General features: G+C 68.8%; 57 protein-coding genes (1 of these 57 running past the window's edge). 43 read left to right on the forward strand and 14 right to left on the reverse strand.

Annotated features, from left to right (window positions below; all coding sequences use genetic code 11):
* From ACFRAQ_RS19620 to ACFRAQ_RS19640, 5 genes are all read left to right on the forward strand, one after another.
* A protein-coding gene (locus ACFRAQ_RS19620; RefSeq protein WP_379101474.1) for a G1 family glutamic endopeptidase crosses the window boundary here: on the forward strand, positions 1-350 show its 3' portion. The gene continues 571 nt to the left of window position 1, outside the view; 350 of the gene's 921 nt are visible here — the last part of the coding sequence; its start codon lies beyond the left edge, outside the window; its stop codon occupies positions 348-350.
* Positions 351-799: 449 nt separating this feature from the next.
* A complete protein-coding gene (locus ACFRAQ_RS19625; protein WP_357096330.1) occupies positions 800-1,039 on the forward strand; it encodes a redoxin NrdH in 240 nt (79 codons plus the stop codon).
* Positions 1,040-1,061: 22 nt separating this feature from the next.
* Positions 1,062-1,532: a class Ib ribonucleoside-diphosphate reductase assembly flavoprotein NrdI gene (gene nrdI, locus ACFRAQ_RS19630; RefSeq protein WP_379101477.1), complete on the forward strand. Its 471-nt coding sequence runs from the start codon at positions 1,062-1,064 to the stop codon at positions 1,530-1,532.
* A 59-nt stretch (positions 1,533-1,591) separates the two neighbouring features.
* On the forward strand, positions 1,592-3,673 hold the full coding sequence (nrdE, locus tag ACFRAQ_RS19635; RefSeq protein WP_379102173.1) for a class 1b ribonucleoside-diphosphate reductase subunit alpha: 2,082 nt from the start codon (positions 1,592-1,594) through the stop codon (positions 3,671-3,673).
* Between the two features lie 379 nt (positions 3,674-4,052).
* A complete protein-coding gene (locus ACFRAQ_RS19640) occupies positions 4,053-5,063 on the forward strand; it encodes an alpha/beta hydrolase (protein ID WP_379101479.1) in 1,011 nt (336 codons plus the stop codon).
* Between the two features lie 35 nt (positions 5,064-5,098).
* Here the strand turns inward: ACFRAQ_RS19640 and ACFRAQ_RS19645 are convergent, their stop codons facing one another.
* A complete protein-coding gene (locus tag ACFRAQ_RS19645) occupies positions 5,099-5,299 on the reverse strand; it encodes a hypothetical protein (protein WP_357096321.1) in 201 nt (66 codons plus the stop codon).
* Between the two features lie 293 nt (positions 5,300-5,592).
* Here ACFRAQ_RS19645 and ACFRAQ_RS19650 point away from each other — a divergent pair, with 293 nt between their 5' ends.
* Entirely contained in the window at positions 5,593-6,789 is a 1,197-nt protein-coding gene (locus ACFRAQ_RS19650; protein ID WP_379101482.1) for a lipase family protein, read from the forward strand.
* 23 nt (positions 6,790-6,812) lie between these two features.
* On the opposite strand, the gene ACFRAQ_RS19655 is transcribed toward ACFRAQ_RS19650, so the two are convergent.
* From ACFRAQ_RS19655 to ACFRAQ_RS19665, 3 genes are all read right to left on the reverse strand, one after another.
* Positions 6,813-8,087: a PucR family transcriptional regulator gene (locus ACFRAQ_RS19655; protein ID WP_379101484.1), complete on the reverse strand. Its 1,275-nt coding sequence runs from the start codon at positions 8,085-8,087 to the stop codon at positions 6,813-6,815.
* A 331-nt stretch (positions 8,088-8,418) separates the two neighbouring features.
* A complete protein-coding gene (locus ACFRAQ_RS19660; RefSeq protein ID WP_379101486.1) occupies positions 8,419-9,723 on the reverse strand; it encodes a sensor histidine kinase in 1,305 nt (434 codons plus the stop codon).
* Positions 9,720-10,388, reverse strand: coding sequence for a response regulator transcription factor (locus tag ACFRAQ_RS19665; RefSeq protein ID WP_379101488.1), 669 nt, complete (start codon positions 10,386-10,388; stop codon positions 9,720-9,722). The genes ACFRAQ_RS19660 and ACFRAQ_RS19665 overlap by 4 nt, the downstream gene beginning before the upstream one ends.
* A 350-nt stretch (positions 10,389-10,738) precedes the next feature.
* Between ACFRAQ_RS19665 and mgtE the strand changes: the two genes are divergently transcribed.
* Both mgtE and nrdF read left to right on the forward strand, forming a co-directional pair.
* Positions 10,739-12,127: a magnesium transporter gene (gene mgtE / locus ACFRAQ_RS19670; protein WP_379101490.1), complete on the forward strand. Its 1,389-nt coding sequence runs from the start codon at positions 10,739-10,741 to the stop codon at positions 12,125-12,127.
* Between the two features lie 244 nt (positions 12,128-12,371).
* Entirely contained in the window at positions 12,372-13,334 is a 963-nt protein-coding gene (nrdF, locus tag ACFRAQ_RS19675) for a class 1b ribonucleoside-diphosphate reductase subunit beta (RefSeq protein ID WP_379101492.1), read from the forward strand.
* Between the two features lie 256 nt (positions 13,335-13,590).
* Here the strand turns inward: nrdF and ACFRAQ_RS19680 are convergent, their stop codons facing one another.
* Positions 13,591-14,634: an ABC transporter substrate-binding protein gene (locus ACFRAQ_RS19680; RefSeq protein ID WP_379102175.1), complete on the reverse strand. Its 1,044-nt coding sequence runs from the start codon at positions 14,632-14,634 to the stop codon at positions 13,591-13,593.
* Positions 14,635-14,915: 281 nt separating this feature from the next.
* Between ACFRAQ_RS19680 and ctaD the strand changes: the two genes are divergently transcribed.
* From ctaD to ACFRAQ_RS19725, 9 genes are all read left to right on the forward strand, one after another.
* Positions 14,916-16,652: a cytochrome c oxidase subunit I gene (ctaD, locus tag ACFRAQ_RS19685; RefSeq protein ID WP_357096299.1), complete on the forward strand. Its 1,737-nt coding sequence runs from the start codon at positions 14,916-14,918 to the stop codon at positions 16,650-16,652.
* A gap of 134 nt (positions 16,653-16,786) precedes the next feature.
* Positions 16,787-17,842, forward strand: a complete 1,056-nt coding sequence (locus ACFRAQ_RS19690) for an NAD(P)H-dependent flavin oxidoreductase (protein ID WP_379101494.1) — start codon at positions 16,787-16,789, stop codon at positions 17,840-17,842.
* 113 nt (positions 17,843-17,955) lie between these two features.
* Positions 17,956-19,203, forward strand: a complete 1,248-nt coding sequence (gene serB, locus ACFRAQ_RS19695; protein ID WP_379101497.1) for a phosphoserine phosphatase SerB — start codon at positions 17,956-17,958, stop codon at positions 19,201-19,203.
* A 99-nt stretch (positions 19,204-19,302) separates the two neighbouring features.
* Entirely contained in the window at positions 19,303-19,776 is a 474-nt protein-coding gene (locus tag ACFRAQ_RS19700; RefSeq protein ID WP_379101499.1) for a protease inhibitor I42 family protein, read from the forward strand.
* Between the two features lie 21 nt (positions 19,777-19,797).
* A complete protein-coding gene (locus ACFRAQ_RS19705) occupies positions 19,798-20,541 on the forward strand; it encodes a peptidyl-tRNA hydrolase (RefSeq protein WP_379101501.1) in 744 nt (247 codons plus the stop codon).
* A gap of 147 nt (positions 20,542-20,688) precedes the next feature.
* Positions 20,689-20,910 (forward strand): hypothetical protein, encoded by a 222-nt coding sequence (locus ACFRAQ_RS19710; protein ID WP_379101503.1) that lies wholly within the window; start codon positions 20,689-20,691, stop codon positions 20,908-20,910.
* A gap of 25 nt (positions 20,911-20,935) precedes the next feature.
* Positions 20,936-21,766 carry an ABC transporter ATP-binding protein gene (locus ACFRAQ_RS19715; RefSeq protein WP_379101505.1) on the forward strand — a complete coding sequence of 277 codons (831 nt, stop codon included), beginning with the start codon at positions 20,936-20,938 and terminating at the stop codon, positions 21,764-21,766.
* Between the two features lie 135 nt (positions 21,767-21,901).
* A complete protein-coding gene (locus ACFRAQ_RS19720; protein WP_379101507.1) occupies positions 21,902-22,399 on the forward strand; it encodes a hypothetical protein in 498 nt (165 codons plus the stop codon).
* 116 nt (positions 22,400-22,515) lie between these two features.
* Positions 22,516-23,289: an NUDIX hydrolase gene (locus ACFRAQ_RS19725; protein ID WP_379102177.1), complete on the forward strand. Its 774-nt coding sequence runs from the start codon at positions 22,516-22,518 to the stop codon at positions 23,287-23,289.
* A gap of 9 nt (positions 23,290-23,298) precedes the next feature.
* Here ACFRAQ_RS19725 and ACFRAQ_RS19730 read toward each other — a convergent pair whose 3' ends face one another.
* On the reverse strand, positions 23,299-23,577 hold the full coding sequence (locus tag ACFRAQ_RS19730) for a hypothetical protein (RefSeq protein WP_379101509.1): 279 nt from the start codon (positions 23,575-23,577) through the stop codon (positions 23,299-23,301).
* A 75-nt stretch (positions 23,578-23,652) separates the two neighbouring features.
* Between ACFRAQ_RS19730 and ACFRAQ_RS19735 the strand changes: the two genes are divergently transcribed.
* Genes ACFRAQ_RS19735 through ACFRAQ_RS19745 form a run of 3 tightly spaced genes read left to right on the forward strand, consistent with a single transcriptional unit; the run spans position 23,653 to position 26,625 of the window.
* Positions 23,653-24,432, forward strand: a complete 780-nt coding sequence (locus tag ACFRAQ_RS19735) for an enoyl-CoA hydratase-related protein (protein WP_379101511.1) — start codon at positions 23,653-23,655, stop codon at positions 24,430-24,432.
* Positions 24,433-24,467: 35 nt separating this feature from the next.
* A complete protein-coding gene (locus ACFRAQ_RS19740) occupies positions 24,468-25,445 on the forward strand; it encodes a class I SAM-dependent methyltransferase (protein WP_379101513.1) in 978 nt (325 codons plus the stop codon).
* Positions 25,446-25,464: 19 nt separating this feature from the next.
* The gene (locus tag ACFRAQ_RS19745) at positions 25,465-26,625 is read left to right on the forward strand and encodes a class I SAM-dependent methyltransferase (RefSeq protein ID WP_379101515.1); all 1,161 of its coding nucleotides are present in this window, start codon (positions 25,465-25,467) and stop codon (positions 26,623-26,625) included.
* Between the two features lie 4 nt (positions 26,626-26,629).
* Here the strand turns inward: ACFRAQ_RS19745 and ACFRAQ_RS19750 are convergent, their stop codons facing one another.
* A complete protein-coding gene (locus ACFRAQ_RS19750; protein ID WP_379101517.1) occupies positions 26,630-27,028 on the reverse strand; it encodes a PPOX class F420-dependent oxidoreductase in 399 nt (132 codons plus the stop codon).
* A gap of 119 nt (positions 27,029-27,147) precedes the next feature.
* On the opposite strand from ACFRAQ_RS19750, the gene ACFRAQ_RS19755 reads away from it, so the two are divergent.
* Entirely contained in the window at positions 27,148-27,582 is a 435-nt protein-coding gene (locus tag ACFRAQ_RS19755) for a MarR family transcriptional regulator (protein ID WP_357279973.1), read from the forward strand.
* 3 nt (positions 27,583-27,585) lie between these two features.
* On the opposite strand, the gene ACFRAQ_RS19760 is transcribed toward ACFRAQ_RS19755, so the two are convergent.
* The gene (locus tag ACFRAQ_RS19760; RefSeq protein ID WP_379101519.1) at positions 27,586-28,065 is read right to left on the reverse strand and encodes a MarR family winged helix-turn-helix transcriptional regulator; all 480 of its coding nucleotides are present in this window, start codon (positions 28,063-28,065) and stop codon (positions 27,586-27,588) included.
* A gap of 68 nt (positions 28,066-28,133) precedes the next feature.
* Here ACFRAQ_RS19760 and ACFRAQ_RS19765 point away from each other — a divergent pair, with 68 nt between their 5' ends.
* Positions 28,134-28,592, forward strand: a complete 459-nt coding sequence (locus tag ACFRAQ_RS19765; RefSeq protein ID WP_379101521.1) for a MarR family winged helix-turn-helix transcriptional regulator — start codon at positions 28,134-28,136, stop codon at positions 28,590-28,592.
* On the opposite strand, the gene ACFRAQ_RS19770 is transcribed toward ACFRAQ_RS19765, so the two are convergent.
* On the reverse strand, positions 28,576-29,913 hold the full coding sequence (locus ACFRAQ_RS19770; protein WP_379101523.1) for a PQQ-binding-like beta-propeller repeat protein: 1,338 nt from the start codon (positions 29,911-29,913) through the stop codon (positions 28,576-28,578). The genes ACFRAQ_RS19765 and ACFRAQ_RS19770 overlap by 17 nt on opposite strands.
* Before the next feature lie 162 nt (positions 29,914-30,075).
* Here ACFRAQ_RS19770 and ACFRAQ_RS19775 point away from each other — a divergent pair, with 162 nt between their 5' ends.
* From ACFRAQ_RS19775 to ACFRAQ_RS19785, 3 genes are read left to right on the forward strand one after another with little or no spacing between them, the layout of a single operon-like run.
* Positions 30,076-30,825, forward strand: coding sequence for an acyltransferase (locus tag ACFRAQ_RS19775; RefSeq protein WP_379101525.1), 750 nt, complete (start codon positions 30,076-30,078; stop codon positions 30,823-30,825).
* Positions 30,826-30,855: 30 nt separating this feature from the next.
* Positions 30,856-31,389 (forward strand): DUF1697 domain-containing protein, encoded by a 534-nt coding sequence (locus ACFRAQ_RS19780; protein ID WP_379101527.1) that lies wholly within the window; start codon positions 30,856-30,858, stop codon positions 31,387-31,389.
* A gap of 38 nt (positions 31,390-31,427) precedes the next feature.
* Positions 31,428-31,862, forward strand: coding sequence for a cupin (locus tag ACFRAQ_RS19785; protein WP_379101529.1), 435 nt, complete (start codon positions 31,428-31,430; stop codon positions 31,860-31,862).
* Between the two features lie 72 nt (positions 31,863-31,934).
* On the opposite strand, the gene ACFRAQ_RS19790 is transcribed toward ACFRAQ_RS19785, so the two are convergent.
* Genes ACFRAQ_RS19790 through ACFRAQ_RS19800 form a run of 3 tightly spaced genes read right to left on the reverse strand, consistent with a single transcriptional unit; the run spans position 31,935 to position 35,526 of the window.
* Entirely contained in the window at positions 31,935-33,197 is a 1,263-nt protein-coding gene (locus ACFRAQ_RS19790) for a glycosyltransferase family 4 protein (RefSeq protein WP_357096249.1), read from the reverse strand.
* Positions 33,194-34,747 carry a 1,4-alpha-glucan branching protein domain-containing protein gene (locus ACFRAQ_RS19795; protein ID WP_379101532.1) on the reverse strand — a complete coding sequence of 518 codons (1,554 nt, stop codon included), beginning with the start codon at positions 34,745-34,747 and terminating at the stop codon, positions 33,194-33,196. The genes ACFRAQ_RS19790 and ACFRAQ_RS19795 overlap by 4 nt, the downstream gene beginning before the upstream one ends.
* Positions 34,744-35,526 carry a class I SAM-dependent methyltransferase gene (locus ACFRAQ_RS19800; RefSeq protein ID WP_379101534.1) on the reverse strand — a complete coding sequence of 261 codons (783 nt, stop codon included), beginning with the start codon at positions 35,524-35,526 and terminating at the stop codon, positions 34,744-34,746. Before ACFRAQ_RS19800 ends, ACFRAQ_RS19795 begins: the two co-directional genes overlap by 4 nt.
* Positions 35,527-35,716: 190 nt before the next feature.
* On the opposite strand from ACFRAQ_RS19800, the gene ACFRAQ_RS19805 reads away from it, so the two are divergent.
* The 5 genes from ACFRAQ_RS19805 (at position 35,717) to ACFRAQ_RS19825 (ending at position 39,587) form a co-directional block, all read left to right on the forward strand.
* Positions 35,717-36,502 carry an electron transfer flavoprotein subunit beta/FixA family protein gene (locus tag ACFRAQ_RS19805; protein ID WP_357096241.1) on the forward strand — a complete coding sequence of 262 codons (786 nt, stop codon included), beginning with the start codon at positions 35,717-35,719 and terminating at the stop codon, positions 36,500-36,502.
* 72 nt (positions 36,503-36,574) lie between these two features.
* On the forward strand, positions 36,575-37,534 hold the full coding sequence (locus tag ACFRAQ_RS19810) for an electron transfer flavoprotein subunit alpha/FixB family protein (RefSeq protein WP_379101537.1): 960 nt from the start codon (positions 36,575-36,577) through the stop codon (positions 37,532-37,534).
* 217 nt (positions 37,535-37,751) lie between these two features.
* Entirely contained in the window at positions 37,752-37,988 is a 237-nt protein-coding gene (locus tag ACFRAQ_RS19815; RefSeq protein ID WP_379101539.1) for a hypothetical protein, read from the forward strand.
* A gap of 9 nt (positions 37,989-37,997) precedes the next feature.
* Complete coding sequence (locus ACFRAQ_RS19820) at positions 37,998-38,456, forward strand: hypothetical protein (RefSeq protein ID WP_379101541.1); 459 nt, start codon at positions 37,998-38,000, stop codon at positions 38,454-38,456.
* 189 nt (positions 38,457-38,645) lie between these two features.
* Positions 38,646-39,587: an aminoglycoside phosphotransferase family protein gene (locus ACFRAQ_RS19825; RefSeq protein ID WP_379101543.1), complete on the forward strand. Its 942-nt coding sequence runs from the start codon at positions 38,646-38,648 to the stop codon at positions 39,585-39,587.
* Positions 39,588-39,602: 15 nt separating this feature from the next.
* Here the strand turns inward: ACFRAQ_RS19825 and ACFRAQ_RS19830 are convergent, their stop codons facing one another.
* Complete coding sequence (locus tag ACFRAQ_RS19830) at positions 39,603-40,463, reverse strand: LysR family transcriptional regulator (RefSeq protein WP_357096221.1); 861 nt, start codon at positions 40,461-40,463, stop codon at positions 39,603-39,605.
* Between the two features lie 112 nt (positions 40,464-40,575).
* On the opposite strand from ACFRAQ_RS19830, the gene ACFRAQ_RS19835 reads away from it, so the two are divergent.
* The 11 genes from ACFRAQ_RS19835 (at position 40,576) to ACFRAQ_RS19885 (ending at position 51,058) form a co-directional block, all read left to right on the forward strand.
* Complete coding sequence (locus ACFRAQ_RS19835) at positions 40,576-41,871, forward strand: NAD(P)/FAD-dependent oxidoreductase (RefSeq protein ID WP_379101545.1); 1,296 nt, start codon at positions 40,576-40,578, stop codon at positions 41,869-41,871.
* A gap of 78 nt (positions 41,872-41,949) precedes the next feature.
* Positions 41,950-42,567, forward strand: a complete 618-nt coding sequence (locus ACFRAQ_RS19840) for a PadR family transcriptional regulator (RefSeq protein WP_379101547.1) — start codon at positions 41,950-41,952, stop codon at positions 42,565-42,567.
* A gap of 72 nt (positions 42,568-42,639) precedes the next feature.
* Positions 42,640-43,662: an ATP-binding cassette domain-containing protein gene (locus ACFRAQ_RS19845; RefSeq protein WP_379101549.1), complete on the forward strand. Its 1,023-nt coding sequence runs from the start codon at positions 42,640-42,642 to the stop codon at positions 43,660-43,662.
* The gene (locus ACFRAQ_RS19850) at positions 43,659-44,420 is read left to right on the forward strand and encodes an ABC transporter permease (protein WP_379101552.1); all 762 of its coding nucleotides are present in this window, start codon (positions 43,659-43,661) and stop codon (positions 44,418-44,420) included. The genes ACFRAQ_RS19845 and ACFRAQ_RS19850 overlap by 4 nt, the downstream gene beginning before the upstream one ends.
* 129 nt (positions 44,421-44,549) lie before the next feature.
* Positions 44,550-45,239 carry an SDR family NAD(P)-dependent oxidoreductase gene (locus ACFRAQ_RS19855; protein ID WP_379101554.1) on the forward strand — a complete coding sequence of 230 codons (690 nt, stop codon included), beginning with the start codon at positions 44,550-44,552 and terminating at the stop codon, positions 45,237-45,239.
* On the forward strand, positions 45,236-46,432 hold the full coding sequence (locus ACFRAQ_RS19860) for an S-adenosylmethionine:tRNA ribosyltransferase-isomerase (protein ID WP_379101556.1): 1,197 nt from the start codon (positions 45,236-45,238) through the stop codon (positions 46,430-46,432). Before ACFRAQ_RS19855 ends, ACFRAQ_RS19860 begins: the two co-directional genes overlap by 4 nt.
* A gap of 287 nt (positions 46,433-46,719) precedes the next feature.
* Positions 46,720-47,568, forward strand: a complete 849-nt coding sequence (locus tag ACFRAQ_RS19865; RefSeq protein ID WP_357096203.1) for a GNAT family N-acyltransferase — start codon at positions 46,720-46,722, stop codon at positions 47,566-47,568.
* Positions 47,569-47,574: 6 nt separating this feature from the next.
* On the forward strand, positions 47,575-48,516 hold the full coding sequence (locus ACFRAQ_RS19870; protein WP_379101557.1) for a lysophospholipid acyltransferase family protein: 942 nt from the start codon (positions 47,575-47,577) through the stop codon (positions 48,514-48,516).
* 200 nt (positions 48,517-48,716) lie between these two features.
* Positions 48,717-49,691: a hypothetical protein gene (locus tag ACFRAQ_RS19875; RefSeq protein ID WP_379101558.1), complete on the forward strand. Its 975-nt coding sequence runs from the start codon at positions 48,717-48,719 to the stop codon at positions 49,689-49,691.
* Entirely contained in the window at positions 49,691-50,326 is a 636-nt protein-coding gene (locus ACFRAQ_RS19880) for a class F sortase (RefSeq protein ID WP_379101560.1), read from the forward strand. The genes ACFRAQ_RS19875 and ACFRAQ_RS19880 overlap by 1 nt, the downstream gene beginning before the upstream one ends.
* A 108-nt stretch (positions 50,327-50,434) precedes the next feature.
* Positions 50,435-51,058, forward strand: a complete 624-nt coding sequence (locus ACFRAQ_RS19885) for a VOC family protein (RefSeq protein WP_379101562.1) — start codon at positions 50,435-50,437, stop codon at positions 51,056-51,058.
* Between the two features lie 55 nt (positions 51,059-51,113).
* Here the strand turns inward: ACFRAQ_RS19885 and ACFRAQ_RS19890 are convergent, their stop codons facing one another.
* On the reverse strand, positions 51,114-52,241 hold the full coding sequence (locus tag ACFRAQ_RS19890) for a phosphotransferase family protein (RefSeq protein ID WP_379101564.1): 1,128 nt from the start codon (positions 52,239-52,241) through the stop codon (positions 51,114-51,116).
* Between the two features lie 360 nt (positions 52,242-52,601).
* On the opposite strand from ACFRAQ_RS19890, the gene ACFRAQ_RS19895 reads away from it, so the two are divergent.
* Both ACFRAQ_RS19895 and ACFRAQ_RS19900 read left to right on the forward strand, forming a co-directional pair.
* Entirely contained in the window at positions 52,602-53,117 is a 516-nt protein-coding gene (locus tag ACFRAQ_RS19895; RefSeq protein WP_379101566.1) for a DUF6907 domain-containing protein, read from the forward strand.
* A 122-nt stretch (positions 53,118-53,239) separates the two neighbouring features.
* Positions 53,240-55,210 carry a DUF5615 family PIN-like protein gene (locus ACFRAQ_RS19900; RefSeq protein WP_379101568.1) on the forward strand — a complete coding sequence of 657 codons (1,971 nt, stop codon included), beginning with the start codon at positions 53,240-53,242 and terminating at the stop codon, positions 55,208-55,210.
* The last annotated feature ends 479 nt before the right edge of the window (positions 55,211-55,689 follow it).

The raw sequence follows: 55,689 nt of genomic DNA on the forward strand, positions 1-55,689 counted from the left end.
ATCCCGCCGCACCGGTGGCCTACGGCGACGTGACGATCAACCCCGGCGACACCATGCGTTCCACGGTCAGCTGGGACGGCGGTCGCTATGTGATGACGCTGGAGAACCGCACCGCGGGCTGGGCCCGCACCACCGTGGCGCCCTCGGCCGTGCCGGCCCGCACGGCCGAGATCGTGGTGGAGGGTCACCTCGACGCCGCGCTGCCCGGGTTCGCGCCGATCACCTTCACCGAGGTCGCCATCGACGGTCGGCCGTTGTCCGATTACGACGCGCAGACCTACGGCATCCCGGCCACCAATCGGTTGCTGGCGCCCGGTCCGATCGAGGGCGGGTCGTTCACCATCCGCTAGACCGGGGGCGATGCCGCGACACGCCGGGGCGAGCGGGCGATCGGGAATCGGTCGCTCGACCCGGAAGGATCGCGAACCGGGTGGTCGCTCGAGTCTCCTGTGACTCGTGAGATGGGTGTTGATCAGCGGTGATGGTGTGTTTGCTGGAAATGAACTGAATGCCGAAATTGTGATGTGTGACTCAGTCGTGTCGAGTTGCGAATCGACTGTCCAGGTACTTACCCGCCCGGAATTTCACCTTTGTGAGTCGCAACATGTCGTGTTGTATGAGTTTGTCGGCCACTAGGTGTAGTGTCTTGGGAGCTGGAAGGCCACAAGGACGAGACCTCGATCACGAGCCGGTGACCAGGAGCTTCGGCTCCGCTTCCAGGGGTTTGCGCAATTACTACGTGGATCTTGTTTCAGGTGTGCACTGCAGACAGATCAAGGCTGAGGAGAAGGGGATACCAATGACCATCACCGTTTACACCAAGCCCGCTTGTGTCCAGTGCAACGCGACCTATCGCGCCCTCGACAAGGCTGGTGTCGACTACAGCGTCGTCGATATCTCCGAGAGCCCGGAGGCGCGCGACTACGTGATGGCCCTGGGTTACCTGCAGGCCCCCGTCGTGGTCGCCGGGGATGACCACTGGTCCGGCTTCCGCCCGGACCGCATCAAGGCGCTGGCCGACGTCGTCGCCGTCGCCTGACGCTTCCGTCAACGGTCAGGAGATGACCGATATGTCGAGTGAGACACCGAATCTCGTCTACTTCTCGAGCGCTTCGGAGAACACTCACCGCTTCGTCGAACGGCTGGGCCTGCCCGCCGTCCGCATTCCGCTTCACACCGCCGACTCGCTTCGCGTCGACCAACCTTTCGTGCTGATCGTCCCCACCTACGGGGGAGGTCGGCACGTTTTGGGTGGGCAGCGATCCGATAAGGAATTCGTGCCCCGCCAGGTGGCCAAGTTCCTCAACGATCCGCACAATCGCGCCCTGCTGCGCGGCGTGATCGCGAGCGGCAACACCAACTTCGGCGATACGTACTGCTATGCGGGAGAAGTGATCTCACGTAAGGCAGGGGTTCCGTACCTGTATCGCTTCGAACTCATGGGAACTGCTGAGGACGTCGAGCGCGTCCGCGAGGGATTGGGAATCTTTTGGCAACGACAACCGCACCGGTCGGAAAGACTGCCCGCGTAGAGCGCCCCGTCAGCGGCGACTCCGCGACCGAGGGACTGGACTACCACGCCCTCAACGCCATGCTCAACCTGTACGGACCCAACGGCGAGATCCAGTTCGACAAGGACCGGGAAGCCGCGCACCAGTACTTCCTCCAGCACGTCAACCAGAACACGGTGTTCTTCCACAACCTCGACGAGAAGCTCGACTACCTCGTCAAGGAGAACTACTACGAGACCGAGGTGCTCGACCAGTACTCGCGCGCCTTCATCAAGAGCCTGTTCCAGCAGGCGTACGCCAAGAAGTTCCGGTTCCCGACCTTCCTGGGCGCGTTCAAGTACTACACCTCGTACACGCTGAAGACCTTCGACGGCAAGCGCTACCTGGAGCGCTTCGAGGACCGCGTGTGCATGGTCGCCCTGACCCTGGCCGCCGGTGACGAGACCCTGGCGGGCGAGCTGGTCGAGGAGATCATGGACGGCCGCTTCCAGCCGGCCACCCCGACCTTCCTCAACTCGGGCAAGAAGCAGCGCGGCGAGCCGGTGTCCTGCTTCCTGCTGCGCATCGAGGACAACATGGAGTCCATCGGGCGCTCCATCAACTCCGCCCTGCAGCTGTCCAAGCGCGGCGGCGGTGTCGCCCTGCTGCTCAGCAACATTCGTGAGACCGGCGCGCCGATCAAGAAGATCGAGAACCAGTCCTCGGGCGTCATCCCGATCATGAAGCTGCTGGAGGACTCCTTCTCCTACGCCAACCAGCTGGGCGCGCGGCAGGGCGCGGGCGCGGTCTACCTGCAGGCCCACCACCCCGACATCTACCGCTTCCTCGACACCAAGCGTGAGAACGCGGACGAGAAGATCCGCATCAAGACGCTCTCGCTGGGTGTGGTGATCCCGGACATCACCTTCGAGCTGGCGAAGAAGAACGAGGACATGTACCTGTTCTCGCCGTACGACGTCGAGCGCATCTACGGCGTGCCGTTCGCCGACATCAATGTCACCGAGAAGTACTACGAGATGGTCGACGACAAGCGGATCCGCAAGTCCAAGATCAAGGCTCGCGAGTTCTTCCAGACCATCGCCGAGCTGCAGTTCGAGTCGGGCTACCCGTACATCATGTACGAGGACACCGTGAACCGGGCCAACCCGATCGCGGGCAAGATCACCCACTCCAACCTGTGCTCGGAGATCCTGCAGGTCTCCACCCCGTCGGAGTTCAACGACGACCTGTCCTACTCCAAGGTGGGCAAGGACATCTCCTGCAACCTGGGCTCGCTGAACATCGCGAAGACCATGGATTCGCCGGATCTGGCGAAGTCGGTCGAGACCGCGATCCGCGCGCTGACCGCGGTGTCGGATCAGACCCACATCTACTCGGTGCCCTCGATCGAGCAGGGCAACAACGAGTCCCACGCCATCGGCCTGGGCCAGATGAACCTGCACGGCTACCTGGCGCGCGAGCGGGTCCACTACGGCTCCGAAGAGGGTGTGGACTTCACCAACATCTACTTCTACACGATCGCCTTCCACGCCATCCGGGCGTCGAATCTGATCGCGCAGGAGCGGGGTTCGTACTTCGGCGGCTTCCCCGAGTCGAAGTACGCCTCGGGTGAGTTCTTCGACAAGTACACCGAGCAGGCGTGGGAGCCGGCCACCGAGCGCGTCCGGCAGATCTTCGCCGACGCCGAGGTCCACATCCCCACCCAGGACGACTGGCGCGAGCTCAAGGCCTCGGTCATGCAGCACGGTATCTACAACCAGAACCTGCAGGCCGTCCCGCCGACCGGGTCGATCTCCTACATCAACCACTCCACCAGCTCCATCCACCCGGTGGCGTCGAAGATCGAGATCCGCAAGGAAGGCAAGATCGGCCGCGTCTACTACCCGGCCCCCTACCTGACCAACGACAACCTCGAGTACTTCGAGGACGCCTACGACATCGGCTACGAGAAGATCGTCGACACCTACGCCGCGGCCACGCAGCACGTCGACCAGGGCCTGTCGCTGACGCTGTTCTTCAAGGACAGCGCCACCACCCGCGACGTCAACAAGGCCCAGATCTACGCCTGGCGCAAGGGCATCAAGACGCTGTACTACATCCGCATCCGGCAGATGGCGCTCGAGGGCACCGAGGTCGAGGGCTGCGTGAGCTGCATGCTCTGACGATCGCCTCCGAAAGGGCGTTTCCGGCTTCCGCCGGGAGCGCCCTTTTTCGTCGCTGTGGCCGATCCCACGTTTGCGTCGGGCCCGATTGTGAACTCTCCAGAAGGTGTCTTTCACGCTGTCGGCCGAGGTCGGCGCCTGGTTAGGCTCGCCGTGATTCGGGCATCGGTTTCCATCGAATTGCGCGGGTGATGCCGGAATCGGGAAACGCATCGGTACAAGCGTTGTGGAGGTGAGTCGATCGAAACGAAGACCCATCGGGTGTATCAACCTCGCACCCGCCCGGTGGGTTCTTCGGACATCACGCAATCCCGCGCACCGCATGAGGAGTTGGCTTGTCGCACTGCCTGATTCGAAGACCCCGATCCGGGGCGGAGTCGTGAGGCGGCGGGCGGCCGCCGGGGTCGCGCTGGCGCTGGCGGTGATCGCGAGCTCGTCGTTCGGGGTGAGTGCCCAGGCGGGCCCGCCCGGGCGGATCGCGTCGCGGGCTGCGGTGACGCGGGTGGAGCAGGTGGGGCCGCGCTGGGAGCGGGTCGAGGTGGCCTCGGCCGCCATGGGCCGCACCGTCGCCCTCGATGTGCTGCACGGTTCCGGGTCCGGGCCCCGGCCCACGTTGTATCTGCTCGACGGCGTCGATGCCGAGGGCGTGTCCGACTGGCTGACCAAGGGGCATGCGGCGGACTTCTTCGCCGACAAACCGGTCGACGTGGTCTTCCCCGCCGGTGCGACCGGCAGCATGTACACCGACTGGCAGCATCCTGATGCCGCGCTCGGCTGGAATCGCTGGGAGACCTTCCTGACCGCCGAGCTGCCCGGTGTCATCGAACCGTATCTGCGCTCGGACGGCCGTCGCGCCATCGCGGGGGTGTCCATGGGCGCGCAGGGCGCGATGATGCTCGCGCACCGGCATCCCGGATTCTTCAAGGCCGTCGCGGGATTGAGCGGCTGCTACTCCACGGTCGACGGGCCGGGCAGCGCGGTCACCGCGGCCACGGTCGCCTCACGCGGCGGCAATATCCTGAATCTGTGGGGGCTGCCGGGCACCTTCGATTGGCTGACCCACGACAGCACGGTGGGGGCGGAAGCCTTGCGCGGCACGGTGATCTATCTGTCGGCGGCCTCCGGTGTGCCCGGTGCGCCGGATCTGAACGAGGTGCTGAAGTCGCCGGATCGGCTGGCCTCGCTCGGCGTGGCCGCCGGCGGCGTGGTGCTCGAGGCCGGCGCCCGGGTGTGCACCGAGCATTTCTCGAAACGGTTGAGCGACTTGGGGATTCCCGCCACCGTGCATTACGAGCCGACCGGTATTCACGCCTGGGAGGATTTCTCGGCTCAGCTGGGCCCGGCCTGGGACGCCCTCGCGGCGGCCTTCGCGCCGGCGTCCGGGCGGTAGCGGGACCACCCGGGCGCCCTGGGCCGCACGGTATCTCAGTGCCGGAACCCGTAGCGGGGTAGTCGCCGCAGTCCGGGCCGGATCCGGCTGTCCACGGTCACGGCCAGGCCGACGTGGACGGCGGCCACGGTGAAGTCCGAGGCCTCCTGCCAGGTGGCCGCGTATTCCATGGTGAGTTCGGCCCCGTCGGCGGGTCCGCCGAGGTAGACGGTGACCCGGTGGGTGAGCGCGTCCATAGTGCTGCTCCTCGAGATCGTGCGGGGGAGAAGCGCGAGCCGACCCCTTCGTCGGCTCGCGCGTCTCTGGTACCGAACGTAATCGGATTGCCGTGCGCAGGAACGTGTTCCGGTTTCTGCTTGGACATGTCACAAGCGGTGTGCGGGAGTTGTTGTTACGCGGTGGAACAGAAACATATGCGGCTCAAAACTTCGTCACGCGTTCACAAACCACGCCCGCCCCGATTGTGACTATTCGGAAGGTTCGCTCACCCCTCTGGCCCGGTGTGACCGCCGTTCCTACGCTGCCCCGCATGAGGATTCGTGTACCGATCGCGGTGATCGGCGCTCTGCTCGTGACCGTCGCCGGCGGATCGGCCGCGGCCCAGCCGCTGCTCGCCACACCGGACCCGGACCCCTTCTACGCCGCCCCCGCCGATATCGCCGCCCACCAGCCCGGCGACGTGCTGGCCACCCGCGCCATGCCCGCGCTGCCCAGCTTCCCGGACAGCGACATCACCCTGATCAAATTCCGTTCCACCGACTCCACCGGACACCCCATCGCGGCCACCACGACGGTGATCTCCCCGCGCCGACGCGTCGCCGACGCGCCCGTCCTGTCGTTGCAGCAGATCGTCAACGGCCTCGGCGCGCAGTGCGCGGTCTCGCGTGAGCTGTACACCAGTGACCCCAACCTGATGATCCGGGAGGCCCCCGGCTGGAACCTGGTCCTGCAGCGCGGCTGGACCGTCGCCCTGCCCGACCACCTCGGCCCCCGAATCGCCTACGGCGCGGCCAAACTCGGTGGCCAGATCACCCTGGACGGCCTGCGCGCGATCCAGCGGCTGCCGGAGTTGCGGGTCGAGCACAGTCCGCTGGTCATGGCCGGCTATTCGGGCGGCGGCATGGCGACCGCGTGGGCGGCGGCGCTGGCCGCGTCCTACGCCCCGGACCTGCGTATCGCGGGCGCGGCCATGGGCGGGGTCCCGATGAACCTGGCGTCGATGATGGAGGGCCTCGGCATGAACCGGCATCCGGCCTTCGGTCTGGCGCTGGCGGCCGGCCTGGGCCTGGAACGCGAGTATCCGGACCGGTTCCCGCTCTCCGACCAGCTCAACGATCGCGGCCTCGCCATGCGCGACCAGCTGGTCAACAGCTGCACCAACGACATCCTGAGCGCGGGCGCGGGTCAAGGCGCGCTCGACGTCGCCAAGACGACGATCATGTCCGACGACCCGCGGGCCCGCGCCGTGGTGGATGAGAACAGCGTCGAGCTCTACCCCGGCGTCCCGAATATGCCCGTCTTCGAATGGCATTCGCCCATCGACGGGCTGATCCCGATCAACGCCGTCGTGAACACCGTGCACCGCTACTGCGCCGCGGGCACGAAGGTGTGGTCCGAGCAGGTGCCGGTGCCCGACCATCTCACCGCCGCCGTGCTCGGCCTCCCGGCCGCCTACGCCTGGATGGACGCCCGCCTGCGCGGCGAGCCGGCGCCGACCAACTGCTGAGGGCGGACGGCGACAGCGGGGTCTCAGCCCGCCTGATAGGTGCGCGCCACCAGCGCTGAACGCAGATACCAGAGACCGGACGGCTGGGTCGGATCGAATCCGGTCAGCTGCCCGATCCGTTTCAGCCGGTAGTCCACGGTATTGGTGTGCACGTGCAGCATGCGGGCGGTGCGCTGCCGGTTCAGGTTGTTGCTGATGTGGGATTGCAGCGTCTCGAGCAGTTCGGTGTGCGCGTCCAGCGGATCCAGCAGCGACCCGAGGTGGTCACGGCCCGGGCCGGGGCGGGTCAGCTGATATTCCAGGGCCAGCTCGTCGAAGCGGAACAGGCCGCGCACCAGGCGCAGGCGGTGCACGATGTCGAGGAGTTCGTGGGCCTGGTCGGCGGCGTCCGGAATCTGTTGCGGCGCGGCCGGAACCAGCGTCGCGGTGATCGGCACCCGCGCGGCCCGCGACAGCTGCTCGACCAACTCGTCGAGCTGATCGTCGGCGACCGCGGTGGCCGGCACCAGCAGCGTGCCGCCGTCCACGCTGAGCAGCGACAGCACCTTGTCGGTGTAGCGGGTGGCCAGTTCGGCCTGCACCCGCCGCAGCTTGCGGCGTGCCACCACCGCGCCGTCCACGGTGGGGGAGTCCTCCTCCGGATGTTCCGGAATGGCCAGCGCCAGTACGTGATACGTCTCGGCGATCTCGATGCCGCACTCGCGCGCCATGGTGGAGGTGCTGTGCCCGCCCAGCAGCGCGGAGGTGAGGGTGTGCACGGCGGTGTGGTGTTCGCTCACCACCGAACGCAGTTCGCGTACGTAGGCCATGGCCACCGCGGAGGTCATCCGGTCGAGCAGTTCCACCACCAGCTTCGCCCCGCCGACGATGTTGTCCATGTCGGCGGCCGCGATGACCAGGGTGACCTCGCCGTCCTCGTCCTCGCGGCGCACGTGCCGGGACAGGGCGCTGGCCATCACCAGCTCCGAGCCGATCTTGAAGCCCTCATGGATGGCATGGTGGATGGTGTCGATCGGGATGCCCTCGCGCGCCCACTGCGCGGCCGCCTCCTCGAGGCGCTTGGTCTTCTCCGGGATGTCGCGCCCGTCGAGCATGCCCACCGCCAGCTCCAGGCAGGTACGGGTGATGACGGTGACGTCGCCGTGAATGGCGTCGCCGGGCAGGGTGCCGCACGGCGCGACCGTCTCCACGAAATGCCCCACCATGTGCTGGGCCACGCCGCGAACATCCTTGAGCGGCGACGAGATCGGCGTGCCCGACACGGTGAGTCCGGGCCGGGCCGGAATTCCCACGGCCATCCGTGACTCCCTTCCACCCCCGGGTTGCGCCCCGTGCGGGACCTGAAACGCTAACGCAGGCCGTGTGTCCGAACGGCCGGATCGATCCCTCCCTGTGATGCACAGTAATGCGCGCCGGGCGGTGCTGTGACTTCTCACATGTGCCAGGCGGATTCGGCATGACCACCCCGCGTCGGCGGACGGAAGCATCACCGTGGTCGGAGCGGGAAGGTGACGGCTCGAGAGTGACACCGGCCGCCACGGCGAATCCGGTTCCGGCCGTGACATTCCTGTCTGCCCGCCTGGACACCCGCCAGGCCCGGCCTGGCGGGTGTCCAGGCGGGCGGCTCGCCTAGTGGCGCGCGCCGACCGGACCGCCCACCGTGATGTCGGCCGGCGGCAGCCACAGCGTCGCGATCGCCCCGCCGCCGGCCGCGGGCTCGATGGAGGCGTTGCCGCCGTGCGTCTGCGCCACCCACGCCACCAGCGCCAGCCCGATGCCATTGCGACCGGTGCGCCCGGCCGCGCCGCGATCGAAGGGACTGGCCGACATGACCGGATCGACGCCCGGACCGTGATCGCGCACGCTGACCCGTCCCTCGGCCACGTGCACCTCGACCGGCGCGGACCGGTTCACCGCGCCGTGGGTGAGCCCGTTCTCCAGCATGTTCCGGATGGCCAGGCTCAATAGCTGCGGATCACCCAGCACCACGGTCGGATGTGCGGTCACCGCGATGCGCTCGTCCCCGGCCTCGTCGGCCACCATCTCGGCCAGCTGATCCAGCCGCAGCAGCGTGCGCTCGGGTTCGGCGATGCCCGCCTGCATGCGTGCGCGGGCCAGCAGCCCGGTCACCAGCCGCGCCATCCGGTCCGCCAGCCGCTGCGCCTCGGCGAGGGTCTGCGGTACCTCCTCGGGCGCCGGCCGCGAACCGGTGAGCAGCTTCAATGTGGTGAGCGGCGTACGCAATTCGTGCGCGGCGTCACTGAGGAACTGCTCGTGCTCGGCCAGCAGGCGCAACGCCTGGGCCTGGCTGCGGCCCGCCAGCAGATACGTGACGGCGGCCGACAGCAGGACCAGCAGGGCGCCGCTGATCACCAACTCCCACACCAGGGTTCGATGTTCTCCGGCATCGGCCATGGTCTCGGCCCCGGCCAGGATGACGACGGTGGCGTCCCAGCCGTCCCAGAAGACCGGACTGCCCGCCAGGGTCACCGTGCGGCCGGTGATATCGGTGGCGGTGAACCGTTTGCCGGCGTAGATGACGGTCTCGGAGTGATCCTCGACCTGCGTTGCGAGCGTGGCGATCTCGGAGTCGTCGGGCAGCAGCGAGCGCTGGTAGGTGTGCGCCTGTTTCCACGGCTCGCCGGGTGTGCGCATCAGCACGGCGACCGCCGTGGTTCCCGTGGCCAGCTCGTCGTCCATGACCGTCGACAGGTCCAGGGCCGACTTGTCGTCCTGCTGGATGGCGCGCGCCAGCCCGCCCGCCACCCGCTCGACCTGATCATCGGCGCGGGTCTCGCGCGCGTGCGCGTCGATCGTGGCCGCCACGAAGCCGAAGATCAGGACCGCCGCCGCGGTGATCACCGCGGCCAAGGCGGTCATGAACCACCGGGCGCGCTGGAGCCGGGCCACGGCGGGGGAGCGGTGTGCGCTCACGCCGCTCCACCGGCGATCAGGAAGCCGGCGCCGCGCACGGTCTCGATCACGCTGGGCTCCCCGAGTTTGCGCCGCAGTTTGGCGACCACCGCGTCCACCACGTTGGAGGCGGGCTCTGCCATCTCGTCCCAGCAGCATTCGATGAGGTCGGTGCGGGTCACCACGCTGCCGCGGCGGGTCGCCATGAGTTCGAGGACCGCGAACTCCTTCGGGCTGAGCATCAGCAGGACGCCGCCGCGGGTCACCCGGCGGCGCATGAGGTCGATGTCGATGTCCGCCACCGCGATTCGCGCGGCGGTGGGCTGGTCGCGGCGGCGGCACAGGGCCCGCACCCGCATCACCAGTTCCGGCAGCGCGAACGGCTTGGTCAGATAGTCGTCGGCCCCGTGCTCGAATCCGGCCAGACGGTCGTCGAGGCCGTCGCGGCCGGTGAGCATGAGCGCGGGCACCGTGTGCCCGGCGGTACGCGCCCCCGCGACCAGGTCCAGGCCGTCGCCGTCGGGCAGGCCGCGGTCCACCACCAGGCAGTCGTAGCGATTGACGGCGATCTTGAAGTCCGCGTCGGCGAGGCTCTGGGCGAGGTCCACCGCGAACCCGGCCGTCCGCAACCCGTCGGTCACCTCACGACACAGCTGATGATCGTCCTCCAGCACCAAAACTCGCACAGGGGCAGAGATTAGGGCATTCCGGACCCCTGCCCCAACGGCCCGGACGACCGGCTCATCGGAAAATGATCGAAAAACAATTCGGCGTCGGTCCGCGCCCCTCGGAGCGGGGATACCGGACATGGTGAGCCGCGTTAGGCGACCCTCTGTATCCTGTACATGGTTGTTTCTGTCGGCGTTCGCGAAGGGGGTGAGGTCCGTGCGCGGTGAACCTCCCAGTCGAAGGCCGCGTGGCATCGCTCTCGGATTCCGTCGATAGGACAGCTTTCTGGCGACGGGTGGGTGCGGTGCCCGCGGTGTGATCCGGTACCCCCGACCACCCTCAACCGCCACCCGGCCGAGGTTTCGCCATGACGCAGACCGAACTGCCCCCTGCCGTGCCCACGGTCGCCGCCGACATCCCTGTCCCCGAACGGGATTCGCTGCGCGACATCGTCGACTGTCACCACCTGACGCCCGCCGTGGAATGGCTCGACAACCATCCGCCGCACGTCATCGCCGACGAGCTGGCCCGCATGGACGCCGTCACCGCGGTCATGTCCTTCCGGCTGCTCGACAAGGACCGCGCGCTGGCCGTGTTCGAGGAGCTCGAGCCCGTGGACCAGCAGCAGATCCTGGCCGGACTGCGCGATCAGAGCTTCCGCGACCTGGTCGAGGGCATGGATCCCGACGACCGCGCCCGCATGCTGCGCGAGGTCCCCGCCAAGGTGGCCAGGCGGGTGCTGGCCGGGCTCAGCCCGCACGAACGGCGCATGACCGCCGGACTGCTCGGCTACCCGGAGGGGTCCGTCGGGTTCTACATGACCCCGGAAGTCGTTGCGCTGCCGCGGAATCTGCCCGTCGGCGAGGCGCTGCACATGGTGCGCGCCAAGGGGGCGACCGCCGAGACGGTGTACACGCTGCCCGTGGTGGATTCGGGCCGCCGTCTCATCGGTGTGGTCGAACTGCGCGATCTGGTGCTCGGCTCGCCCGACACCATGATCGCCGAACTCATTGCGTCCGAACCGGTCTCGGTGCGCGCCACCGGCTCCGCGGAGAAGGCGGCCCGGCTCATGCAGGGCGCCAACCTGATCAACCTGCCGGTGGTGGACAGCGAGGACCGGCTGGTCGGGCTGCTCACCATCGACGACGCGGTCGAGGTCATCGAGGCGGCCGACTCCGAGGACATGGCGCGGCAGGCCGGAACCTCCCCGTGGTCGGGCCACTACATGGCCGCGGGCGTGTTCCAGCTGGCCCGCTACCGGGCGCTGTGGCTGATGCTGCTGCTGGTCGCGGCGACCCTCACGGTCACCGTCACCAACTTCTTCGAGCCCACCCTCGAACAGGCCGCGCACCTGGCGCTGTTCATCCCCCTGCTCATCGGCTCGGGCGGCAACGCGGGCGCGCAGGCGGCCACCACCTGCGTGCGCGCGCTCGCGGTCGGCGAGGTGCGGGTCTCGGATCTGCTCGCGGTGATCTGGCGCGAATGCCGGGTCGGGCTGTTGCTGGGCTGCATGCTGGCCGCCATCGGCATGGTGATCGGCACGCTGTTCGTGGGCCTGAAGATCGCGGTGGTGGTCGGCATCGCGCTGGTGATCATCTGCGGGTGGGCGGCCACCATCGGCGGCACCATGCCGCTGCTGGCCAAGAAACTGCGCATCGACCCGGCCGTCATCTCCGCGCCCATGGTGACCACGCTGGTGGACGCCACCGGTCTGGTCATCTACTTCACCACCGCGAAGGTGGTGCTCGGCATCTGATCGGCTAACCCGGGGCGGGTCCGGAGGGGCCTACCCCGGTGCGCTGTGACGGATTGCACCGCTGTAATTTTCTGCCGTTGGTGACGTGCTTGCCCATCTCCGTTTCGGATTCTCGCAGGACAACGCGATAGCTACGTGAAGACACAACCTATTGTGCTGCGCGGGGATGTCACCTACCAGTAGTAGTGTTCATGGCAAGGGAATTCGCAGGGTCCGGAAGCTGAGAAGGGTGTGTGAGCGGGGCGTGAAGCTCATCGATCGAGTTAGTGCGATCAACTGGAACCGCGTGCAGGACGAGAAGGACTCGGAGGTCTGGGATCGACTCACCGGCAACTTCTGGTTGCCGGAAAAGGTCCCGGTGTCCAACGACATCCCGTCGTGGAACACGCTGACCGCCAATGAGAAGCAACTCACCATGCGGGTGTTCACCGGTCTGACCCTGCTCGACACCATCCAGGGCACGGTCGGCGCGGTCAGCCTCATCCCCGACGCGATCACCCCGCACGAGGAGGCGGTGCTCACCAACATCGCGTTCATGGAGTCGGTGCACGCCAAGAGCTACAGCTCGATCTTCTCCACGCTGTGCTCCACCCGTGAGATCGACGAGGCCTTCCGCTGGTCCGAGGAGAACCGGAACCTGCAGCGCAAGGCCGAGATCGTGCTCGAGTACTACAACGGCGACGACCCGCTCAAGCGCAAGGTGGCCTCCACCCTGCTGGAGTCGTTCCTGTTCTACTCCGGCTTCTACCTGCCCATGCACTGGTCCTCGCGGGCCAAGCTGACCAACACCGCCGACATGATCCGCCTGATCATCCGCGACGAGGCCGTGCACGGCTACTACATCGGCTACAAGTACCAGAAGGGTCTGGAGCTGGTCTCCGAGGCCGAGCGCGAGGAGCTCAAGGCCTACACCTTCGAGCTGCTCTTCGAGCTCTACGAGAACGAGGTCGAGTACACCCAGGACCTCTACGACGAGGTCGGCCTCACCGAGGACGTCAAGAAGTTCCTGCGCTACAACGCCAACAAGGCGCTGATGAACCTCGGCTACGAGGGCCTGTTCCCCAAGGACGAGTGCGAGGTCAACCCCGCCATCCTCTCGGCCCTGTCCCCGAACGCCGACGAGAACCACGACTTCTTCTCCGGCTCGGGCTCCAGCTACGTCATCGGCAAGGCCGTCAACACCGAGGACGAGGACTGGGAATTCTGACGCTCCGCGTCGCCCCACCCGTCTGAAAAGCCAACGGCCCCGAGCGAATCCGCTCGGGGCCGTTCGCTGTCGAAGGCCGTGTTCGCGGTCGCTGAAAAAACCGCGTTTGTCGGGTGTGTCCGCGGGGAATACCGGTCATCACGCACTGTTCACGGCCGGGCCGGTGAACTTCGCGGTCGGGGCTCGGCCGGGTGGCGACTTCCCCACGTCATCGGGCCGAGCGCCGGATCGAATCGGCCGGTGCGGTGGCCGTGGATCAGTCGGCGACGTAGCCGTTGAGGTTGTTGCGGACGTCCTCGAGCAGGGCGCGGGCGGCGGTGATGCCGCTGCCGTGCCAGATGGTGTCGTCGACGGCGAACTCGCGGCGGTCGCTGACCGCGCCGAGCTGTTTCCAGTTGTCGCCCTTCATGATCGACTTGCCGTAGTCGAGGCCGTCCTGGCCGTCGAACATGAGGAAGATCAGGTCGCCCTCGAGCTTGTCGCGGTCGGCCGCGGCGCCCAGGCCGGAGACGTCGAACGAGTCGCCGCGCTGCGCCTGGGGGCGCTGCACGCCCGCGTCGCCGAGCACCTGGGCGGCGAAGGTGTTGCCGCCCTGCACCTGAATCGTCTTGGGCTCGAAGCGGATCACCGACGCCTGGGTGAGCGCGGAGTTGGCGGCGACGCCGGTGTCGCGGGCCGCGGTGCGGTAGTCGTCGAGGGCCTTGGCGCCCGCGGTCTTGCGGTTGAGGGCCTCCGCGAAACCGGTGAAGGTGGCCTGCCAGCCGTGATCGTCGCCGACCAGGACGGTCGGGGCGATGGCCTTCAGGGCGTCGTAGTGGCCGCGGTCGGCGGCCGGGCCGATGATCAGATCCGGCTTCAGCTCCGCGATCCTCGCCGGATCGGGGCTGTCCACCGTGCCCACCGCCGGGATCGCGGCGATCCCGGAGCCCAGATACGACGGCTGTGGCGTCGGCCCGGTGACGGTGGCCGCGCCGACCACGCGCTCCCACAGGCCCAGCGCGCACGCGGCGTCGAGGGCGGGGGTGGACAGCACCACGATGCGCTTGGCGTCGGCGGGCACCTCCGCGGAACCGGCCGCGTGCGCGACGGCGCGGGTGCCGCCGGTCGAGTCGGGGGCGGTCGGCAGCGCGCACGCCTTGGTGGTGTCGCGCTCGATCCCGACCACGCCCGCACCCGCGATATTGGTGGTGGTGCGCACGATCGACGCCGAGTTGTCATCGGTCTTCGCGCACCCCGCGGCCAGGCCAACCGTCAGCAGGGTTGCCGCCGAGACCAGTCCCACACTGCGCAAATGCCGCATAGGGGAGAAGGTGGAGGCGAACGTGTTTCGGGTGGAAGCGGACTCGCGCACCGGCATGCCGGGCAGCCTACAGCCGCGCCCCGCGACTCCCAATTACGACACCGGCGCCCTCACGGATACGACCATCGGCAGAGCCGAATACGACACAGAGTAGGACCCGGAGGGAGCGCCGATGGGACACGGTTTACGATCTGTCACAGCGCAAGCCACCGTCGTTCGTCATGTTGCCGAACCGGACGCCGGAAGCAGCGTACGAACGATGGCATACCTGTGGAGGTTTCGTGACTGCCGTAGAACCGCGGCCGGCCAGCCTTGTGGAGGCGGAGCGGCCCTATCCTCAAAGGACGGGTCCGAAGGGATCGTTCATCTTCAAGATGGTCACCACGACGGACCCGAAGGTTCTCGGCGTCATGTACCTGGTGACGGCCATCTCCTTCTTCATGGTCGGCGGCATCATGGCGCTGCTCATGCGCGCCGAGCTCGCCCGTCCGGGCATGCAGTTCCTGTCGCCGGAACAGTTCAACCAGCTGTTCACCATGCACGGCACGATCATGCTGCTCTTCTACGCGACCGCGATCGTGTTCGGCTTCGCCAACATCATCCTGCCGCTGCAGATCGGCGCCCCTGACGTCGCCTTCCCGCGTCTGAACGCGTTCAGCTACTGGCTGTACCTGTTCGGCGGCTCGATGGCGACCGCCGGCTTCATCACCCCCGGCGGCGCGGCGGACTTCGGCTGGACCGCGTACACCCCGCTGTCGGACATCGTCCACTCGCCCGGCGTCGGCGCCGACCTGTGGATCCTGGGTCTGGCCGTCTCCGGTCTGGGCACCATCCTCGGTGGCGTCAACATGCTCACCACCGTGGTCTGCCTGCGCTGCCCGGGTATGACCATGTTCCGGATGCCGATCTTCACCTGGAACATCGCCGTCACCTCGGTGCTGGTGCTGCTGGCCTTCCCGCTGCTCACCGCGGCCCTGTTCGGCCTGGCCTACGACCGCCACCTGGGCGGCCACATCTACGACCCGGCCAACGGCGGCGTGCTGCTCTACCAGCACTTGTTCTGGTACTTCGGCCACCCCGAGGTGTACATCATCGCGCTGCCGTTCTTCGGCATCGTCTCGGAGATCTACCCGGTCTTCAGCCGCAAGCCGATCTTCGGCTACACCACCCTGGTCTACGCGACCCTGGGTATCGCGGCCCTGTCCATCGCGGTGTGGGCGCACCACATGTACGCCACGGGCGCGGTGCTGCTGCCGTACTTCTCGTTCATGACGTTCCTCATCGCGGTCCCGACCGGTGTGAAGTTCTTCAACTGGATCGGCACCATGTGGCGCGGCCAGCTCACCTTCGAGACGCCGATGCTCTGGTCGGTCGGCTTCCTGGTGACCTTCCTCTTCGGTGGTCTGTCGGGCGTCATCCTGGCCTCGCCGCCGCTGGACTTCCACGTGTCGGACACCTACTTCGTGGTCGCGCACTTCCACTACGTGCTCTTCGGCACCATCGTGTTCGCCACCTTCGCGGGCATCTACTTCTGGTTCCCGAAGATGACCGGCCGCATGATGGACGAGCGTCTGGGCAAGTGGCACTTCTGGGCCACCTTCGTCGGTTTCCACACCACGTTCCTGGTGCAGCACTGGCTGGGCAACATGGGTATGCCGCGTCGGTACGCCGACTACCTGCCGAGCGACGGCTTCACCACGCTGAACACCATCTCGACGATCGGTGCCTTCATCCTGGGTTCGTCGATGCTGCCGTTCATCTGGAACGTCTTCAAGTCCTACCGCTACGGCGAGGTCGTGACCGTGGACGACCCGTGGGGCTACGGCAACTCCCTGGAGTGGGCGACCTCCTGCCCGCCGCCGCGCCACAACTTCTACGAGCTGCCGCGCATCCGCTCCGAGCGTCCCGCGTTCGAGCTGCACTACCCGCACATGGTCGAGCGCATGCGCGCCGAGGCCCACGTGGGCTGGGGCTCCAAGTCCCACAACGTGCACGAGCTGGAGAAGGCGTCGCACTAGTCGCCTGACAGCCGGAACATCCAACGCGGCACCCGTCCTCGGACGGGTGCCGCGTCGCGTTGCGGGGTGGGGGACCACCGGCGTATGACGGGGCCGGGCGGACGCCGATGACCGCGGCGCGCTTTCATGGTCGGGTGACGGAGGATGCGGGACTGCGGACCGACTGGTCGGACGCGATGGGGTTGCGGGTGCCGATCGTGAACGCGCCCATGGGCGGAGTCGCCGGTGGCCGGCTCGCGGTCGCGGTCGCGGCCGCCGGGGGACTGGGGATGATCGGGATGGGCAGTGCGGGCTCGGTCGAGGCGCTCGAACGCGAGCTCGCCGCGGCCGCCCTCGAACGCGAACTGCCCGCGCTCGAACGCGAACTGATGGGGAACGCCGCAGCGCCCGCACCCGGCCCGATCGGAATCGGGTTGGTCGACTGGGTGGCGGCCGCGCGACCGGGACTCCTCGCCCTCGCCCTCGCCGCGAAGCCCGCCCTGCTGTCGGTGAGCTTCGGGACGGATCTGTCGTGGGCCGCCCGCGCCCACGCGGCCGGAATCCGGACGGCGACACAGGTTTACACCCTCGAGGATGCTCGGCGCGCCCGCGACGCCGGGATCGACGTGCTGGTCGCGCGCGGTCTCGAGGGCGGCGGGCACGGTGCGCCCGAACTCGCCACGCTGCCGTTGCTGGAAGCGGTGCTCGACGCCGTGCCCGGTCCGGTGCTGGCCGCCGGTGGCATCGGTTCGGCGCGCGGGGTCGCCGCGATGCTCGCGGCGGGGGCCGCGGGGGTCTGGCTGGGCACCGCCGTGGCGGCCGCCGAGGAATCGCTGCTCGCCCCGGGCGGTCGCCGCGCGCTGCTCGCCGCGCAGGGCACCGACACCATCGTCACGCGGGTCTTCGACATCGGCATGGAACTGCCCTGGCCGCAACGGTTTCCGGCCCGGGTGCTGCGCAACGATTTCACGGCGCGCTGGCACGACCGGATCGACGAGTTGTCGGCCGCCGCCACTTCCGAACCCGAACCTGCCGCGACCGCTCGAGCCGACCGGGCCGCCGCCGCGCGGGCCCAGCTGGCCGCCGCGAACGCCGCCGACGATCCGCGGATCGCGCCGGTCGACGCGGGGCAGGGGGTCGGGCTGGTCACGGCGGTGCGGCCGGTCGCCGAGATCCTGGGCGAATTGTGTTCCGGCGTGGCGCGAGCGTGATGCCCGCCACCGTGGGCGGACGTCGGCGCGGTCCCGGGCGGGCCGACCTGACAGAATGAGCTGCCGCCGCATGTCGGGCGGGCCACGCAGTGCCAGGGACAAGGAGTCATCGATTGAGCGCAAGCACGGAGAGGCGGAGCGCTGACACGACGGTTCTGGTTACGGTCACCGGACCCGACAAGCCGGGCGTCACGTCGGTGCTACTCGCCGCGCTGGCCAACAACGGTGTCAGCCTGCTGGATGTGGAGCAGGTCGTCATCCGGGGCCGCCTCACCCTGGGCGTGCTGGTGTCGTGTCCCACCGACCCCGAGTCGCTGCAGGATCAGCTCGAGGACGCCATGGCGTCGATCGGCATGGACGTGGCCGTGGAGATCGGGGCCAGCGCCGTGTCGGGCGCCAAACTGTCCACCCACGCGGTCGTGGTGCTGGGTTCGCCGGTCACCGCCCGCGCCTTCAGCGCCATCGCGCGCAAGCTCGCCGCGCAGGGCGTGAACATCGACTCCATCCGCGGCATCGCCGACTACCCGGTCACCGGTCTGGAACTGCTGGTGACCGTTCCCGCCGCCGACGCGGACACCGAGACCGAGCTGCGCACCGCGCTGTCGGCGGTGGCCGCCAAGGAGAGCGTGGACGTCGCGGTCGAGAAGGCCGGTCTGGCGCGACGGGCCAAGCGGCTCATCGTGTTCGACGTGGACTCCACCCTGATCCAGGGCGAGGTCATCGAGATGCTGGCCGCGCACGCCGGTGTCGAGGACGAGGTCCGGGCGGTCACCGAGGCCGCCATGCGCGGCGAGATCGACTTCTCCGAATCGCTGCGCCAGCGCGTCGCCACCCTGGCCGGGCTGGACGCCTCGGTCATCGACGAGGTCGCCGAGCGCATCGAACTCACCCCGGGCGCCCGCACCACCATTCGCACGCTGCGTCGCCTGGGCTTCCGCTGCGGCGTGGTGTCCGGCGGCTTCCGTCAGGTCATCGAGCCGCTCGCGCACGAACTGGAACTGGACTTCGTCCAGGCCAACACCCTCGAGATCCGCGACGGCAAGCTGACCGGCGCGGTCACCGGCGAGATCGTCGACCGGGCCGCGAAAGCCGTTGCGCTGCGCCGGTTCGCGGCCGAGACGGGCGTGGCCATGGAGCAGACCGTCGCGGTCGGCGACGGCGCCAACGACATCGACATGCTCAATGCCGCGGGCCTGGGTATCGCGTTCAACGCCAAACCCGCGCTGCGCGAGGTCGCCGACGCCGCGCTGTCGCATCCGTTCCTGGACGCGGTGCTGTTCATCCTGGGCGTCACCCGCGACGAGGTCGAGGCCGCCGACGCCCGCGACGGCGGTATCCGCCGGGTGCCGCTGCCGCAGTAAACCGTGCGGTAGCCGCAACGCGTCCAATTCGCTTGCGCCACCCTCGGCTCCGCGCTCGGTACCGTGGTCGGAAACCCGGCGATGACCGAAGGAGTCCGAGTGCGTGTGCGTATGCCGCTGGTGATGGTGATGGCCGGCCTCGCGCTGGCCGCTTGCGGCACCACCGATCCGAACGAGGCGCGACCGGTCTCGGCGACGAGTGTCGCGGGCACCACCGCCGTGCAGGCGACCCCCGCGGACCGTGCGGCCGAGCGGATCGGTGCGGACTCCGACGGCAAGGACGTGAGTCTGGCTGTGGGACAGGGCCTGATCGTCACCCTCGAGGCGAATCCGACCACCGGATTCGGCTGGCAGCTGGGTGGGCTGGACCAGAACGTGGTGAAGCAGAACGGTTCACCCGAGTACGAGCAGGACCCCAACCCCGACGGCAAGGTCGGCGTCGGCGGCAAGTCGGTGCTGAATTTCGTGGCGGTGGCCCCCGGCTCCACCACGCTGAGCCTGGCGTACATGCGGGCCTGGGAGCAGGGCGTCGAGCCCGCCAAGCGGTTCACCGTGAACCTGACGGTGCGTTAGAACGTCGTTGTAGGAGTGGTTGTGTCGAGCGTTGGATCCACCGTCGATGCCGGTTTCGAGGCCAGGCACGCGGAACTGGCCCGGGGCTACGGCGGCGGGGGCGATCCCGCCGACCCGGCTCTGGTCCAGGCCATGCAGATGGTGTTGCACATTCCGAAGAACGATCCGCCCGCACGGTCGGCGCTGCTGGCGGCCGCCGCGTCGGCGGCGGTCGCAGTGTGCCTGGACGAGCGGGTCGGGCCGGGCGGGGAGTGGGAGGAGCGCTATCTGACCTGGAAGCGGTCGCGCATCCGGAAGGTGGCGCGGCGGGCCCGCGGGGCGCAGTGGCTGGCGGCGCAGGAAGTCGACGGTGTCACAGTCGATTTCGGCGGCGCGCAGGCGCGGGCGCTGGTGCCGGGTCCGGTGGGGGACGTGGATCCGCGGATCCGTCGGCTCCAGATCAGCGGAACCGAGCTGCCGGAGGAGCCGGACATCGCGATCGATCCGGAATATCCGGTGCTATGGGTGGACTCGGAATTGGGTATGACTGTCGGGAAGGCAGCGGCACAGGTAGGGCATGCCAGCATGTTGCTGGCAGGCGCCTTACCGGTGCGGCAAGCGTATGCGTGGGCCGCCACCGGGTTTCGGTGCACCGTCGCGGAGGCCGATCCGGGCCACTGGGCGGAATTGCGACGGCGGGTGGCCCGGGGCGACGCGGTGGCGGTGCGTGACGCCGGGTTCACGGAGGTGGCCCCGGGGTCGATGACCGTGATCGCGGTGCCGTAGGCCGGATGGCACGGAGGCGACGGCGCGCATGGCGCACTAGCGAAACCGAAGGGTCGGCGTGCTGACCCATATGGGTAGGGCGTATCGACTTCCCCGACCGGGTGGTCCAGGATCGATTCACGAGTTTCCTCGAAAGGAAACCACGAAATGACAACATTGCTGGTTGTTCTCATCGTGTGGACGGTGCTCTCGATCCCGGTGGCACTGATCCTGGCACGGATGTTCCGCTCCACGAGCGCCGATGCCCGGGGCCGCGGAATGCGGGGCCCGGAGTGCGATCTACCGGAATTCGATACGAGCACCCATGAAATCGCTTATCGTCCCCGCACTTCCGGAGAGGACACGCCCCGAATTCAGCCACCACGTTGACGATCGTCCAGGGTGGTGGGCCAAGATGGACCCCGTGCCGCAACCGGATCCCGATCTGCTCATCGATTTCAGCGACGTCACCGTCCGACGTTCCGGACATACCTTGGTGGGTCCGGTCACCTGGCAGGTGGAATTGGACGAACGCTGGGTCGTGCTCGGCCCCAATGGCGCCGGCAAGACCTCACTGCTGCGGATGGCCGCCGCCGAAATGCACCCCACCTCCGGAATCGCCAATCTGCTCGGCGAAACCCTGGGGCGGGTCGATATCAACGAACTACGCCCGCGCATCGGAATTTCCTCCGCCGCCATCGCCAGCCGGGTGCCGATCGACGAGAAGGTCTCCGATCTCGTCGTCTCGGCGGGTTACGCGGTCATGGGCCGCTGGCGGGAGCGCTACGACGACATGGATACCGACCGGGCCATCGACATTCTGGAAAGCCTCGGCGCGGAACACCTTTCCGACCGCACCTACGGCACCCTCTCCGAGGGCGAGCGCAAGCGTGTGCTCATCGCCCGCGCGCTCATGACCGACCCGGAACTGCTGCTGCTCGACGAACCGGCCGCCGGACTCGATCTCGGCGGTCGTGAGGAACTGGTCGAGCGTCTCGGCGACCTGGCCGCGGACCCGGACGCGCCGGCCACCGTGCTGGTCACCCACCACGTGGAGGAGATTCCGCCGGGCTTCACCCACGGGCTGCTGCTCAACGAGGGCGCGGTGGTCGCGCAGGGTCTGCTCTCCGATGTGCTGACCTCGGAGAACCTGAGCGAGGCGTTCCGGCAGTCGATCCAGTTGGACCGTATCGACGGCCGCTACTTCGCGCGCCGCAGCCAACGTTTCGGGCGTCACCGCAGCTAGCCCGCCGCTCCGCGACGAGCTACCCCATCGCACCGAGATCAGTTGTCACTTCGGGAATCGCGGCGCGCTGCGATTGCGCCGGCTGTGGCTGCCGGGCAAACTGTCCGCAACTGCCGCTGACGGAGGGAGCTGGCTGTGGGCCGGACCATCGGTGCCATCGCAGACCGGGCGACCGGTCCCATCGCGTCCCGGGGCACCGGCGCCCTCGCGGTCCTCGCCGTCGCCCTCGCCGCCACCGGCTGCGTCGCCGATCCACCGGCGGCCCAGCAGGTTTCGAAGTCGCATGCCGCCGAGACGCTGGGCAAGGCCGCGGTGCCCGAGGATCTGAACGGCAAGACGGCGCAGCTCACCTATGACGTCGGCTCGGGCGGCACCATCACCTTCGCCGCGGACGGCCGCAGCCTCACCTACACCGCCGCCGACACCGGACGCCGGACGAATACACCGGTCGCGGTCGCGCCCATCGAGGCGGGCATCTTCCTGGTTACCTGGACCGACGATTTCGGGGCCGTGGTCAGCCAGGTGCAGGACTACCGCACCGGCAAGGTCGAGGGCACCTGGACCCGTCATCCGGATCCCGCCGGGCCGCCCGTCATCGAAACCCGCACCGGATCAGTCCATTTGACCGAGTGAATCGGGGCCGATGTTATTTCGCTCGGGTAAGGGTTATGGTGCGGAATGTGAGCGAGACAGTTGCAGAGCCCGGATCCCAGCCCGCCGCGCGTCCGGTCAAGGACGCGTCCACGGTCATGCTGGTGCGCGACGGTGCGCACGGGCCCGAGGTGTTCCTGCAGCGCCGCGTCGGCGGCATGGCCTTCGCGGCCGGGATGACCGTCTTCCCCGGCGGCGGCGTCGATCCCTCCGACGCGTCGGCCGCCCTGGACTGGGCCGGACCCGACGCCGCCTGGTGGGCCGAGCGATTCGGCATCGACGCGGGCCGCGCGCAGGCGCTGATCTGCGCGGCCGTCCGCGAGACCTTCGAGGAATGCGGCGTGTTGCTGGCCGGTCCGACCGCCGACACCGTGGTCACCGACACCGCCGTCTACGCCGAGGCGCGCGGGCAGCTGGAACGCCGCGAGCTGTCCTTCGCCGAATTCCTCACCCGCGAGAACCTGGTGCTGCGCGCCGACCTGCTGCGCCCCTGGGACAACTGGATCACCCCGGTGATCGAGCCCCGCCGCTACGACACCCGCTTCTTCGTGGCGGTGCTGCCGCAGGGCCAGCTGGCCGACGGCGCCACCTCCGAGGCCGAGGTCGTGACCTGGTGCACGCCCGCCGAGGCCATCCGCCGCTGGCACGAGGGCCTGGACGTGCTGCTGCCGCCGACCTGGACCCAGCTCGCGGCGCTCGGCGAATTCGCCTCCACCGCCGAGATTCTCGCCGCCGACCGCACCATCGTCCCGATCATGCCGGTCTACGACCCCGAGGCCGAGGGCCCGGCGCTGGCCTTCCCGCACGCGGACCGCTACTTCGCCGAACTGCCGGAGAACGCCCGCATCCGGGGCTCGCAGCGACCCGAGTAGGTCGGTAGCTCAGTGCTGCGGCGTGGCCGCGGCCCACACCAGGCTCCACAGCATGGCGCTCACCGCGAATCCGAGCGCCACGGCCGCGGCCACCACGTCGGCCTGGATTCCGACCCCGACCGCGACCGGCAGCCCGACCTGGATCAGTGCCACCGCGAACACGCGCAGCCAATACGACGGCGGCTGTTCGGGTTCGGGTTCGGGCGGGCGCTCCGCCGAGCAGAAGGGGCATCGGCTCGCTACGACCGGCAGGGTCGAGTCGCAGCTGGGGCACCACATGTCACGCATAAGAACTCCACGATCGAGCACGCCCGCACGGGCGGAGGGACACCATACCCAGCGCCCGAAGTAGGGTGATCGGCTGTGGCCGAATTCGTGACCGTGGACCGGGGCGTGGCAGAGGGTGTCGCGGTGCTCCGCATCGCCCGCCCCCCGATGAATCTGATCGATCTGCAGGTGGCGCTCGAGGTGGCGGCCGCCGCCGACGAGATCGCGGCCGACGGGTCGATCGCGGCCGTGGTGGTCTACGGCGACGCGCGGGTGTTCAGCGCGGGTGACGAGCTGGCCGAGCTGGCCCGCCTCACCCCGGAGCAGGCGCGGGCCGTGGTGGCGGACTTCCAGTCGGCGCTGGGCTGCCTGGCCCGGGTGCCGCAGCCGACGGTCGCGGCGATCAGCGGCTACGCGCTGGGCGCGGGGCTGGAGCTGGCGCTGGCGGCGGATCGCCGCATCATCGGCGACAACGTGAAACTGGGCCTGCCGCAGATCAAGGCCGGGCTGATCCCGCTGGCGGGCATCCGCCGCCTGAGCCTGCTGATCGGGCCGTCGCACGCCAAGGATCTGGTGTACAGCGGACGCTTCGTGGATCCGAAGGAGGCCGCGGCGCTGGGCCTGGTCGACGAGGTGGTGGCGCCCGACGATGTGTTCGCCGCCGCACTGCGCTGGGCGGGGCAGTTCGCGGGTGGTCCGGGTGCGGCGATCGCGGCCGCGAAACGGGTCTTCGAGGCCGGTACACATGGTCATGATCGGGCCCGCCGCGAGTGGGCTGACCTGTTCGGAACCGAAGATCAGCAGGTTGGAACACGTTCTTATTTGGTCGACGGACCGGACGCGATTCCGTTCACCGGTCGTTCAGTGGCCCGATAACACCGCTCACCGGGCTATTCATTAGGCTTGCCTGCATGACAGTTGGTCCTGAAGACCCCGCGCCGAACCCGCACGCCACCGAGGCCGAGGTCCAGGCCGCGTATAGCGACAACAAGCTCGCCCAGGTCCTGTATCACGACTGGGAAGCCGAGACCTACGACGACAAGTGGTCGATCTCCTACGACGAGCGCTGCATCGAGTACGCCAAGGGTCGCTTCGACGCCGTCGCGCCCAGCACCGAGCTGCCCTACGAGCGGGCCCTCGAACTCGGCTGCGGCACTGGCTTCTTCCTGCTGAACCTGATGCAGGCGGGCGTGGCCGAGCGCGGCTCGGTCACGGACCTGTCGCCGGGCATGGTCAAGGTCGCCACCCGCAACGGCCAGAACCTGGGCCTCGACGTCGACGGCCGCGTAGCCGACGCCGAGACCATCCCCTACGAGGACGACACCTTCGACCTGGTCGTCGGCCACGCCGTGCTGCACCACATCCCCGATGTGGAACTCGCGCTCAAGGAGTGCCTGCGCGTGCTGAAGCCGGGCGGTCGCTTCGTCTTCGCCGGTGAGCCGACCACCATCGGCAACATCTACGCGCGTCGCCTGGGCCAGGTCACTTGGAAGGTCACCACCACGGTCACCAAGCTGCCGTTCCTGAGCGGCTGGCGTCGCCCGCAGTCCGAGCTCGACGAGTCCTCGCGCGCCGCGGCCCTCGAGGCCGTCGTCGACCTGCACACCTTCGACCCCTCCGACCTGGAGCGGATGGCCCGCAGCGCGGGCGCCGTCGAGGTGCAGGCCAAGACCGAGGAATTCGCCGCCGCCCTGTGGGGCTGGCCGGTCCGCACCTTCGAGGCCGCCGTGCCCGAGGAGAAGCTGACCATCGGCTACCGCATGGCCCAGTACAAGGCGTGGCTGGCGTTCTCCGCCCTCGACGAGAAGGTGCTGCGCCACGTGGTGCCCCGCCAGTTCTTCTACAACGCCATGATCACCGGCGTGAAGCCCGGCGCGTCCGCCAAGTAGGCCGACTCCGCGAAACCCCGTGGGCTACGCCTTCACTCGCGACGACATCGCCTACCTCTCCAGTGCCGCCGGCGCGGCGGCCCTGGCCGAGGTGGGCGATGTCGCGCTTTCCTCCGCCTCGCTCCTCAAGGATCTGGAGCGGATCCGCCGCGGGCACGGCGAGCGGGCCGCGGCCCTGGTCGAAACCGTCCGCCTGCGCCGGCGTGCCACCGCCAAACTGGCCGACGCCGGGGACTGGCTGTTCACCGACGACGCCCTCCAGCAGGCGACCCCGTCGGCGGTGGCCGCGCACCGCGCCCAACGGCTCGCCGGGCGCACCGTCCACGACGTCACCTGTTCGATCGGCGCGGAGCTCGCCGCGCTCGCGGCGGTCTGTCCCGCCGTCATCGGCAGCGACCTCGACGACATCCGACTGGCCATGGCGGCCCACAACGCCGGGGCGCGAAATATGCTGCTGGCCAAGGCCGACGCGCTGGTCCCGTGCAGCACCGCCGACGTGGTGATCGCCGATCCCGCCCGCCGCGCCGACGGCCGCCGCACCCACGATCCGGCCAAACTCCAGCCGCCGCTGCCGGACCTGCTCACCGCCTACTCCGGCCGCGACCTGGCCGTGAAGTGCGCTCCCGGACTGGATTTCGACGCCCTCGGCTGGTCGGGCGAGGTCGAGGTCGTCTCCCTCGACGGCGCGGTCCGCGAAGCCTGCCTGTGGTCACCGGGTCTCACCGAACCGGGCGTCACCCGCCGCGCGACGGTCCTGTCCGCGAAGGCCGACCCCTGGACCCTCACCGACACCGCCCCCGACGACATCCCCGAACGCGAGCCGGGGGAGTGGATCATCGATCCGGACGGCGCCGTCGTCCGCGCGGGCCTGGTCCGCCACTACGCCGCGAAACACGGCCTGTGGCAACTGGATCCCCGCATCGCCTACCTCACCGGCGACCAGGTCCCCGACGGCGTCCGTGGCTTCCGCGTCCTGGACCGCATGGAATTCCGCGAGAAGCCCCTCCGCGCCGAACTCCACCGCCGCGACTGCGGTCCCCTCGAAATCCTCACCCGCGGCGTCGATATCGACCCCGACGCCCTGCGCGCCCGCATCAAACCCCGCGGCTCGGTGCCGCACACCCTCGTCGTCACCAGAATCGGCCGCGCCGCAACGGTTTTCCTCTGCGCGACCCCGTAGGGCCTCAGCCCTGATAGGTCGCGTGCGTCGGCCGCATCACCAGCACCACGCGATCGGGGTGGTCGCCCACGGGCTTGTCGTAGGGGAGTCCGTAACGCCGCGCGAGGACATCGAAGAACTCGCCCTCCGCATCGGTGTCGATGCGTTCGATGACGCCCCGGATCTCGAGGTAGCGGTACGGGGCCTCGGGATCGTTGATGCTGACCGCCACGTGCGGGTCGCGAGCGGTATTGCGGTGCTTGGCCCGGGTCGTCGTGGTGGTGAAGCGCAGGAATTCCCCGTCCCAGATCTGCCAGATCGGGGTGACCTGCGGCGTGCCGTCGGGATTCAGCGTGGCCAGGTGCGCGAACAGGGGCCGGGTGAGCAGGTCGGTGTACTTCTCGGGAATCACGGTGTGGGACATACGCACGCCTTTCAAGTCGGTAGAGATGACATCGGAATATGAGAGCGAAGATAGATTAGAGCTCTAATGATCGTCAAGGTTCGAACAAGGGGGTGAGCTATCATGCCGGGGTGACGTCGATGCCGGTCGAAGAGCGCCTGGGGACCTATATCAAGCGCGCCGAGCAGGCGCTCATGGGCGCGAAGAACGCCGCCCTCAAGCCCGCGGCCGTGACCATCCCGCAGTACGCGGCCCTCTACGTCCTCAGTGAGAATCCGGGCATCTCCGCCGCCGAACTGGCCCGCCGCTGCGGCGTCACCCCGCCCACCATGAACACGGTGCTCACCAACCTGCGTGAGCGCGGCCTCATCGAGCGCACGCCGCACGAGTGGCATCGCAATGTGCTCGAGACCCGGCTCACCGACGAGGGGCGCAAGGTCATGCGGGCGGCCGACAAACGCGCGGTCCCGGTCGAACGGGCACTCGCGGCGGAGTTCACCGCGGCTGAGCGCGCCGCGCTCATCGACCTGCTCGAGCGGGCCGCCACTGTTCTCGAATCGGTCCGCCCGGACTGATCGCTACCGGGCGTCGTCCGGCCGGTCGGCGGTGGCCGTCTCGAAGTCGGCGACGAATCGGGTGAGCAGCCGGGCGAATTCGGTGCGGTCGCCGTCGGGCCAGTCGGCGGTCGCGGCATCGAGCGCGGCCCGCCGATTCGCGTGGGCGCGGTCCAGGGTGGTGCGCGCGGTGGCGGTGAGGTGCAGGTGGATGCGTCGCGCGTCGGTCTGATCGGCCCGTCGTTCCACGAGACCCTCGGCGACCGCCCGCGCCACCAGCCGGCTGGCCCGCGGCTGGTCCACGCCCAGGGCGGTGGCGATATCGGTGACCACCACCTCGCCCTCCCGGGCCTCGACGGCGTCCAGCACGCCGAACAGGGTCGGATCCACGGCCGGGCCCCCGGCGCGGGCCGCGAGCTTGTTCAGTGCGCGCCGACTCTGGCTGCGGCGAATGGCCACCATGGCGCGCTCGATGGCGACGATCGCGGGGTCGCTGTCCTTCACCCTTGTCATCCTACAATTGCTTGTTAAAATACATACACATGTACTTTGACAAGTATTAGGAGACGAGCATGTCCGACGCCCCGAAGTTCCTGGGCTACTGGCTCAAGCGCATCGACAAGACCCTCGAGGACAATTTCGCCGCGTTCCTGGCCGCCGAGGGCCTGCTCCGCCGGCACTGGCAGACCCTGCACACGCTCGCCGGCGGCCCGCTCGACACGGCGGGCCTCGACGTCGCACTGTCCCCGTACCTCGACGCCCACGACCCCACCGCCGCACCGTATGTCGGCGCGCTGGTGGATCGGGGCTGGGCCGACCAGGACAGCGCGGGAACCTACGCGTTGACCTCGGAAGGCGTCGCCGCGCACGCGAAACTGTGGGAGCGCATCCGAATGCAGCGCGCGGCCGCCACCAAGGGCCTCAGCGCCGACGACTACGGCGTGTTGCTGGACCTCCTGCAGCGCGTCGCGGCCAATGTCGACGCCTACGCGCTGACACTGCGCGCGGACGGGGCTACTTCTCCGGCTTGAACACGAACAGCTCGCCGATCCGGGTGGCCACCACGACCTCGCCCTTGCTGCCCACGGCGGTCGCCACGGTGGTGCCCTCCGCGCCCGGAAGATCGTTGGACTGCACCGTCGCGCCATTGCGGGTGTCGAAGGTGACCAGCGTCAGCTTGTCACCGATCGGGGCCACCGTGTAGCCGGTGCCGCCCGCGGTCTGGACCGGGCGGCCGCGCAGTTCGAGATCCTTGCGCTCCCAGGCAATCTCGGCCTTGTCGCCCTGATCGCGCAACGCCATCAGGTGGCCCTCGTCGCCGGCGGGCACCAGCAGGCCGTCCGCGACGGAGATGCCGCCGCGCGCCGGGAAGCCCAGGTCCCGAGTCCATTTCGTCTTGCCCGTGGCAGCGTCCACGGCGATCAGGCGGTTGGTGTTGTCGCCGACGTAGACCGTCGAGCCGTCGGCCGAGAGCGCGGGACTGGTGGCGCTGCCCTGGTCGAGCAGCTTCGCGTTCCAGTCGACGCGAACCTCTTTGCCGTTGTAGGTGAGCGCCACCAAGGCGGCATGAGTGTCACCGGGCTTCCACACGGTCGCGTAGAAACGGCCCGACTTCTGGTCCACCGCGGACACATTCGCGATCGGGCACTGCGGTCCGCCGGTCGCGCAGTCGTCGAGGCCCTGCCCGTCCGGCGGCCGGCTCAGCGACGGGTTGGCCAGGAAGTCGGGTTCGCCGAGCAGCTGGAAGGTCGGGACCTGGCGTTCGCCGGTCTGCCGGATCAGGACGTCCACCTGCCCGGACTGGGTGACCGACAGGACCTTTCCGTCCCCGGTGAACTGCACCGACACCGGCGTCCCGGCGGCGGGGGTGCGCCAGCGCGGCTGACCGAGGTTGTTGAACGAGTTCACCGCGCCGTCGTCGCCGACGTACACATTGCCGCTGCCGTCCACCGCCGCGCCGCCGTCGACGGCGCTGGGGCCCAGCGGATTACAGAAACGCTTACGGCCCGTCGGCATCTGGAACGACAGAATGGTGCAGCCGGTGGCGCGGGTGGTGACGTACAGCTGCCCGTCGCCGCCGATGGTCACCGGCTGCGCGACCGGACCCCCCACGGGCCGAGACCAATTCAGTGCCAGATTCCGCGACCCGGTGACCGAGCTGGACCCGCTGTTGCGGGCGTCCCCGAACGCCATCGGCCAGCCCTTGCCGGGACCGACGCCGATATCGTCGACCTCGGTACTGCCGTACGAGCACCCCGTCAGTGCGAACAGCCCGGCGCCCGCCAGGGCCAGCACCGTGGACCCGGTGCTCGAGCGTCGATCACGTCCGGTCCGCCGCCTGCCGTTTCGCACCTGCTGGTGTCCCTTCTGCCAGTACGGAAGTCTGAGGATTGTCGCCGGGTTGCCACAGCCGCAGCCCTGCCGTTGCCACAGCCGGAGCACAGCCTACTTTCGTGCCCGTGGAAGGGGACGGATACCCTCGTTGAAACGACCGGTGAACACAGGGAGTAGTTCGTGACGAGCATGTGGGGCGCACCGCTGCGCTCGCGTTGGCGGGGTTCGCGCCGCCGGGATCCGGAGCAGGCCCGTTTCCTCACGCCCGCGTCTCTGAAGTGGGTCCTCGCCAATCGCGCCTACACGCCCTGGTACCTGGTGCGCTACTACCGGCTGTTCAAGTTCAAGATGGCCAACCCGCACATCGTGCTGCGCGGCATGGTCTTCCTCGGCAAGAACGTGGAAGTCCACGCCACCCCCGAGCTGTCCCGGCTCGAGATCGGCCGCTGGGTGCACATCGGCGACGGCAACGCCATTCGCTGCCACGAGGGTTCGCTGCGCATCGGCGACAAGGTGGTGTTCGGCAAGGACAATGTCGTCAACACCTACCTCGACATCGAGATCGGTGAGTCCACCCTGGTCGCCGACTGGTGCTACATCTGCGACTTCGACCATGTCACCGACGACATCAACCTGCCCATCAAGGATCAGGGCATCGTGAAGTCGCCGGTCCGCATCGGCCCCGACACCTGGATCGCCGCCAAGGTCACCGTGCTGCGCTCCACCCGCGTCGGCCGCGGCTGCGTGCTGGGCGCGCACGCCGTCGTCAAGGGCGACTACCCCGACTACTCCATCTGCGTCGGCGCGCCCGCCCGGGCCGTGAAGAACCGCAAGGAGACCTGGGACGCCGCCGCCGAGGCCCGCGCCGCCCACCTCGAGGCGCTCGCCGACATCGAACGCAAGAAGAGCGGCGTCGCCGCCTCCTCCTGACTGTCACCCCGCGCGGGTAGGTTCACGGCCATGCACCGCTACGCCGCCTTCCTGCGCGGGATCATGCCCACCAACCCCAACATGCGCGGCGAGAAGCTGCGCGGCGTCTTCGAGGGACTGGGGTTCGAGAAGGTCAGCACCTTGCTGGCGAGTGGCAACGTGGTCTTCGGGACCGAGGACACCGACGTGGCAGCCCTGGAATCGACGATCCAACAGGCGCTCACCGCCGAACTGGGCATCCCCGGCGGGACGCTGATCCGCACCCAGGCCCAGCTCCGGAAGCTGGTCGACTCCGATCCCTACGCCGGTCTCACCCACGGCCGCGAGACCTATCTGACGGTCACCTTCGTGCGCGAGCACCCGAAGTCCATCCCCGATTTCGAGGGCTCCGCGGTCCGCGTCGTCCGCTACGACAAGCCCGCCGCCGCCCTGCTCACCGTCATCGACAACACCGATCCCAGCACCACCGGCTTCATGTCCACGATCGAGAAGGCCTGGGGCAAGGACATGACCACCCGCACCTTCCTGACGGTCCAGAAGACCCTGAAGAAGATGGACGCCTAGGGTTCTCGCCGACCGGTGGCGCGCGATAGCGTGGCGGGGTGACTCTCGGTTCTCGAGCTGTACTGGCCGCGCTGGCATCGTGCGCGTTGGCGGGGTCCTGCGCGGCGACCGCGCACGCGACGCCGTCCGACGGCGTCACGGGGGTGATCCTCTCGCGCACCACGATCGGGGACACCGAATACATCCTGCGCGAGATCACCATCGTCCCAGGCGGTTCCACCGGCTGGCACTATCACGACGGGACGCTGTACGCGGTCCTGCGCCAGGGCGAGCTGAGCCATTACGGACCCGATTGCGCGATCGATCAGGTCGGCGGGGCGGGGACCGCGTTCGTGGAGCGGGCCGGGACCAGCAATGTCCATCTGGAACGGAATCTGGGGACCGAGTCGCAGATTCTCGATGTGCTCTACGTGCTGCCCGCGGGGAGCCCGCTGTCGGAGGACGCGCCGAATCCGGGCTGCTCGTTCAACTGACCCGAGCCTCGAATTAGAACTCGTTCCAATTCGAGGTGCAGACGTGTCCGAGGGAAAACCGAGCGGCACCGCTCAGTACGGCTGGTTCGGATCCCGTTCCGGCAGTGGACGTTCCGAGATGACCGGGCGGCCGACCGGGTTGCGAACCCGGCGCTTGGCGCCCTGATAGACCAGCGCGGTCTCCTGCGCCACCACATCCCAGGCGAAGTCGGCGGTGAGGCGCTCGCGGGCGGCCCAGGCGCGCTCCTGCGCGGCGGCCGCGTCGTCGAGCACCGAGATGACCGCTTCCGCAACGCCGTTCACGTCGGCCGGTTCGAACGAGGCGCCGGTGACGCCGTCGGTGACCAGGTCGCCGAGCCCGCCCGCGGTGGAGGTGATCAGCGGGGTGCCCGCGGCGGCCGCCTCGAGGGCCACGATGCCGAAGGGCTCGTAGCGGCTGGGCAGCACGATGGCGTCGGCGCTGTGCAGCCAGCCCAGCAGATCGGTGTGGTCGAGTTTGCCGACGAAACTCACCGCGCGCGCGACGCGGTGGGCGCGGGCGCGCTCCCGCAGCCAGTCGAACTGGGTGCCGATACCGGCCACGGTGAGCGTGGTGCCCGGATGCGCCTTGCGGATGCGCGGCAGCGCGGCGATGGCGTCCTGGATGCCCTTCTCGTATTCGAGACGGCCCACGTACAGCAGTCGCGGCGGCCCGGAGCGGGGGGCGCGTTCGCGGAAGGTCCACGCGCCCACGTCGATTCCATTGCGGATCACCGTCATCGGCACCTTCTCGGCGCCGTAGAGCCGGTGCACCTCGTCCTTCATGGACTCCGAACAGGTGATGAGCGCGTCGGATTCGTGGGCCAGCCACCACTCCACCGAGTGCACCTGCCGGTTCACCCGGCCCGAGACCCAGCCGCTGTGGCGGCCCGCCTCGGTGGCGTGGATGGTCGAGACCAGCGGCACGTCGTAGTACTCGGCCAGCGTGATCGCCGGGTGCGCGACCAGCCAGTCGTGGGCGTGCACCACGTCGGGGGTCCAGCCCTCGCCGATGCCCGGCTTGTTCAGCGCGATCCCGGCCCGCACCATGGCGTGACCCATGGCCAGGGTCCAGGCCAGCATGTCCTCGCCGAAGTCGAACACCGGCGGATCCTCGGCGACCGCCACCACCAGCACGCCCTCCTCGATGAAGGAGTGCGTCGGGTGGGTGGTGGCGTCGGTGCCCATCGGCCGGCGCGCCAGCACGACGACTTCGTGCCCGGCGGCGGCCAGCTCGACGGCCAGGTGATGGACGTGGCGGCCCAGCCCACCGACTACGACGGGTGGGTACTCCCACGACACCATCAAGATCTTCATGCGGGTCCTTCTGAAGCGGGGCCGAGCCTGCGCGCATCGAGCGCGGGGAAGAGTCCGTCGGCCGCGTACCATCCTGCCGCCAACTGACCCGCTTTGGCGAGTTGCCCGGCCGTCACCGCGGCCGCGATCTCGCGCACGGCGTGCGAGTGTTCATGGGCTCGATCACGCGCGTACCCGGCCGCCGAATCCTTCGACACCATGAACGCCCAGTCGCTGGAGACGGCCAGGATCGCCTCCCGCAGCAGCTGGTCGGCAACCGTGTCGCGCAACCCGTATCGGGTGTTCTCGACCGTTCCGGCGTCCACCCGCATCTTGTCGAGGGTGTCCAGCGCGAGCCGCACCACCTCGGCGTTGAGCTGGACCAGATCGGACACCTGGTCCCCGGCCCACACCCGCCAGTCCTTGCCCGAACCCCAGGAGGAATCGGCCAATTCGACGTGTTCGCCCACGTAGCCGCGGGCCCGCGCGTCCGCGAGGGTGCCGACGGTGACCCCGGCCTCGGGCAGCGCGCGCAGCACCTGCTCGAGCCACTGCGGGCCCTCGTGCCACCAGTGGCCGAACAATTCGGTGTCGAAGGCGGCCACCACGAGGGCGGGCCGGCCGATGCGTTCCGACTCCGAGATCAGCCGTTCGCGCACGGTCGCCACGAAGTCCGCGACGTCCTTGCCGATGGCCGCCGAGGCGAGTTCGGGATCGTAAGGAGCCTTGTCAGGGCCCGACACGGTCTTGCCGGTGACACGCGCGGGCTTCAGTCCGGTGGCGTGGTCATAGTGATGGAAATCACGGTAGTAGGGCTGTCCCGGGTACCCGGATTTCGGCGACCAGACGCGATAGCTCACCGCGAGATCGCGGCCGAAGGCCACCACATCCGAATCCCACACCGGCCGGCCGAGCGTGGTATCGCCGCGCAGAGCGGGACCGTCCACCATGAAGTGCGAGATGCCGACCTTGTCGTAGGTCTGCTCCATGCCGGGCGTGAACCCGCACTCGGGCGCCCAGATGCCCGACGGCGTGTGCCCCCAGCGCGCCCGCGCGTCCGCCAGGCCCTCGACGAGTTCGAACTCGCGCAGCCGCGGATCCAGCAGCGGCTGGAACGGATGCGACAGCGGACCGCCCAGCAATTCGATGGCCTCGGCGTCGATGAGCTCGCGCCACACCGGGGAGGCGCCGTGCATCCAGCGGGTCTCGAAATCGTCGAGAGCGGCTGCGGCGAGCCGGTGTTCGTGCCGCCCGAGCGCGACATTGCCCGCCATGGAGGCCTCGTCGGCGCGCAGCCGCCAGTTGCCCAGCCAGTGGTGCATGCCCTCGAGGCAGTGCGGGTCGTCCAGCTGCGCGGCCAGCACCGGCGTGATGCCCAGGCTGATCAGATGCGAACGGCCCTCGGCGGCAAGGGTTCTGAGCACCTTCGCGACGGGCAGGTAGGACGCGGCCCAGGACTGGTAGAGCCATTCCTCGCCGACCGGCCAGCGCCCGTGATGGGCCAGCCACGGCAGGTGCGAGTGCAGGACCAGCGTGAACTGGCCCGGCACCGGGGAATTCGCGTCCGTCACGGCTTCACCGCGACGGCCAGCAGGTCGAGGCTGGCGTCGATGTCGCGCTCGGAGTCGGCCAGCAGTGCGAAGTCGTCGATGGTCACCGCGGCCACGTCGGCGGCCAGGTCGGCGGGCCACGGCTCGCCCGCCAGCGCCCGCTCGATCTGCGCGTCGATGATCGACCCGCCCCACTTCTCGTCCAGCGCAGCGAGTTCGGGCCCGTGGAAGATCCCCGCCATCAGGTCGACGGTGAAACCGGCCTCGACGAGCAGGTCGGTCATCTCGGCGGCATTCAGCTCACGCGTGTGGAAGGGGTTGAGCGGCGTGTCGCGTCCGGGGGAGAAGGTGATCCGGTTCGGGGTGGAGATCAGCAGTTGGCCGCCGGGCCGCAGCACCCGCAGGCATTCGCGCAGGAACTGGGCCTGGTCCCACAGGTGTTCGATGACCTGGAAGTTGACGACGATGTCGACCGAGGCGTCGTCCAGTGGCAGCGCGGCCAGGTTGCCCTGCACCATTTCGACGCGCGGGTACTTGGCGCGCACGTGCGCGACCGCGCTGTCGTCGTAGTCGAGGCCGGTGACACGCGCGGCGACGCCGGCGATCATATTGGCCCCGTAGCCTTCGCCACTGCCCGCCTCGAGCACGACCTTGCCCGCGCAGCGGTCGAGCATGCGCACGTAGGCGATCTCGTGGCGCCGGAACCAGTAGTTCTCCTCGGCGATGCCGGGCACCGTCCGCTCGCCGGTCAGCGGCAAGGGATCGGTGTGGTTTTCAACAGGTCTCACGGCCTCGCTCATTGCTCCGACGTTAGCGGTTGCACATATCACACCCGCGACCGGATCGACCGATGTAGAAAGTCACACGCTAAGTTACCCACGAGTAACTTAACGTAGGGTAATCTCCCGAACGAGCTACTTGTGGACGTACGGCAAAACTCGTGCGACCGCCACACCCAGTGCCACCAGAACAGGAGGTCGACGAAGACCAATGCCGAACATCGTCGTACTGATCAAGCAGGTTCCCGACACCTGGTCCGAGCGCAAGCTGACCAGCGGTGACTACACCCTCGACCGCGAGGCCGCCGACGCCATCCTCGATGAGATCAACGAGCGCGCCGTCGAGGAGGCGCTGTTGATCAAGGAGGCGCAGGGCGGCGAGGTCACCGTGCTGGCCGCCGGCCCCGATCGGGCCACCGAGGCCATCCGCAAGGCCCTCTCGATGGGCGCGGACAAGGCCATCCACATCAACGACCCGGCGATCCACGGCTCCGACGCCGTGCAGACGTCCTACATCCTGGCCGCCGCTCTGGGCCAGATCGAGGGCATCGAGCTGGTCATCGCGGGCAACGAGGCCACCGACGGTCGCGCGGGCGCCGTTCCGGCGATCATCGCCGAGTACCTGGGCCTGCCGCAGCTGACCCACCTCCGCAAGCTGACCGTCGACGGCGAGCGCATCGCCGGCGAGCGCGAGACCGACGAGGGCGTCTTCAAGCTGGAGGCCACCCTCCCGGCCATCGTCTCGGTCACCGAGAAGATCAACGAGCCGCGCTTCCCGTCCTTCAAGGGCATCATGGCCGCCAAGAAGAAGGAAGTTCAGACCTTCACCCTGGCCGATCTGGGCGTCGACCCGGAGACCGTGGGCGTTGCGAACGCCGGCACCCAGGTGACCGGTGTGACCCCGAAGCCGGCGCGCACGGCGGGCGCGAAGATCGTCGACGAGGGCGAGGGCGGCAACCAGATCGCCACCTACCTCGTTGGTCAGAAGATCATCTAAAGCCGCCCCCGAGCGAACGCAGGGGCGCAGTGCTTGCAGCTCGCCCCCAGAGACCCTGCAGGAGAAAGAACAATGGCAGAAGTACTCGTGCTCGTGGAGCACGCTGAGGGTGCCCCCAAGAAGGTCACCACCGAACTCCTCACCGCCGCCCGCTCGCTGGGCACCCCGGCCGCCGTCGTCGTCGGTGCCCCCGGCACCGCCGACAAGCTGGGCGACGCGCTGGCCGCGGCCGGCGCCGAGAAGATCTACGTCGCCGAGGGCGATGACGCCGAGGGCTTCCTCGTCACCCCCAAGGTCGACGTGCTGGCCGGCCTGTCCGAGTCCGTCGCCCCGGGCGCGATCCTGGTCGCCGCCACCGCCGACGGCAAGGAGGTGTCGGGTCGCCTGGCCGCCCGCATCGGTTCCGGTCTGCTGATCGACGTCATCGCCGTGAACGGTGACGGCTCGGTGCAGCACTCCATCTTCGGTGGCGCGTTCACCGTGGACGCCAAGGCCACCGGCGACGTGCCGGTGATCTCGGTCCGTCCGGGTGCCGTCGAGGCCGCCCCGCAGGCCGGCGCCGGCGAGAAGGTCGCCGTCGAGCTGCCCGCGCAGGAAGAGGGCGTCACCAAGGTGATCTCGCGTGAGCCGAACGTGGGCGGCGACCGCCCCGAGCTCACCGAGGCCGCGATCGTGGTGTCCGGTGGCCGTGGTGTCGGTTCGGCCGACAACTTCGGCAAGGTCGTCGAGCCGCTGGCCGACGCCCTCGGTGCCGCCGTCGGTGCTTCCCGCGCCGCCGTCGACTCCGGCTACTACCCGGGTCAGTTCCAGGTCGGTCAGACCGGTAAGACGGTCTCCCCGCAGCTGTACGTGGCCCTGGGCATCTCCGGCGCCATCCAGCACCGCGCCGGCATGCAGACCTCGAAGACCATCGTGGCCGTCAACAAGGACGAAGAAGCCCCGATCTTCGAGATCTCGGACTACGGCATCGTCGGCGACCTGTTCAACGTCGCCCCGCAGCTGACCGAGGCGGTCAAGGCTCACAAGGGCTGATCCACCTTCTGGTGAGAGCACTGTGACTGTCCCCCGGCCGGAATCGGCCGGGGGACAGTCTTTTTCGTTTCGGGTAGCGTGGCCCCGTTTCGGGGGCCACAGGAATTGAGGGCGCGGGGGTGCGCCGGATTCCGGCCAATTCTGAAACGTGTTCACTTATCTTGTGAGCGCGGCTCGGCGAAGGCTCGGGCCATGGCTCCTCGAAAGGTCGTGCACCATGCGCACTCTCATCCTCGCCGGCCTCGCCGCGGGCGCGCTGCTCGCCGGAATCGGCCCGGCGTCGGCCGCCCCGCTGCCGCTGATCGATGCCTCGGGAACCCCGGTGGCGACCGACACCGCGGGCACCGACTCGACGGGGAGCGCGACGCAGAGCGCCGCCGGGCTCGCCGGAATCTGGTGCATCCTGACCAACGGTCACTGCTGGAGCGACGTCGGGCCGGGCATGCCGTCGTAATATGGCACGGTGCTCGGGCGATTCGATCCTCGGCGTCGGCAGGCCGAGCCGGTCGCCCCTGAGAAGACCGATGCGGCAGGCGATGTCGACCTGATCGGCATCGTCACGGCCTTCCACGTCGACCTCGCAGAGTGGCTGGGCTCGGACGCGCCCCCGAAGATCTTCGACCGCATCTCCGCCCAACTCGACGACCAATTCACCTCCGTCGTCACCACCGGCCAGACCGTCGACCGCGACACCCTGCTGGCCGGACTGTGGTCGGCCCGCAACCTCCAGCCCGGATTGCGGATCGAGATCTCCGAGGTGCGGGAACTGGCGCGCAGCGGAAAGCTCCTGGTGCTGCGCTTCGTCGCGGAGAACCGCCTGGCCGAGACCCGAACCGGCCGTACGGTGACAGCAGCGCTGATCACCGACGGCCGCACCTACCGGTGGCGAACCGTGCACGAAACCCCGATGCCCGAAGCCTGAAACCGATGCGGCCGGGATCGGGCAGCGGTGTGACGCAGGGCGCGCAGAGCACGGCTGGAGTCTGATGCCTGTTCACCAACCCGTACCCCGATCAAGTTCGATCCGACTCGCAACGGGTAGGGCGGAGTGGCCGCACTGATCGCGTAGGTCGGTTGCCGGGTGGGGGCGGGGCTGCGGCAGGCTGGGGCGATGCAGATCTCACTTCCGCCCGATGTGGCCGAGAACATCGCGGGGGCTTTCGGGGAGCGTGGGCCGCGGTGGCTGGCGGAGCTTCCCGGGGTGGTGGAGCGGTTGTGCGGCGCATGGGGGTTGGAGGTTGTCGGAGAGAGTTTCGGGGGTGGGACGCATTCGTGGGTCGCGCCGGTGCGGCGGGGCGGCGGGTCGGTCGCGGTGCTGAAGGTGCCGGTGGTCGACGAGGAGAACTGTGGGGAGCCGACCGGGCTGTACTGCTATGGCGGTGACGGGGCGGTGCGGTTGTTCGAGTTCGATTCGGGGAGTGGGGCGATGCTGCTGGAGTGGGCGCGGCCGGGGACGGAACTGCTGTATCAGCCGGGGTTTCCGAGTCTGGAGGGGCGGGACGAGAACATCGGGAAGGTGGAGCAGGCGTGCCGGTTGTATCGGCGGCTGCGTCGGGAGCCCGGTGAGGTGCCGGAAGGGTTTCCGGAGCTGCCGACGGCGGCGGGGATGGTGCGGGAGTGGGAGGGGATGTTCCTGGAGCCGGAAGCCGGTGTCGCCGAAGTGATTCCGGCCTGGCTACTGGATCGGGCCGCAGCGCGATGCCGCGAACTGGCGGTGCCGGACGGGCCGCTCCTGGTGGTCAATCGCGATACTCATCTGGGCAATATCGTTGCGGCGGAGCGGGAGCCGTGGCTGCTCATCGATCCGAAGGCGTATCTCGGCGAGGCGGCCTTCGATGCCGGGTTCCTGGTGATGATCCAGGTGCAGGCCGATCCCACTACCGAACATGCGCGGGCTGTGGTCGAGCGGACCGCCGCTGCGCTCCAGGTGCGCGCCGATCGCGCGCACGCGTGGGCGTTCATGCGGTCGATGGAGGAGATCGTGTGGGCCATCGAGGACGAGGAGCCCGAGGACCTGCGCCTGCACCTCGCGGTCGCGGCGGCGCTGGCCTGAAACGCTGCGGACCGATCAGGAGCAGTGCAGGGCCGCCAGCAGGGTGGTGACGATGGGGGAGGGGCGGCCTTCGGTGCGGGTGACGGCGGAGACCGGGATGCGCAACGGGTGGCCGGTGAGGCGGAGGGTGGCGATGCCCTCGGTCTGGCTGTCGGCGTAGAGGATGGTCCAGGCGTCGGGGCGGTTGATGAGTTCCATGGTGGCGGTGTGGTCGGGCGGGATGGGCGGGCCGAAGACCGGGCCGGTGGGGAGATCGGCGAAGGCGGCGCGGACCACGTTGTGGAGGAGCACCTGCTCGGACTCGGGCGGGAGCAGCAGGGGGTAGTCGCCCAATTCCGCGAGGGTGACGTCGCCGCCGCGCATGGCGAGGGGGTGGGCGGTGGAGGTGGCGATGACCGGATCCTCGACCCAGAGCTGTTCGACGGTCAGTCCGGGCTGATCGACGCTGCCGCGGATGAGAGCCAGATCACAGTCCCCGTCGGCGACCGCTTGGATGCGCTGCCGGAACGGCTTGATGACGAACTCGATCTCCGCGCCCGGGTGCGCCTCACGCGCACCGGCGATGGCAGACAGCGATCTAGTTGCGAAGCTCATATTTGCCGCCAGGCGAATCCGCGGCCCGGAGGCCCTCACAGCTGCGCGAATGGCGGATTCCAGGCTCAACATTTGTTTCGCAAGGGGAAGTAGCCGAGTGGTCGCGTCGGTGGGTACGACCGATCTTGTCGAGCGTTCGAAGAGGTTCACGCCAAGGTCGCGTTCCAGCCGGGCGATCTGGTGGCTGATGGCCGACTGCGAGATGAAGCAGCGGCTCGCGGCCCGGCTGAAGCTCAGCTCCTCGCAGACCGCCACGAAGTAGGCGAGTTGGCGCAGCTCCACCGCATTCTCCAATTCATGATCAACGTAGATAAGAGTCATCTTGATTATGCGCCCTGACCCCTGGAACAACCGCGTTCCGAATCACGGTTAGTCATGAGAGAAGGGAGCAGTCATGTACAACGTGGAGGCGGATATCGAAACCGCCGATGTCGTCATCGTCGGATCGGGCTTCGGTGGTCTCGCCGCCGCCAAACAGCTGAACAAGTCGGGCGTGCGCTACGTCCTCATCTCGGGTACCCCCGAACACCTCTTCCAGCCACTCCTCTATCAGGTTGCGACGGGTGTGCTGGCTTCCGATGAGATCGCGCCGCCCATCGCCAACATTCTGCGCAAGCACAAGCACGGTGAGACCCGCCTGGGCAAGGTCACCGCCATCGACGCCCCGAACGCGATCCTCACCTATGAGACGCCCGAGGGCCCGCGCCGGATCCGCTACGGCAAGCTGATCGCGGCGACCGGCGCCAGCCAGTCCTATTTCGGCCGTGACGATTTCGCCGACAAGACGTTCTCGCTCAAGACCATCGACGACGCCCGCAATCTGCGCGCGCAGATCGAGCGCGTCTTCGAGCAGGCCAAGACCGCGGACCCGGAGACTCGCCGCCGGCTGCTCAGCTTCGTGGTGGTGGGCGCGGGCGCGACCGGTGTCGAGGTTGCCGGTCAGCTGAAGGAACTCGCGAAAAGGTACTTCCACCTGGAGGACACGGTCACTCTCGTGGAGGGTGCGGGCGTGGTGCTGCCGCCCTTCGGCGGCCGGCTGTCGGAATATTCGAAGCGGTCGCTGGAGCAGAGCGGCGTCGAGGTGCTGGTCGACACGTTCGTGACCGATATCGAGGACGGCAAAGTCACCGTCAAGAGCAAGGACGGTGTGGAGCGCGGCATCGCCGCCGAGACCGTGGTGTGGTCGGCGGGCGTGCAGGCGGGCGGCTTCGCCCAGGTGCTGGCGGAGGCGACCGGCTGCGAAACCGACCGCGCCGGACGCCTTCTCATCAACCCGGACTGCACGGTGGGCGGTCACGCCGACATCTTCGCGATCGGTGACATGACCTTCCTCAACGGCTACCCCGGCCAGTCGCCGGTGGCCATGCAGGAGGGCCGCCACGTCGCCGACATCATCCGCGGCAAGAAGGCCGCCGCCACCCCGTTCACGTACTGGGACAAGGGTTCGATGGCGGTGATCAACCGCTTCAACGCTGTCACCAAGCTGAACGACCAGGTGAAGTTCACCGGTTTCGTGGCCTGGGTGACCTGGCTGGCGGTGCACCTGTTCTACCTGGTCGGCTTCCGTAACCGCTTCGCCGCGGTGCTGTCGTGGCTGGTGGCGTTCATCGGCAGCGGCCGTCCCGGCTTCGGTGAGGTCGAAAAGGGTTCGGCGGCACCGGCTCCCGATCGGGAGCGCGTCGCCGCCTGACCGCTGGATCGAGAAACGAGCCGCCCGGTGATCCACCGGGCGGCTCGTTTGTCATGTGGGGAGGGTTAACCTGCGAATATGGCTGTTCCTACAACCCGATTGCTGGTGCTGGCGGTGGTGCGTCTGCTGCAACCCGTGCACGGCTACGACGTCCGCCGCGAATTGCTGTCCTGGCATGCCGACGACTGGGCCAATGTGAAGCCCGGTTCGGTGTACGGCGCGTTGAACACTCTGGAGCGGGATGGGTACATCTCGGTGGAGGACGTGGGGCAGGAGGGTGCGCGGCCGGAGCGGCGGACGTATCGGCTGACCGCGGAGGGGGAGAAGGAATTCGGGGAGTTGATGCGGGAGTCGCTCTTCGTGGCGGAGGGGTTCAAGCATCCGTATTTCGCGACGGTGGCGCTGTTTCCGCACGCGCCGAAGGAGGACGTGATGGCCGCGTTGCGCAGCCGGATCCTCCAGTTCGAGGCGCGGCTGGTGTTCCTGGAGCGGGAGGAGGCGCGGATTCTGGCGGGCAGCGGGGATCCGCGCGAGGCGGAGCCGCATCACGTGGCGGATGCGATGAATCTGGCGGCGGCGCATGTGCGGGCCGATCTGGAGTGGTCGCGGCGGACGTTGCGGCGGATCGAGAGCGGTGAGCTGGATGTCTGGTCGGGATCCATGGGCGGGGCTCCGGTGCCGCCGCCGGTGAAGTAGCCCGCCCGCGGCGCTAGTCAAGTTTTAATAGTCAAGCTTGACTATTTGAAAAGTCGTTTCTACGGTTGTGGTGTGGATACGACAGCACCCGTTCGCGGTGAACCCACCGACCCGGTGATCCGGGTCCGTGGGCTGGCCCGGACCTTCGCGACCAAAACCGGTGACGTGCAAGCGGTCTCCGGTATCGACTTCGACGTGCGCTACGGGGAGATCATCGGTCTGCTCGGCCCCAACGGCGCGGGCAAGACCACCACCCTGCGCATGATCTCGACCCTGCTCGCCCCCACCGCGGGCGAGGCCACCGTGGTGGGCGCGGACCTGCGCGCCGAGGCGCGCACCGTGCGCTCCCGGATCGGGTACGTGCCGCAGGGCGGATCGACCGGTGAGACCGAGCTGGTCGAGGACGAATTGATCCTGCAGGCCAGGCTTTTCGGTCTTTCCAAGGCCGAGGCCGAGCGCAATACGGCCGACCTGGCCAAGGCGCTGGAGTTCGACGGCCTGGAGCGGCGCAAGTGCGGGCAGCTCTCCGGCGGTCAGCGCCGGCGGGTCGATATCGCCCTGGGCCTGGTGCATCAGCCCACCCTCATCTACCTCGACGAACCCACCACGGGTCTGGATCCGCAGAGCCGCGCCAACCTGTGGGATCACATCCGGCGGCTGCGCGACGAGGGCACCACGGTCGTGCTGACCACCCACTACCTGGAGGAGGCGGACGCGCTGTGCGACCGCATACTGGTGATGGATCACGGCACCATCGTCGCCGAGGGCACGCCCGACGAGCTCAAGCGCCGCATCTCCGGTGACGTGATCAGCCTCGAAATCGAGTCCGGCAGTGCCGATCTGGCCATGGACATCGCGCAGGAGGTGCTCGACCTGCGCTCCCGGCTGCGCACCGAGGGCCACGAGAACGGCCACGCCGGAAAGAGTCTCGTGCACCTGACCGTGGAACATGGTGACGCCGCGGTGGTTCCGCTGCTGCGCGCCCTCGGCGATCGCGGCATTACGCCGGGTTCGCTCACAGTCAAGCGCCCCAGCCTCGACGACGTATTCCTCACGCTCACCGGGCGTTCGCTCCGGGAAGGAGACCGGTCATGACATTCCTGCGCGACACGGGGCTGATCTTCTGGTCCCAGCTGCGGGCCAACCTGCGCAATCCGGTGTGGGTGATCATCGGCCTGATGCAGCCGATCATCTACCTGGTGCTGTTCGGGCCGCTGGTGAAGGGCATCGCGCCCGCGCTGGGCCCGGGCGCGGACCCGTGGAAGATCCTGACCCCGGCCCTGGTCATCCAGATCGGTTTGTTCGGTGCGTTGTTCGTCGGCTTCGGCATCGTGGGCGAGCTGCGCGCGGGCGTGGTCGAACGCCAGCGGGTCACCCCCGCCTCGCGGGGCGCGCTGCTGCTGGGCCGGGTGCTCAAGGACATGGTGGTGCTGGTGGCGCAGGCCCTGGTGCTGGTCGGCGTGGCCGCCCTGGCCTTCGGACTGCGACCGAACCCGCTCGGTCTGGTGCTGTCGCTGGCGTTGATCGCGGTCATGGGCGCGGGCCTGGCGTCCGCCTCGTACGCGCTGGGCCTGTGGGCGCGTTCGGAGGACACCCTGGCCTCACTGCTGAATTCGGTGTCGGTGCCGGTCATGCTGCTGTCGGGCATCCTGCTGCCGATGACGGTGGGGCCGACCTGGTTGCAGAACCTGGCGAAGGTGAATCCGTTCTCGCACACCGTGGACGCGGCGCGAGCGCTGTTCCGCGGCGATTTCGGGGCGCACGAGGTGTATCTGGGGACCGCGGTCACGGTGGCGGTGTCGCTGCTGCTGATCCTCGTCGCCTCGCGCAGTTTCGCGCGGGAGAACGCCTGACCGACGCGTCGAGGACACCGCCCATCGCTCCGGCCCGCACGGGTCGGAGCGATGCGCCGTGTCCCCGGTTCTTCGCTGCGGGCGAAAAGTCATTGACCTGAACAGCGCTTCAGGTTTCACGATGGCGGTATGCCTGAGAACACGAGAAGGGCCCTGGTCACCGGGGCGTCGGCGGGCTTCGGCCGGGCGGTCGCGCTCGCGCTCGCCGAGCGGAATTGGGAGCTGATCATCGTCGCGCGCGGCGCGGATCGGCTCGAGCGGGTGCGGGCCGCGACCGGCGCGCACGCCATCGCGGGGGATGTCGCCGACCCCGAGGTCCGGGACCGCATCGCGCGGGCCGTCGGATCGCGGCGACTGGACCTGGTCCTCAACAACGCCAGCACGCTGGGCCCCAGCCCGCTGCCGAGGCTGGACCGGTACCCCCTCGACGAGCTGGCGACCGTCCTCGACACGAATGTGATCGCGCCCCTGGCGATCCTGCAACTCACCATGCCCGCCCTGCGCATCGCGGGCGGCACCGTGGTGGATATCAGCTCCGACGCGGCCGTGGGCGGCTACGAGGGCTGGGGCGGCTACGGCGCGTCCAAGGCGGCGCTGGACCAACTCACCAATGTCCTCGCCGCCGAGAACCCCACCCTGCGCATCTACAGCTTCGACCCCGGCGACATGCGCACCGAGATGCACCAGGCGGCCTTCCCCGGCGAGGACATCTCCGACCGCCCCGAACCGGAAACCGTGGTCCCAGCCCTGCTGCACCTCCTGGAAACCCGTCCCCCGAGCGGCCGCTACCTCGCCACGGACATGCGAGTCGCGCCATGACGATCAGCGCGAACGCGGTGGGCGGAACGCAGGCGGCCGCCGAGACGTCGGCGGTTTCGAGGCAGCAGGTCGGCTCGCCGTGGTCCCGCCGGGGCGTCACCACGGGGCCGTCCAGCCGCGGAAAGTCCGGTGGCGGTGTGGCCCTCGAATCCGCCGCCGTCGATTTCGTCCTGCCGGACGCATTGTCCGCCGCCGCTCCGCCCGAGGCGCGTCGCCTGGCCCGCGACGAGGTGCGCCTGCTGGTGTCCGACGGCCCGTCGCTCACCCACGCGCGGTTCCGGGAGCTGCCGTCCTTCCTGCGGCCGGGGGATCTGGTGGTGTTCAACAACTCCGCCATGATCACCGCGGCCGTGGACGCCGAGTACGCGGGTGCGTCGGCGGTCCTGCACTTCTCGACGTGGCTGGACGACGGCGGCTGGGTGGTGGAGCTGCGCGACCCGGCGGGCGTCCCGTGGCGCGGCGCTGCTCTGAAATCCGGTGCGCGCATTGCTCTTCAGGGCGGTCAGGTCGCCACGATGCGTGGTCCGTGGCTGCCGGATGGGGATCGACTGTGGGTCGCCGAGGTGTCGGGGGTGCCCGGCGGCATCGATATCGACGTCCGGACGGTGCTCGCCCGGTATGGCCGGCCGATCACCTATTCCTATGTGGCCGAGCGCTGGTCGGCGTCCTACTACCGGACCGTGTTCGGGATGATCCCGGGCAGCGCCGAAATGCCCAGCGCCGGTCGGCCTTTTACGGAGGCGCTGGTGACGGGTCTGATCGCGGGCGGCGTCGGCCTGGCCCCGATCACCCTGCATACGGGCGTGTCGTCGCCGGAGGCCGGGGAGCCGCCCAGTCCGGAGCGGTTCGAGGTGCCGGAGATGACCGCGCGACTGGTCGACGCCACGCGCACGGCGGGTGGGCGGGTGGTGGCGGTCGGGACCACGGTGACACGGGCGCTCGAATCCGCCGCCACCGTCGACGGCCGGGTCCGGCCGATGGCCGGGTGGACCGACCTGGTGCTGAGCGCCGACCGGCCGGCGCGGGTGGTGGACGGGCTGATCACCGGGTGGCATGCCCCGGGCGCCTCGCATCTGCATCTGCTGGAAGCGGTGGCGGGCGGGGAGGTGATCCGCGAGGCGTACCGCGCCGCGCTCGATTCCGGTTATCTGTGGCACGAATTCGGCGACGCCGCCCTCCTCTTCCGGAACTGACCCGCGGCCGTTCCGGAACTGGACCCCCGGGATGCAAGCTTCACCGACGGTGGCGTAGGCTGGCATCTTCCGCGTTGCCGAGTGCTCGCCGCCCGATTCCGGGCCCGCGGCAACGGGTTTCCTACCCGCCGGTACCCATCAGGGATACGAGCGTTTGTCCTGGTAGGGAACGTTCAGAGGCGCTTCGATGAACTCCCGGTGCGGTCTGCGTCGCGTTCACCGGACTGGCATCGACAGGTAATCCGGCGGACGCTCCGACGCAGTCTGGGACTGGCTTGATCAAGCCTATGACCACCATGGCAGCGTCGAATTCCAGCCTGCTGGCAGCCGCGTCGAAGCCCGCCCCGGAACCGCCCCGCACCACCGGACGGTCCCAGTACTCCCTGGTCGTCTCCTCCGATGCCGAGCATCGTGAGGCCGCGCAGCGCCTGCGCTACCAGGTGTTCGCCAATGAGCCGGGATTCACCATCCCCGACAACGGAACCGGCCTGGACGCCGACCGTTTCGACGACCACTGCGACCACCTGCTGGTGCGCGACGAGCTCACCGATCAGTTCGTCGGCTGCTACCGCATGCTGCCCCCGGACAAGGTGACCGCCGCCGGCGGCTACTACACCGCCACCGAATTCGATTTGGCCGCACTGGATCCCGTCGGTCACCGGATCGTCGAGATGGGCCGCGCCTGCGTGGTTCCCGACCACCGCAACGGCTCGGTGCTGACCCTGATGTGGGCGGGCATCCTGCACTACATCCAGCTCACCGGCTACGACTGGGTGATGGGCTGCGTCTCGGTCCCCATGCGGATGACGCCCGAGGACGAGCCCGGTGTGAACGTGCGCGGCGTGCGCGATCTGCTGCTGCGCAAGCACGCGCTGGACGCGGAACGCCATGTGCGCCCGTACAACCCGGTCGTGGTGGACGGCCGCGGCCTGGACGAGCTGGCGGCCCCGGCCCGTCCGAAGCTGCCGCCGCTGCTGAGCGGTTACCTACGCCTGGGCGCGGAGATCTGCGGCGAGCCCGCCCACGACCCGGAGTTCGCGGTCGCCGACTTCGTCGCGCTGCTCGGCCTCGAGACCATCAACACCCGCTACCTGGAGCGCCTGCAGGGCGCGGCCAACAGCCTGGATGCCCGGTGATATCCCATGATGCCCGCTCTGCTCTCCCCGGAGGCCGGTGCGCTCTCGTGCCCGCCCGCCGAGCCCACCGCCCACTCCTGGATGCCCCACAGCCCGTGTGGCGCTTCGTGTGTCGACTCTCCCGCTGAGGCGGGCACGCTGCGGGTCGCGGCCCGCGTGCTCGGCATCGCGGGGGTGCTGCTGAGTTTCCCGATCGCGCATGTCGCCACGCCTCGCCGCCGCCGCACCGGTCTGCAGCGCCGCTATGCGCGAGCCCTGCTGGCCTGCTGCGGAATTCGGGTCCGGATCGCCGACGAACGCGCCGCGGGGGACCGTCGTGACGGCGGTGTCCTGGTGGTGGCCCGCCACATCGGCTGGACCGACATCCTCGCGCTGACCGCTGTGGAGCCCATGGGCTTCGTGGCCCGCGCGGATCTGGTGGAGTGGCCCGCGCTCGGTGACGTGGCCAAGAAGGTGCGGGTCATCCCGATCGATCGGGAGCGGCTGCGCCAACTGCCGTCGGTCATCGAGACCATGGCGGCCCGGCTCTCCGCCGGTGACCGCGTCTGCTTCTTCCCCGAGGGCACCACCTGGTGCGGTCGCGCGCACGGCACGCTGCGGCCCGCGCTGTTCCAGGCGGCCGTCGATTCCGGGGCGCCGGTGCAGCCGCTGCGGCTGCGGTATGTGAACGCCGCGGGCGAACTGTCCACGGTCCCCGGCTTCGTCGGCGTGGACTCGCTGGCGGACTCGTTCCGGCGGGTGCTGCGCTCCAAGGGCGTGGTCGCCGAGATCACCCTGCGGCCGCAGCTGGTCCCGGACACCGACCGGCACGAGCTGGCGCGGCGCTGTGAGCAGGAGCTGGAGGGCGACACCGTCGCCCGTGCCTTCACCGATGTGATCCACGGTTCGGAGCACCTCGCAGCTATCGGTACCGGCGCGACGCGGCAGGCCGCGGTCGACCGGGTGTGATTCGGATCAATTTCACAGGGTATTAGGGGATTTCACCGGTTTGCGCTGAATGTCCGTTAGGGGGTTGCGCCGTCGTCCGGTCTCCGGACCCCCTAATTGTCGCTAGTTCTCAGCTTCCAGGCCGACCAGTCGGTAACGCCCGGCCCGCGTTATTCGACGGCAAGGCAATCGAATAACGACGTCTGGAAGCGAATACATCAATGTCGGCAAGGACATTCCCGGCTGCCGTGGTCATCGCCGCGGCCGTAGCTCTCTGCGCGCCGTCAGCCACCGCTGACCCCACCACGACCGCGCCCGCCCCGGGCCTCGGCCTCGGCGTCGATGTCAACGTCGGCCCGGGCGGGCTCGGCGTCGACGTGAACACCGGCGCCCACGTAGGCGGAAACGCCGGTGGCGGTGTGCAGGCCGGCGGTAATACGCAGGCCGGTGGCAATGCCAATGGTGGCGTCCAGGCGGGCGGTAATACGCAGGCCGGCGGGAATGCCAATGGTGGCGTGCAGGTCGGTGGCAATACGCAGGCCGGTGGCAATGCCAATGGTGGCGTGCAGGTCGGCGGTAATACGCAGGCCGGTGGCAATGCCAATGGTGGCGTGCAGGTCGGCGGCAATACGCAAGCCGGCGGAAACGCGGGCGGCGGCGTGGATGTCGGCGGTGGCGTCCAGACCGGCGGAAACGCCGGTGGCGGTATCGATATCGGTGGCGGTGTGCAGACCGGCGGGAATGCCAACGGCGGCCTGGACATCGGTGGCGGCGTGCAGACCGGTGGCAATGCCAACGGCGGCCTGGACATCGGCGGGGGAGTGCAGACCGGTGGTAATGCCAATGGTGGCGTGCAGATCGGCGGGGGAGTGCAGACCGGTGGCAATGCCAACGGCGGCGTGCAGATCGGCGGCGGTGTCCAGACCGGTGGCAATGCCAACGGCGGCGTGCAGGTCGGCGGCAACACCAATATCGGTGGCGAGGCGCAGGGCGGCGGCCTGGGCGGCGTCGACCTGACCGTGTCCGGCGGCGCGGCCGCGGGCGCGGATGTGGTGAACGGCATGACGATTCCGATCGGCGCGAGCACCGGCATCCCCGGCGGCATCGCGGCGACCGACGCGGTCCCGGCCGGCGGCTACAAGATTCCGAAGGGCGCGCCGGAGACCGGTGCCGGTGGCATGGCGGGCGTCCGATGATGACCGGACGCCGAAACATGATGAGCACGACGCCGGTCCGCCGCAGACCGTTGGCCGCCGTGGCCGCGGTGCTGGCGGTCACCGCGGCCCTGGTCTCGGGCTGCGGTTCCTCCGGCGGTTCGGACGCGCCGTCGACCTCGCGGGTGCCGACCACGGTCGCGGTGAAGACGGCCGCGTCGATCACCCGGTCCACCCCGGTGTCGTTCGCGATTCCCTCGATCAATGCCGCCGGATCGCTGATCTCGGTGGGCCTCAATGCCGATGGCTCGGTCCAGGTGCCCGCCGACTATCAGCAGGCCGCCTGGTACCAGCAGGGTCCTGCCCCCGGTGAGCAGGGCTCGTCGGTCATCCTCGGCCATGTCGACTCCTACAAGGGCCCGGGTGTGTTCTTCGCCCTGAAGAAGGTCAAGAAGGACGACATGATCGACGTGACCCGCGCCGACGGCAAGGTCGCGCACTTCAAGGTCACCGATGTGCGGATGTACCTGAAGTCGGAATTCCCCGACCAGACCGTGTTCGGCCCTCGTGGCGGCGCGACCCTGCAGGTCGTCACCTGCGGCGGCGACTTCGACAAGAACGCCAAGAGCTACCTGTCGAACGTGGTCGTCTTCTCCTCGCTGGACTCGGTGACCTAGCCGAGAGTGACGGTGACCTAGCCGAGAGTGACGGAGCCCACCGCGCGGTCGCGGACTGATCAGGAATCGAGAAGCACTGGTCAGGCCCGCGACCGTAGCGTCGTGGACATGACCTCCATCGAATTCATCACTCTCGATGTCGCCGATCCCGAGGCGGCCGCCCACTTCTACGCCACCGCCTTCGGCCTGGACGCCGAGCTGCGGTTCCGCGCCGCCCAGGAGCCCAGCACGGGCTTCCGCGGCTACACCCTGTCCCTGACCGTCGCCCAGCCGGCGGACGCCGACGCCTACCTCGACGCGGCCGTCGCCGCGGGCGCGACGGTGCTGAAGCCCGCGGCCAAATCGATGTGGGGCTACGGCGGCGTGGTCCAGGCCCCCGACGGCGCGATCTGGAAGGTCGCCACCTCCGCCAAGAAGAACTCGGGCCCCGCGACCAAACGTTTCGAGTCCCTGGTCCTGCTGCTCGGCGTCGCGAATATCGGCGCCGCCAAGCGCTTCTACATCGACCACGGCCTGCCCGTGGCCAAGAGCTTCGGTCCCGTGTACGTCGAATTCGACACCGGCTCGGGCCCGATCAAGCTGGCCCTCTACAAGCGCCGCGCACTCGCGAAAGACGCGGGCGTGCCCGCCGACGGCACCGGCTCCCACCGGCTCACCATCGGCGGCTCCGAAACCTTCACCGACCCCGACGGTTTCGCCTGGACACCCGCCACCCAGCCCGTCACTCGGTGATCCGCGGCGCGGTCAGGGCACGATGACGGCGCGGCCAAGCCTTGGGGGAGTGGTCTCAGTCCCAGGCGTAGGTGCCGTCGAGCAGGGCTTCCAGCAGCGGGCGGTGCATGACGAAGTCGTCGCGGTCCTCGGGTTCGGTGGTCTCGCCGAAGTGGATCATGCGCCGCCAGATGCGGGCCATGACGATGCCGTGGCGCAGTGCGGCGTACAGGAGATGCCAGTCCATGTCCTGCGGCGCGTGGCCGGTGCGCTCGGTGTAGAGCCGCTCGACGTCGCTGCGGCGCAGGAAGTCCGGCAGTCCGGGCTGGTCGAAGCGGACGGCCATGTCCTGGAAGAACCGGTGCATGAAGATCGGCCACGCCACGTCGAGTTCGCGCGGGCCGATGGCGGCCATCTCCCAGTCCAGCACCGCGGTCGGGTCGCCGCCGTCGAACATGATGTTGCCGGGCCGGGCGTCACCCCAAGTGAGCACGTCCGCGCCGGATTCGGTCGGCCAGTTGCGCTCGAGCCAGTCGAAAGCGCGCTCCAGCACGGGGATTCCGAAACCGTCGCGGGCGAGCGCCCACTCGTACCAGTCGCGCTGGGCCTGGAAGTGGCTGCGCAGCGCGGAGCCGTCCCCGGCCAGCATGGGGAAGCGCCGGGCGGGTTCGTCGATGGCGTGCACCTGCGCGATCACCTCGACGGTGTGGCGGGTGATCGCCGCCCGCTCCTCGGGCGTTGCGTCGAACAGCCAGCCGGTGAAGACGTAGGGCGGATTGTCCTCGCAGACCCGCCCGGCGACGCGGCCCATGACGAAGAACGGTGAGCCGAGCACGCCGGGATCGGTTTCCAGCCAGTGCAGTTCGGGCAGCGGTGCGTCGACCGCGTCGGCCACACCCGACATGACGGCGAACTGTGTTTCCAGATCGTAGGTTTCGAACAGCGGGAACGAATCCGCCTCGGGGGCGAGCCGCGCCACGAACCGCCCGCCGCGGGATTCCCCGCCGACGCTCCATTCGGCGTCGAAAAGCAGTGTGGCGCTCGACATCCCGCCGCCCTTGGGCTTGACCAGGCCGGTGACCCGCGGCGTGGCGTCGGCGTCGACGCGGGTGGCCAGCCAGTGTTCCAGCCGCACGGTCAGCTCGTCGTTGTCGCGGTCGGAAACCGTGAGTTTCCAACTCTGGTCGGGCGCGGGGGCGGACATCTGCGGAGTTCCTCCTGGGGCGAAGAGCGAGTGAGCCGAACCATGCTCTCCGGGGACTGTAACGCGTTCTAATTTGTCGGCGAAACTGCCACGGCGCGTGCTCCGGTAGGTGGGACTCAAGTTGATATTCAGGGTTTTCGAGCCATTTACCCGAACCGCTCGGAAATTGTCACTTGATGTAACACGTATCAGATTTCCCAATGCGGCGCTCCGAGCGCGGAGTGTGTTTTGTGGCCAGGTTCGCATTTGCTACGCGGTTTCCGCGCGAGTTGTCTACCGTCATGAATGCGCGCCGGTCATGTGGCGGACGGAAGGGGGCGGGGCGCAGTGACAACAGGATTGGCTTGTCCCAGTTGGTGTATGGCGCATGAGGAGACCGATCGGCCGGGACTCGACAGCGGGGGAACGCATTTCGGCCTGATGCTCGATGTCGATGACGTATCAACGTCGGCATCAGCGGGTTTCGTGCAGCTGCGGGCGACCGGTGAGGAGCTGCGGCACCGGCGGGTGGACCTGGTGTTCGCCCCGCATCTGTGGGTCGAGATGACCGAGGGGCAGGCCTCCGATATCGCGCGGGCGCTGTGTGCCGGAGCGGCGCTGTGTGATCGGACCGTCGACTCCCCGGCTCGCTGTCCGGCCTGGTGTCGCTGCCACGACGATCCCGAGGGCTGGGTGCACTACGGCCCGAAGCGGGTGGTGGAGGTGTCGGGCGAGCCGCGCTCGGTGGAGATCCAGCTGTGCGCCTTCAACTGCGGCCACGACCGCAGGCTCATTATCGAATTCACCGTCGGCCACGAGGAGATCGTGGAATTCGCCCCGGCCGCCGCGCGCCGGATCGCCGCCCATTTGATGGAAGCCGCCGACCTGCTGGGTTGACGGCCCGGATTGTCGGCTCTCCGACCGGGTATTCGCCTACGATAGCTGGTGATTTGCGAGCTGTGGTCGCTTGCGTTCGTGCATGGGCCTGATCGTTCCTTCTCACGGCAAAGGGGATCGGTGTGCGAAACATAGGTTTGTCCAGTTCGGTCCGGTTGCGCAGGGCGGCGCTGCTCGGCTGCTCCGCGGGCCTCGGCGTGGCCCTGCTGGTGACTCCGGCGCAGGCGCAGGTGCCCGGGGCCGAGGAGATCGCCCAGAAATACGAGCAGTTCGGCGGCACCGGATCCTTGCTCGGCAACCCGTCCGGTGACGTCCGCGAGGTGGCGGGCGGCGCGGTCCGCGATTATGCGGGCGGCGCGATCTACTACTCGCGGCCCACCGGCGCGCATATCCTCTACGGCGACATCCTGGCCGACTATCGGCAGCTCGGCGGGCCCGGCAGTGATCTCGGCTTCCCCACCAACGACGAATCGATGACGCCCGGCGACACCGGACGGTTCAGCGACTTCTCCGCGCCCGACGGCGCGGCCATCTACTGGACGCCCCGGCGGTCGTGGGTGGTCCGCGGTCCGATGCTCGCGGCCTACCGCACGCTGGGCGGACCGGCCGCCGAGCTCGGCTTCCCGGCCGCCGCCGCGACCGTCGACGCCGACGGCACCGTCACCCAGAAGTTCACCGGCGACAATGGCGCCGCGGAGATCTCCTGGAACCCGCAGCGCGGATTCGGCACGGTGCCACGCGGTTTGGCTGCGGGTTTGGCCGATTTGTCGGTTCCTGGCGTGGCCGGTCAGCTCCCCGGCGGCACGGTGAACCTGCCGGAGGGCTCGGTGAACCTGCCCGACGGCAAGGTGCGGCTCCCGGACGGATCGATTCGTTTGCCAGACGGTAGCTTTCAGCTGTCGAATGGGAATGTCGTGCTGCCTGACGGCTCCATCAAGCTCCCCGACGGCTCGATCACCTTGCCGGAGGGCGCGGTTCGGCTGCCCGACGGTTCGCTCCGGTACGCGAACGGTCTGATCCGGATGCCGGACGGTGCATTCACGCTGCCCGAAGGCGCGGTGCAGCTGCCCGACGGCACCGTGAAGATGCCCGACGGCTCGATCGTATTCCCCAGTGGCGGTGTGAAGATGCCCGACGGGTCCTTCAAGCTCCCGGGGATGTCGGCGCCGAGCACCGACCGGGCCGAGGGCTGGTTCACCAAGTTCAAGCACAACCTGGGCTGGTGGTGGCTGATCGCGCTGCTGGCCATCGCGGCAGCGATCATCGGACTGCTCGCCCTGCTGGTGTGGGCGTGGCGGAAGTTCCGCGGCGGCAACGGATCGGGCCGCTCGGATGCGGCGGTCGGCGCGACCAAGCCCGTAGGGGATGCCAAGAGTTTGACCGCGGAGGCGCAGAGCGACACGATGCGCATGACGGGTGGCGGATTGGATGGGCGGGGCGGCGGGGTCGATGCGCGGGGCGCCGCATCCCGGGCCACGGGTGCGGTCGGTGACGCCGCCGCGGGCACCGGCAACCTGCGCAGAAAGGCGGGTCTGGCAGCCGCGGGAGCCGCAGGTGCCGGAGCCGTCGGCGTGGCCTCGCTCGGCAGGCGCAGCAGGATGACCACCGCGCCGCTGACGGCCGACCCCGAGCTGGACACCATGCTCCGCGGTCTGGGTGACGGCGCCGTCCTCGACATCACGTACGGCGAAGCGTTGCAGGGTCTTTCGCCGGTGGTGGTCGGCACCAAGCTGCTGGTCGACGAGAACCTGAGCCCCCGGCTGGCCGAACGGCTGGAGGCCGCGGGCTACGACGTGGCGCACGCGCGGGATATCGGCCTGTTCGGTGGCGACAACCGGCGGGCGCTGGAGCAGGCGAAGTCGAGCGGCCGCACCCTGGTGACCGCCGAGCGGGCCTACGTTCCCGATCTCGTCGCGGGTGCGTCGGTGCCGAGCGTGGTGCTGCTGCACTCAGCGGACGCCACGGTCGACGATCAGGTGACGGTGCTGAAGCAGGCGCTGCCGCGGCTGAATCAGCTGCTGTCCGGTGGCGCCCTGGCGGTGCTGTCGGAGCAGCGGATCCAGGCGTGGCGTCTGCCGTCGTCGCGCGGCTAGGTTCGAATTCGCCGGTTCTCCCGTGGCGCCGGCGCCGATGCGTTCGCAGTGGCGCCGACGCCATTTCTTTTGTGCGACTCGTCCTTTTTGTAAAGAATGCGCGGCGCGCCCGCGACGCATGAGGTGACGCAATCCCGTATTCGGCTCGTCTATCCCAGTGACATCGGCCCGGCATTCGTCTGCGTCACCACTTCCTTTCGGTTAGGACGGTGTCGTGAACAACGTGAGGTCTGGATCGTCACGGTCGCGAGCACGATGTCTGCGAATTCCGCGGGCCCGAGGTCGGGTTCGAATTGTGTTACGGGAAGCGGGGTTCCGGCCTGGCCGCCACCGCCGGCCTCGTCGTGGATCGGGTCTGCTCGCTGCCCTTGGACTTCTCGATGATCGAGCTGAGCCGCCCGCCCGGCCGCTGACAGTCTCGAGCGCTCGGCGGTTTCCGCTGTCAGCGCGCGGTCGGCGGGCTGTCAGCGGCCGCGGCC

Origin of the sequence: Nocardia sp. NPDC056611 (assembly GCF_042792755.1) — a bacterium.
Lineage (GTDB): Bacteria > Actinomycetota > Actinomycetes > Mycobacteriales > Mycobacteriaceae > Nocardia.

Excerpts from the sequence above, each read along its gene's own strand:
- ACFRAQ_RS19625 (WP_357096330.1), top strand. The coding sequence starts at position 800 with ATGACCATCACCGTTTACACCAAGCCCGCTTGTGTCCAGTGCAACGCG.
- nrdI (WP_379101477.1), top strand. The coding sequence starts at position 1,062 with ATGACCGATATGTCGAGTGAGACACCGAATCTCGTCTACTTCTCGAGC.
- nrdE (WP_379102173.1), top strand. The coding sequence starts at position 1,592 with ATGCTCAACCTGTACGGACCCAACGGCGAGATCCAGTTCGACAAGGAC.
- ACFRAQ_RS19645 (WP_357096321.1), bottom strand. The coding sequence starts at position 5,299 with ATGGACGCGCTCACCCACCGGGTCACCGTCTACCTCGGCGGACCCGCC.
- ACFRAQ_RS19650 (WP_379101482.1), top strand. The coding sequence starts at position 5,593 with ATGAGGATTCGTGTACCGATCGCGGTGATCGGCGCTCTGCTCGTGACC.
- ACFRAQ_RS19655 (WP_379101484.1), bottom strand. The coding sequence starts at position 8,087 with ATGGCCGTGGGAATTCCGGCCCGGCCCGGACTCACCGTGTCGGGCACG.
- mgtE (WP_379101490.1), top strand. The coding sequence starts at position 10,739 with ATGACGCAGACCGAACTGCCCCCTGCCGTGCCCACGGTCGCCGCCGAC.
- ACFRAQ_RS19680 (WP_379102175.1), bottom strand. The coding sequence starts at position 14,634 with ATGCGGCATTTGCGCAGTGTGGGACTGGTCTCGGCGGCAACCCTGCTG.
- ACFRAQ_RS19710 (WP_379101503.1), top strand. The coding sequence starts at position 20,689 with ATGACAACATTGCTGGTTGTTCTCATCGTGTGGACGGTGCTCTCGATC.
- ACFRAQ_RS19715 (WP_379101505.1), top strand. The coding sequence starts at position 20,936 with ATGGACCCCGTGCCGCAACCGGATCCCGATCTGCTCATCGATTTCAGC.
- ACFRAQ_RS19725 (WP_379102177.1), top strand. The coding sequence starts at position 22,516 with ATGCTGGTGCGCGACGGTGCGCACGGGCCCGAGGTGTTCCTGCAGCGC.
- ACFRAQ_RS19730 (WP_379101509.1), bottom strand. The coding sequence starts at position 23,577 with ATGCGTGACATGTGGTGCCCCAGCTGCGACTCGACCCTGCCGGTCGTA.
- ACFRAQ_RS19740 (WP_379101513.1), top strand. The coding sequence starts at position 24,468 with ATGACAGTTGGTCCTGAAGACCCCGCGCCGAACCCGCACGCCACCGAG.
- ACFRAQ_RS19750 (WP_379101517.1), bottom strand. The coding sequence starts at position 27,028 with ATGTCCCACACCGTGATTCCCGAGAAGTACACCGACCTGCTCACCCGG.
- ACFRAQ_RS19755 (WP_357279973.1), top strand. The coding sequence starts at position 27,148 with ATGCCGGTCGAAGAGCGCCTGGGGACCTATATCAAGCGCGCCGAGCAG.
- ACFRAQ_RS19765 (WP_379101521.1), top strand. The coding sequence starts at position 28,134 with ATGTCCGACGCCCCGAAGTTCCTGGGCTACTGGCTCAAGCGCATCGAC.
- ACFRAQ_RS19780 (WP_379101527.1), top strand. The coding sequence starts at position 30,856 with ATGCACCGCTACGCCGCCTTCCTGCGCGGGATCATGCCCACCAACCCC.
- ACFRAQ_RS19790 (WP_357096249.1), bottom strand. The coding sequence starts at position 33,197 with ATGAAGATCTTGATGGTGTCGTGGGAGTACCCACCCGTCGTAGTCGGT.
- ACFRAQ_RS19800 (WP_379101534.1), bottom strand. The coding sequence starts at position 35,526 with ATGAGCGAGGCCGTGAGACCTGTTGAAAACCACACCGATCCCTTGCCG.
- ACFRAQ_RS19805 (WP_357096241.1), top strand. The coding sequence starts at position 35,717 with ATGCCGAACATCGTCGTACTGATCAAGCAGGTTCCCGACACCTGGTCC.
- ACFRAQ_RS19810 (WP_379101537.1), top strand. The coding sequence starts at position 36,575 with ATGGCAGAAGTACTCGTGCTCGTGGAGCACGCTGAGGGTGCCCCCAAG.
- ACFRAQ_RS19815 (WP_379101539.1), top strand. The coding sequence starts at position 37,752 with ATGCGCACTCTCATCCTCGCCGGCCTCGCCGCGGGCGCGCTGCTCGCC.
- ACFRAQ_RS19825 (WP_379101543.1), top strand. The coding sequence starts at position 38,646 with ATGCAGATCTCACTTCCGCCCGATGTGGCCGAGAACATCGCGGGGGCT.
- ACFRAQ_RS19835 (WP_379101545.1), top strand. The coding sequence starts at position 40,576 with ATGTACAACGTGGAGGCGGATATCGAAACCGCCGATGTCGTCATCGTC.
- ACFRAQ_RS19840 (WP_379101547.1), top strand. The coding sequence starts at position 41,950 with ATGGCTGTTCCTACAACCCGATTGCTGGTGCTGGCGGTGGTGCGTCTG.
- ACFRAQ_RS19850 (WP_379101552.1), top strand. The coding sequence starts at position 43,659 with ATGACATTCCTGCGCGACACGGGGCTGATCTTCTGGTCCCAGCTGCGG.
- ACFRAQ_RS19855 (WP_379101554.1), top strand. The coding sequence starts at position 44,550 with ATGCCTGAGAACACGAGAAGGGCCCTGGTCACCGGGGCGTCGGCGGGC.
- ACFRAQ_RS19860 (WP_379101556.1), top strand. The coding sequence starts at position 45,236 with ATGACGATCAGCGCGAACGCGGTGGGCGGAACGCAGGCGGCCGCCGAG.
- ACFRAQ_RS19865 (WP_357096203.1), top strand. The coding sequence starts at position 46,720 with ATGACCACCATGGCAGCGTCGAATTCCAGCCTGCTGGCAGCCGCGTCG.
- ACFRAQ_RS19870 (WP_379101557.1), top strand. The coding sequence starts at position 47,575 with ATGATGCCCGCTCTGCTCTCCCCGGAGGCCGGTGCGCTCTCGTGCCCG.
- ACFRAQ_RS19875 (WP_379101558.1), top strand. The coding sequence starts at position 48,717 with ATGTCGGCAAGGACATTCCCGGCTGCCGTGGTCATCGCCGCGGCCGTA.
- ACFRAQ_RS19880 (WP_379101560.1), top strand. The coding sequence starts at position 49,691 with ATGACCGGACGCCGAAACATGATGAGCACGACGCCGGTCCGCCGCAGA.
- ACFRAQ_RS19885 (WP_379101562.1), top strand. The coding sequence starts at position 50,435 with ATGACCTCCATCGAATTCATCACTCTCGATGTCGCCGATCCCGAGGCG.
- ACFRAQ_RS19890 (WP_379101564.1), bottom strand. The coding sequence starts at position 52,241 with ATGTCCGCCCCCGCGCCCGACCAGAGTTGGAAACTCACGGTTTCCGAC.
- ACFRAQ_RS19895 (WP_379101566.1), top strand. The coding sequence starts at position 52,602 with ATGGCGCATGAGGAGACCGATCGGCCGGGACTCGACAGCGGGGGAACG.